Origin of the sequence: uncultured Reyranella sp., assembly GCF_945957355.1 — a bacterium.
Lineage (GTDB): Bacteria > Pseudomonadota > Alphaproteobacteria > Reyranellales > Reyranellaceae > Reyranella.
This window is the reverse complement of the sequence record NZ_CAMFKM010000001.1, coordinates 226,177-282,306: the sequence shown is the minus strand read 5'-3', so window position 1 is coordinate 282,306 and position 56,130 is coordinate 226,177. Positions and strand designations below refer to the sequence as shown.

General features: G+C 66.0%; 51 protein-coding genes and 1 pseudogene (2 of these 52 cut by a window edge). 34 read left to right on the top strand and 18 right to left on the bottom strand.

From position 1 onward, the window contains the following. The 4 genes in view from Q0Q48_RS01330 to Q0Q48_RS01315 are tightly spaced (at most 46 nt apart) and all read left to right on the top strand, a layout consistent with a single transcriptional unit that may run on beyond the window. Positions 1-741, top strand: the 3' portion of a protein-coding gene (locus Q0Q48_RS01330) for an ABC transporter ATP-binding protein (protein WP_295132686.1). The gene continues 417 nt to the left of window position 1, outside the view; the window shows 741 of its 1,158 coding nt (coding positions 418-1,158); the start codon falls outside the window, past its left edge; the stop codon is at positions 739-741. After that, complete coding sequence (locus Q0Q48_RS01325; RefSeq protein WP_295132683.1) at positions 734-1,627, top strand: carbohydrate ABC transporter permease; 894 nt, start codon at positions 734-736, stop codon at positions 1,625-1,627. The genes Q0Q48_RS01330 and Q0Q48_RS01325 overlap by 8 nt, the downstream gene beginning before the upstream one ends. Beyond that, the gene (locus Q0Q48_RS01320) at positions 1,624-2,451 is read left to right on the top strand and encodes a carbohydrate ABC transporter permease (RefSeq protein ID WP_295132680.1); all 828 of its coding nucleotides are present in this window, start codon (positions 1,624-1,626) and stop codon (positions 2,449-2,451) included. Before Q0Q48_RS01325 ends, Q0Q48_RS01320 begins: the two co-directional genes overlap by 4 nt. Before the next feature lie 46 nt (positions 2,452-2,497). Beyond that, complete coding sequence (locus Q0Q48_RS01315) at positions 2,498-3,760, top strand: ABC transporter substrate-binding protein (protein WP_295132678.1); 1,263 nt, start codon at positions 2,498-2,500, stop codon at positions 3,758-3,760. A 77-nt stretch (positions 3,761-3,837) separates the two neighbouring features. Here Q0Q48_RS01315 and Q0Q48_RS01310 read toward each other — a convergent pair whose 3' ends face one another. Genes Q0Q48_RS01310 through Q0Q48_RS01300 form a run of 3 tightly spaced genes read right to left on the bottom strand, consistent with a single transcriptional unit; the run spans position 3,838 to position 6,910 of the window. Then, the gene (locus tag Q0Q48_RS01310; RefSeq protein ID WP_295132675.1) at positions 3,838-4,803 is read right to left on the bottom strand and encodes an Hsp33 family molecular chaperone HslO; all 966 of its coding nucleotides are present in this window, start codon (positions 4,801-4,803) and stop codon (positions 3,838-3,840) included. Then, entirely contained in the window at positions 4,800-5,726 is a 927-nt protein-coding gene (gene argF, locus Q0Q48_RS01305) for an ornithine carbamoyltransferase (protein WP_295132672.1), read from the bottom strand. The genes Q0Q48_RS01310 and argF overlap by 4 nt, the downstream gene beginning before the upstream one ends. Positions 5,727-5,728: 2 nt before the next feature. After that, the gene (locus Q0Q48_RS01300) at positions 5,729-6,910 is read right to left on the bottom strand and encodes an aspartate aminotransferase family protein (protein ID WP_295132669.1); all 1,182 of its coding nucleotides are present in this window, start codon (positions 6,908-6,910) and stop codon (positions 5,729-5,731) included. Positions 6,911-7,107: 197 nt separating this feature from the next. On the opposite strand from Q0Q48_RS01300, the gene Q0Q48_RS01295 reads away from it, so the two are divergent. The 11 genes and pseudogenes from Q0Q48_RS01295 to Q0Q48_RS01245 all read left to right on the top strand — a co-directional run. After that, on the top strand, positions 7,108-8,847 hold the full coding sequence (locus Q0Q48_RS01295) for a fatty acyl-AMP ligase (protein WP_295132666.1): 1,740 nt from the start codon (positions 7,108-7,110) through the stop codon (positions 8,845-8,847). 9 nt (positions 8,848-8,856) lie between these two features. Continuing rightward, entirely contained in the window at positions 8,857-9,777 is a 921-nt protein-coding gene (locus tag Q0Q48_RS01290) for an NAD(P)-dependent oxidoreductase (protein WP_295132664.1), read from the top strand. 113 nt (positions 9,778-9,890) lie between these two features. Further along, positions 9,891-10,193: a phosphopantetheine-binding protein gene (locus Q0Q48_RS01285; protein WP_295132659.1), complete on the top strand. Its 303-nt coding sequence runs from the start codon at positions 9,891-9,893 to the stop codon at positions 10,191-10,193. 2 nt (positions 10,194-10,195) lie between these two features. Further along, complete coding sequence (locus Q0Q48_RS01280) at positions 10,196-11,422, top strand: aminotransferase class I/II-fold pyridoxal phosphate-dependent enzyme (protein WP_295132656.1); 1,227 nt, start codon at positions 10,196-10,198, stop codon at positions 11,420-11,422. Positions 11,423-11,436: 14 nt separating this feature from the next. Next, positions 11,437-12,357 (top strand): metallophosphoesterase, encoded by a 921-nt coding sequence (locus Q0Q48_RS01275; RefSeq protein WP_295132653.1) that lies wholly within the window; start codon positions 11,437-11,439, stop codon positions 12,355-12,357. Positions 12,358-12,364: 7 nt separating this feature from the next. Next, on the top strand, positions 12,365-13,516 hold the full coding sequence (locus Q0Q48_RS01270; protein ID WP_295132651.1) for a dATP pyrophosphohydrolase: 1,152 nt from the start codon (positions 12,365-12,367) through the stop codon (positions 13,514-13,516). Continuing rightward, positions 13,513-14,775, top strand: a complete 1,263-nt coding sequence (locus Q0Q48_RS01265; protein ID WP_295132648.1) for an MFS transporter — start codon at positions 13,513-13,515, stop codon at positions 14,773-14,775. The genes Q0Q48_RS01270 and Q0Q48_RS01265 overlap by 4 nt, the downstream gene beginning before the upstream one ends. 410 nt (positions 14,776-15,185) lie before the next feature. Further along, complete coding sequence (locus Q0Q48_RS01260; RefSeq protein ID WP_295132645.1) at positions 15,186-16,316, top strand: type III PLP-dependent enzyme; 1,131 nt, start codon at positions 15,186-15,188, stop codon at positions 16,314-16,316. Between the two features lie 95 nt (positions 16,317-16,411). Further along, positions 16,412-17,854, top strand: a complete 1,443-nt coding sequence (locus tag Q0Q48_RS01255; protein ID WP_295132642.1) for a saccharopine dehydrogenase C-terminal domain-containing protein — start codon at positions 16,412-16,414, stop codon at positions 17,852-17,854. Between the two features lie 475 nt (positions 17,855-18,329). Continuing rightward, positions 18,330-19,328 (top strand): hypothetical protein, encoded by a 999-nt coding sequence (locus tag Q0Q48_RS01250; protein ID WP_295132640.1) that lies wholly within the window; start codon positions 18,330-18,332, stop codon positions 19,326-19,328. Positions 19,329-19,363: 35 nt separating this feature from the next. Then, a pseudogene (locus Q0Q48_RS01245) lies at positions 19,364-19,561 on the top strand (glutamate dehydrogenase); the annotation flags it as partial. Between the two features lie 212 nt (positions 19,562-19,773). Here the strand turns inward: Q0Q48_RS01245 and Q0Q48_RS01240 are convergent. Continuing rightward, the gene (locus Q0Q48_RS01240; protein ID WP_295132636.1) at positions 19,774-20,952 is read right to left on the bottom strand and encodes a hypothetical protein; all 1,179 of its coding nucleotides are present in this window, start codon (positions 20,950-20,952) and stop codon (positions 19,774-19,776) included. A gap of 260 nt (positions 20,953-21,212) precedes the next feature. On the opposite strand from Q0Q48_RS01240, the gene Q0Q48_RS01235 reads away from it, so the two are divergent. Further along, complete coding sequence (locus tag Q0Q48_RS01235) at positions 21,213-23,384, top strand: PAS domain S-box protein (RefSeq protein WP_295132634.1); 2,172 nt, start codon at positions 21,213-21,215, stop codon at positions 23,382-23,384. An 11-nt stretch (positions 23,385-23,395) separates the two neighbouring features. On the opposite strand, the gene Q0Q48_RS01230 is transcribed toward Q0Q48_RS01235, so the two are convergent. Then, positions 23,396-24,244 carry a hypothetical protein gene (locus Q0Q48_RS01230; RefSeq protein ID WP_295132631.1) on the bottom strand — a complete coding sequence of 283 codons (849 nt, stop codon included), beginning with the start codon at positions 24,242-24,244 and terminating at the stop codon, positions 23,396-23,398. Here Q0Q48_RS01230 and Q0Q48_RS01225 point away from each other — a divergent pair. Then, positions 24,243-24,968, top strand: a complete 726-nt coding sequence (locus tag Q0Q48_RS01225; protein ID WP_295132628.1) for a hypothetical protein — start codon at positions 24,243-24,245, stop codon at positions 24,966-24,968. The two genes, Q0Q48_RS01230 and Q0Q48_RS01225, sit on opposite strands and share 2 nt — an antisense overlap. 111 nt (positions 24,969-25,079) lie before the next feature. On the opposite strand, the gene Q0Q48_RS01220 is transcribed toward Q0Q48_RS01225, so the two are convergent. From Q0Q48_RS01220 to Q0Q48_RS01200, 5 genes are all read right to left on the bottom strand, one after another. Then, a complete protein-coding gene (locus tag Q0Q48_RS01220; protein ID WP_295132626.1) occupies positions 25,080-26,084 on the bottom strand; it encodes a TonB family protein in 1,005 nt (334 codons plus the stop codon). A 220-nt stretch (positions 26,085-26,304) separates the two neighbouring features. Next, positions 26,305-27,912: a TRAP transporter large permease subunit gene (locus tag Q0Q48_RS01215; protein ID WP_295133745.1), complete on the bottom strand. Its 1,608-nt coding sequence runs from the start codon at positions 27,910-27,912 to the stop codon at positions 26,305-26,307. 121 nt (positions 27,913-28,033) lie between these two features. Further along, complete coding sequence (locus Q0Q48_RS01210; protein ID WP_295132622.1) at positions 28,034-28,570, bottom strand: TRAP transporter small permease subunit; 537 nt, start codon at positions 28,568-28,570, stop codon at positions 28,034-28,036. Positions 28,571-28,685: 115 nt separating this feature from the next. Continuing rightward, on the bottom strand, positions 28,686-30,101 hold the full coding sequence (locus Q0Q48_RS01205; protein ID WP_295132619.1) for a sodium:proton antiporter: 1,416 nt from the start codon (positions 30,099-30,101) through the stop codon (positions 28,686-28,688). Further along, entirely contained in the window at positions 30,098-30,865 is a 768-nt protein-coding gene (locus Q0Q48_RS01200) for an SDR family oxidoreductase (protein WP_295132616.1), read from the bottom strand. Before Q0Q48_RS01200 ends, Q0Q48_RS01205 begins: the two co-directional genes overlap by 4 nt. A 51-nt stretch (positions 30,866-30,916) precedes the next feature. Between Q0Q48_RS01200 and Q0Q48_RS01195 the strand changes: the two genes are divergently transcribed. From Q0Q48_RS01195 to Q0Q48_RS01160, 8 genes are all read left to right on the top strand, one after another. Then, positions 30,917-31,609 carry a glycerophosphodiester phosphodiesterase family protein gene (locus tag Q0Q48_RS01195; protein WP_295132612.1) on the top strand — a complete coding sequence of 231 codons (693 nt, stop codon included), beginning with the start codon at positions 30,917-30,919 and terminating at the stop codon, positions 31,607-31,609. Between the two features lie 132 nt (positions 31,610-31,741). After that, positions 31,742-33,061, top strand: a complete 1,320-nt coding sequence (ugpB, locus tag Q0Q48_RS01190) for a sn-glycerol-3-phosphate ABC transporter substrate-binding protein UgpB (protein ID WP_295132609.1) — start codon at positions 31,742-31,744, stop codon at positions 33,059-33,061. Between the two features lie 152 nt (positions 33,062-33,213). Beyond that, entirely contained in the window at positions 33,214-34,095 is an 882-nt protein-coding gene (ugpA, locus tag Q0Q48_RS01185; RefSeq protein WP_295132606.1) for a sn-glycerol-3-phosphate ABC transporter permease UgpA, read from the top strand. Continuing rightward, on the top strand, positions 34,095-34,943 hold the full coding sequence (ugpE, locus tag Q0Q48_RS01180; protein ID WP_295132603.1) for a sn-glycerol-3-phosphate ABC transporter permease UgpE: 849 nt from the start codon (positions 34,095-34,097) through the stop codon (positions 34,941-34,943). Before ugpA ends, ugpE begins: the two co-directional genes overlap by 1 nt. A gap of 20 nt (positions 34,944-34,963) precedes the next feature. Then, positions 34,964-36,055 carry a sn-glycerol-3-phosphate import ATP-binding protein UgpC gene (locus tag Q0Q48_RS01175; protein WP_295132600.1) on the top strand — a complete coding sequence of 364 codons (1,092 nt, stop codon included), beginning with the start codon at positions 34,964-34,966 and terminating at the stop codon, positions 36,053-36,055. Further along, positions 36,052-36,819, top strand: coding sequence for a fumarylacetoacetate hydrolase family protein (locus tag Q0Q48_RS01170; RefSeq protein WP_295132597.1), 768 nt, complete (start codon positions 36,052-36,054; stop codon positions 36,817-36,819). Before Q0Q48_RS01175 ends, Q0Q48_RS01170 begins: the two co-directional genes overlap by 4 nt. Positions 36,820-36,983: 164 nt before the next feature. After that, a complete protein-coding gene (locus Q0Q48_RS01165; RefSeq protein ID WP_295132595.1) occupies positions 36,984-37,676 on the top strand; it encodes a hypothetical protein in 693 nt (230 codons plus the stop codon). A 233-nt stretch (positions 37,677-37,909) separates the two neighbouring features. Then, positions 37,910-38,761 carry an endonuclease/exonuclease/phosphatase family protein gene (locus tag Q0Q48_RS01160; protein WP_295132593.1) on the top strand — a complete coding sequence of 284 codons (852 nt, stop codon included), beginning with the start codon at positions 37,910-37,912 and terminating at the stop codon, positions 38,759-38,761. A gap of 15 nt (positions 38,762-38,776) precedes the next feature. Here the strand turns inward: Q0Q48_RS01160 and Q0Q48_RS01155 are convergent, their stop codons facing one another. Next, positions 38,777-39,751 carry an HAD family hydrolase gene (locus tag Q0Q48_RS01155; RefSeq protein WP_295133742.1) on the bottom strand — a complete coding sequence of 325 codons (975 nt, stop codon included), beginning with the start codon at positions 39,749-39,751 and terminating at the stop codon, positions 38,777-38,779. A gap of 119 nt (positions 39,752-39,870) precedes the next feature. Between Q0Q48_RS01155 and Q0Q48_RS01150 the strand changes: the two genes are divergently transcribed. Continuing rightward, entirely contained in the window at positions 39,871-40,947 is a 1,077-nt protein-coding gene (locus Q0Q48_RS01150; protein ID WP_295132590.1) for a pyridoxal-phosphate dependent enzyme, read from the top strand. A gap of 21 nt (positions 40,948-40,968) precedes the next feature. On the opposite strand, the gene Q0Q48_RS01145 is transcribed toward Q0Q48_RS01150, so the two are convergent. After that, positions 40,969-41,973, bottom strand: a complete 1,005-nt coding sequence (locus Q0Q48_RS01145; protein ID WP_295132587.1) for an ROK family protein — start codon at positions 41,971-41,973, stop codon at positions 40,969-40,971. Positions 41,974-42,163: 190 nt separating this feature from the next. Between Q0Q48_RS01145 and Q0Q48_RS01140 the strand changes: the two genes are divergently transcribed. Then, positions 42,164-43,219, top strand: a complete 1,056-nt coding sequence (locus Q0Q48_RS01140; RefSeq protein ID WP_295132584.1) for a putative zinc-binding peptidase — start codon at positions 42,164-42,166, stop codon at positions 43,217-43,219. A gap of 10 nt (positions 43,220-43,229) precedes the next feature. Here the strand turns inward: Q0Q48_RS01140 and Q0Q48_RS01135 are convergent, their stop codons facing one another. Genes Q0Q48_RS01135 through Q0Q48_RS01125 form a run of 3 tightly spaced genes read right to left on the bottom strand, consistent with a single transcriptional unit; the run spans position 43,230 to position 47,096 of the window. Continuing rightward, positions 43,230-44,303 (bottom strand): DUF3500 domain-containing protein, encoded by a 1,074-nt coding sequence (locus tag Q0Q48_RS01135; RefSeq protein WP_295132581.1) that lies wholly within the window; start codon positions 44,301-44,303, stop codon positions 43,230-43,232. Between the two features lie 9 nt (positions 44,304-44,312). Beyond that, complete coding sequence (locus Q0Q48_RS01130) at positions 44,313-44,954, bottom strand: redoxin domain-containing protein (protein ID WP_295132578.1); 642 nt, start codon at positions 44,952-44,954, stop codon at positions 44,313-44,315. A gap of 9 nt (positions 44,955-44,963) precedes the next feature. Continuing rightward, entirely contained in the window at positions 44,964-47,096 is a 2,133-nt protein-coding gene (locus tag Q0Q48_RS01125) for a protein-disulfide reductase DsbD domain-containing protein (RefSeq protein WP_295132575.1), read from the bottom strand. 116 nt (positions 47,097-47,212) lie between these two features. Between Q0Q48_RS01125 and Q0Q48_RS01120 the strand changes: the two genes are divergently transcribed. The 4 genes from Q0Q48_RS01120 to Q0Q48_RS01105 are packed head-to-tail and all read left to right on the top strand — an operon-like array spanning position 47,213 to position 50,984. Continuing rightward, positions 47,213-48,439: a Zn-dependent hydrolase gene (locus Q0Q48_RS01120; RefSeq protein ID WP_295132572.1), complete on the top strand. Its 1,227-nt coding sequence runs from the start codon at positions 47,213-47,215 to the stop codon at positions 48,437-48,439. 37 nt (positions 48,440-48,476) lie between these two features. After that, positions 48,477-49,202, top strand: a complete 726-nt coding sequence (locus tag Q0Q48_RS01115) for a FadR/GntR family transcriptional regulator (RefSeq protein WP_295132570.1) — start codon at positions 48,477-48,479, stop codon at positions 49,200-49,202. Continuing rightward, entirely contained in the window at positions 49,189-50,028 is an 840-nt protein-coding gene (locus Q0Q48_RS01110) for an NAD(P)-dependent oxidoreductase (protein ID WP_295132567.1), read from the top strand. Before Q0Q48_RS01115 ends, Q0Q48_RS01110 begins: the two co-directional genes overlap by 14 nt. 20 nt (positions 50,029-50,048) lie before the next feature. Next, complete coding sequence (locus tag Q0Q48_RS01105; RefSeq protein WP_295132564.1) at positions 50,049-50,984, top strand: N-carbamoyl-D-amino-acid hydrolase; 936 nt, start codon at positions 50,049-50,051, stop codon at positions 50,982-50,984. Positions 50,985-50,987: 3 nt separating this feature from the next. Here Q0Q48_RS01105 and Q0Q48_RS01100 read toward each other — a convergent pair whose 3' ends face one another. The 3 genes from Q0Q48_RS01100 to Q0Q48_RS01090 are packed head-to-tail and all read right to left on the bottom strand — an operon-like array spanning position 50,988 to position 53,069. After that, positions 50,988-51,455, bottom strand: a complete 468-nt coding sequence (locus Q0Q48_RS01100) for a ketosteroid isomerase (RefSeq protein ID WP_295132561.1) — start codon at positions 51,453-51,455, stop codon at positions 50,988-50,990. 14 nt (positions 51,456-51,469) lie between these two features. Beyond that, positions 51,470-52,309, bottom strand: coding sequence for a S49 family peptidase (locus Q0Q48_RS01095; RefSeq protein ID WP_295132558.1), 840 nt, complete (start codon positions 52,307-52,309; stop codon positions 51,470-51,472). Between the two features lie 25 nt (positions 52,310-52,334). Continuing rightward, the gene (locus Q0Q48_RS01090; RefSeq protein WP_295132555.1) at positions 52,335-53,069 is read right to left on the bottom strand and encodes a methyltransferase; all 735 of its coding nucleotides are present in this window, start codon (positions 53,067-53,069) and stop codon (positions 52,335-52,337) included. 55 nt (positions 53,070-53,124) lie between these two features. On the opposite strand from Q0Q48_RS01090, the gene Q0Q48_RS01085 reads away from it, so the two are divergent. The 3 genes in view from Q0Q48_RS01085 to pyrF are tightly spaced (at most 38 nt apart) and all read left to right on the top strand, a layout consistent with a single transcriptional unit that may run on beyond the window. Next, positions 53,125-54,144, top strand: coding sequence for a polyprenyl synthetase family protein (locus Q0Q48_RS01085; protein ID WP_295132552.1), 1,020 nt, complete (start codon positions 53,125-53,127; stop codon positions 54,142-54,144). A 14-nt stretch (positions 54,145-54,158) separates the two neighbouring features. Then, entirely contained in the window at positions 54,159-55,643 is a 1,485-nt protein-coding gene (gene glpK, locus Q0Q48_RS01080; RefSeq protein WP_295132549.1) for a glycerol kinase GlpK, read from the top strand. Between the two features lie 38 nt (positions 55,644-55,681). Then, positions 55,682-56,130, top strand: partial view of an orotidine-5'-phosphate decarboxylase gene (gene pyrF / locus Q0Q48_RS01075; RefSeq protein WP_295132546.1) — the 5' portion only. The gene runs 304 nt beyond the window's last position; the window shows 449 of its 753 coding nt (coding positions 1-449); its start codon is at positions 55,682-55,684; its stop codon lies beyond the right edge, outside the window.

The window sequence follows — 56,130 nt, the reverse complement described above, 5'->3', positions numbered from 1 at the left end:
GACATCCAAGGCGTGATCGACCGCGTGCCTGCACGGTTGTCCGGTGGGCAACGTCAGCGTGTTGCGATCGGCCGTGCCCTTGTGCGCGACAGCCGGTTGCTGCTGCTCGACGAGCCGCTCTCCAGCCTCGATGCCAAGGTCCGCGCGCAGGCGCGTGACGAGATCGTGCAGATCCAGCGGGCCTTCGGGGTCGCCTGCGTCTTCGTCACCCACGACCAGGGCGAGGCGCTGGCGATTTCCGACCGCGTCGCGGTGATGCTCGGAGGCCGGGTGGCCCAGTTCGGTACGCCCGCGGAAATCTATCGCGATCCTGTCTCCCTGGCGGTCGCACGCTTCGTCGGCACGCCGACGATCAATGTCCTGGACGGCACGGCCGATGCGTCGGGTCGGGTGCTGGCCGGCGGCTTCGTCTTCGATGTCCGCCTCGACACCACGGCGGGCCAGAAGGTGAGTGTTGCCGTTCGGCCCGAGAATGTGCGGATCGCCGCGGGCCATGACGACAGCAGACCCCTGCTACGGGTCGTGCGGATCGAGGATCACGGCCATGACGGCCTCGTCCATCTCGCTGGCCGGGACGGCGGGGAAGCTCTTCTCGTTGCCCGTGCCGGTCGGGCGCTTGCGTTCCGGCCCGGCGACGAAGTCCGAGCCGCGATCTCGGCCGACGATGCCCTTTACTTTTCCGAGGACGGCTCGCGGCTTGTCGGGCTTCCCGTCTCGATGGCGGCCTATGCACGTGGCTGACGCGCGGTTGCCGCGGTGGCGGGATTCCATTGCCGGTCCCTATTTGATGCTGGCGCCGGCGGTCTTGCTGCTGGTCGCGATGATCCTGGTGCCCCTGGCGCTCGTGGCCGCCACGGCCTTCACCGACTGGCATCTCGGCGGCGGTGCTCCGGAATTCGTGGGTCTCGAGACCTTCCGCACGCTGCTCGAGGATCAGGACTTCCAGATCGCGGTCTGGAACACCGCCCGCTATGTCGGCGCCGTGGTGCCGATCACGACCTTGGCGGGTCTCGCCGTGGCGCTGCTGATCGCCGAGTGCGGCCGCGGGCAGGCCCTCTATCGCATGATCTTCTTCCTGCCATCGGTGGCGACGCTCGCGGCGATGTCGGTCGCCTGGCAGATGCTGCTCAGCCCGTCGGTGGGTGCCGTGCCGCAAGTGCTGCGCCTGCTGGGCTTCGCCCCCGGAAACTGGCTGCAGGACCCGCAAGCCGCACTGCCGACCCTGGCGATGATCGGCATCTGGAGCGAGGCGGGGTTCGCAATGCTGTTCTTCCTGGCAGGGCTCAGGACAGTACCGCACGAGCTGGTCGAGGCGGTGTCACTCGATGGGTGTGGCTCGGTTCTGGATCGGCTGTGGCATGTGACCCTGCCGCACCTCGCGCCGATCACGGTCTTCGTTCTGATCTTCAGTTCGATCCACGCGCTGCGCGTGTTCGATACGGTCGCGATCATCACGCGCGGCGGCCCGGAGAAGGCGACGCTGGTCGCGCTGTACTTCATCTACCAGGAAGCCTTCTCGCTCTTCCGGACGAACCTGGCCGCAGCCGCCACGATCCTCTTCATTGCCGTGGTCCTGGCGCTGAGCCTGGTCCAGCTCTATGCGACGCGCGCGGGGCGCTCCCGATGAGCCGGCCCCGTTTCACGGGACTGGCGCGGCATGTCGTGCTGGTCAGTGGCGCCGTTCTGGTGCTGCTGCCACTGCTCTGGGCGATCCGGATCTCCTTCCTGCCTGCGGAGGACGTGTTCTCGCCGCAGTTCCATCTTCTCCCCAGCCGCTGGATCGGGTTCGAGAACTATGCCCGCGCGCTCACGGCCTCGCCTTTGCTGCGCTTCCTGGCGAACGGTGTCTTCGTCTGCGTTGCGATCATCGCGTGCCAGCTTCTGGTCGCGATTCCCGCTGCCTACGTGCTGGCCAAGGCCCGCGTCCCGGGCCTTCGCCTGATCTGGCTCGTGGTTTTGGTGGCGCTGGTGGTTCCCCCGGCGGCCCTGGCGCTGCCGCTCTTCATCATGGCGGCAGGGGCCGGGCTGATAGACACCTATGCCGGCCTCATCCTGCCGTGGACGATCTCACCGCTCGGAATCTTCCTGCTGCGACAGGCGTTCCTCCGGGTTCCCGACGAGATGATCGAGACGGCGCGGCTCGACGGCCTGGGCGAGGGCGAAATCCTGGTGCGGCTGCTCGTGCCGATGATCTCGCCCGCCATCGGCGCACTTGTCATCATATCCCTCGTGGCGCACTGGAACGACCTGCTGTGGCCGTCGGTGGTGATCACGTCGGGAGCCAAGGCCACGCCGCCCTTCGGCGTGATGCTGTTCCAGGTCCAGGAGATCGGTTCGGACTACGGTCCCCTGCTGGCGGGCGCCCTGATGATCGCGGCGCCGCTGCTCGTCCTGTTCGCGCTGGCCCAACGGCGCTTCCTCGATGGCATGACCTGGCTGGGCTCGAAGTAATGCCGGCCGTTCCCGTGTTCCTCCCTCACAATCAGCGAGCTCTTCGATGAAGCGACTGCTCTTTCTCTTGTCCGCCATGTTGCTGTTCGGGTTCACGGGCATGCGCGGCGCCGGCGCGGTCGAGATCACCGTGCTCTATCCGCAGCCCTACCTCTACCAGGCTCCGATCGAGGAGATCGTGAAGGCGTTCGCCGCGAAGCGGCCGGATATTCAGGTGAAGCTCCTTGCGCCGACCAAGGCCTACGAGGAAACGGCGAGTGCCGTGCTGCGCGGCGCCGTAACGGGCAGCATGCCGGACATCGCCTTCAACGGCACCAACCTCATGCACCTCTTCGTGGATCGCAAGCTCGCGGTTCCTCTCGACGGCTTCGTGGCGAAGGAAGCGGATTGGGAAAAGCAGGGCTACGTGCCGGGCATGATCTCGACCGGCCTCGTGAACGGCAAGCTCTACGGCATGCCGTTCGCGCTCTCGACGCCGATCCTCTATTTCAACGCCGACCTGCTGCGCAAGGCGGGTGGCGATCCCGCCCAGCCGCCGAAGACGTGGCCCGAACTGCTTGGGCTTGCGCGCAGGATCACCGATGCCGCCAGCAACACCCATGGTGCCTACATGGTGTGGACGACGACGGGGAACTATCTCTGGCAGGAGCTCCTGTTCACCCACGACGGCCAGATGCTGTCGCCCGATGGCAAGAAGGTGGGCTTCGACACGCCGGCGGGCCTTAAGACCTTCGAGATCCTGCGCGACCTGGCGAAAGAGGGCGGTATGCCGAACCTCACCGACGAACAGGCGACGCAGGCTTTCATCGCTGGCAAGATCGGGTTCTACATGTCGTCATCGGCGCGTGTGAACAGCTTCACGAGCAAGATCGGTCCTCGCTTCGAGCTGGGCACTGCGCCATTCCCCAGCCCGCGGCCAGATTCGAAGATCGTCTCGGGCGGCGCGACGATGATGATCTTCGCCAAGGACCCGGCCAAGCAGGCCGCGGCCTGGGAGTTCATCAAGTTTGCGGCCGGTCCGGTCGGCCAGACGATCATGGTCCGTCATATCGGCTACATGGCGTCGAACCAGATCGCGATCGATACGCCCGAACTGCTGGGCAACTACTACGCGAGCAATCCCAACATGCGCACGGCAATCTCGCAACGGGCACGCACGACGGCCTGGCTCGGCTTCCCGGGCGAGAACAGCCTCAAGGCGATCCAGGTGATCTACGACGCCATGGAGTCGGTCGTGGCAGGAAAGGCCGCGCCGGAGGAGGCGCTGAAGCGGTCCGCCACTCAGGTGCAGGCGCTGCTGCCGAAATAGCGCGGACGGCCTCGCCCCATGAGCCATGGTCTTCGCCGGGAAGACGGGCCTGAACGCCCGTCTCCCGGCCTCGCGATCTAGCCGGCCGCGGCGTAGAGGCAGTCGAGATCGCCGTCATCGTAGGCGTATTCGGTCGAGCAGAACTCGCACTTCACCGAAACGCGGCCGGTTTTGTCGCGCAGATCGTCGAGTTCCTCGCGACGGATCGAGCGCAGCACGTTGTCGATCCGGTCGCGGCTGCAGCGGCAGCGCGCCGCGAAGGCGCGGCGCTCGAAGACGCGTGGCTGCTCCTGGTGGAACAGGCGGTGCAGGAGCGTCGTGCCGGGCAATGCCGGATCGAGCATTTCCCTTTCAGTGGCCGAGGCCATCAGGATCACGGCCTTGCGCCAGTCGTCCTCGCGCTGCTCGGCATCGATGTCGAGGCGGCCGGCATCGAACTCCGGCATCTGCTGCACCATCAGCGCCGAAGCGTGCCAGCGATGCCCGCCGCCTTCGTCGCTGCGTCGGGCGGCGATCTTGATGCCGGTCGGGAGTTGCTCGGACTGGCGGAAATAGATGTGGGCGCAGTCGGCGAGCGTCGCGCCCTCGAGCGGCACGACGCCCTGGTAGCGTTCCGTATGCTGGCCTTGGTCAACGGTGAAGGCGAGGCGGCCCTGGCCGAACAGCTTCGGAACGTAGCCGTCGGGCGCGTCCTCGTTGCCGCTGCCGAGCGCAATGGCGAGCTTCCAGGAATCGAACTGGGCATAGCCGCGCAGGGCGCCATCGCTGGTGAGGTCGGTGACGAGCAGGCGGATCGGCCCGTCGCCGCTGATCTGCAGGGTGAAGATGCCGTCGTATTTCAGCGAGGTCGCGAGGGTGGCGCACAGCACCATCGATTCGGCCAGTGGCCGCGCCACGGCCAATGGATAGCCGTGGCGCTCGATCACTTCATCCAGAGCAGGACCCAGCCGGACCAGCCGGCCGCGTACGCCGAGCGCGTCCAGCTGGAAAGGAAGGACGCGGTCCCAGTCATCGGAAGGAAGTCCTCCCGAGGCTGTGCTCAAGACAGGCACCAGGCCAGGATGCTCTTCTGGGCGTGCAGGCGGTTCTCGGCCTCGTCGAACACGACCGACTGCGGACCGTCGATCACCTCGGCGGTCACTTCCTCGCCGCGATGCGCGGGCAGGCAGTGCATGAAGATCGCATCCTTCTTGGCCTGCTTCATCAGTCGCTCGTCGACCTGATAGGCACGCAGCAGATTGTGCCGTCGCGCGGCGCTCGGACTGTCGGGGTCCTCGTCGCCCATCGACACCCAGGTGTCGGTGACGACGCAGTCCGCGCCCTTCACCATCGACTCGGGGTCATGGCCGATCGAGATGCGGCCCTTGGACTTCTCGGCCCACTGCACCACGTCGGCCGGCGGCGTCAGCTCCGGCGGGCAGGCGATGCGCAGCTCGAAGTCGAACTGGACCGCCGCATGGATCCAGGACGTCGCCATGTTGTTGCCGTCGCCCGACCAGACCACCGACTTGCCTTCGATGGAGCCGCGATGCTCCTCGTAGGTCATGACGTCGGCCATGAGCTGGCAGGGATGCGTCTTGTCGGTGAGCCCGTTGATCACCGGCACGGTCGCGTACTTCGCCATCTCGAGGAGTTTGTCCTCGACGGTGGTGCGCATCATGATGATGTCGACGTAGCGGCTGAGCACGCGCGCCGTGTCGGCAATGGTCTCGCCACGGCCGAGCTGGGTGTCGGTGCGTCCGAGCATGATGGTCTGGCCGCCGAGCTCGCGCATGCCGACCTCGAACGACACGCGTGTGCGTGTCGAGGGCTTCTCGAAGATCATGGCCAGCGTCTTGCCGGCCAGCGGCTGGTCGTGTCCGCCATTGGCCCGCGCCTTCTTCATCGCCTTGCCGCGATCCAGGATCTGGCGAAGCGTCTTGGGATCGACCTGGTCGAGGTCGAGGAAGTGCTTGGGTGTCGTCATGGTTACTCGGCGGCCTTTGCCGCCGCCTCGAACGACTCCGCCGCCTGCTCGAGAATCGCAATGCCCTCGTCCAGCGCCGCCTTGTCGGCGATCAGCGCCGGGAAAATGCGGATCACGTTCTCGCCGGCCGGCGGGACCAGGAGTCCCAGCGACTGCAGCTTGTTCACCATGTCGCCCACCGCCACCGACGGGGCGCACTGCAGGCCCTGCAGGAAGCCCATGCCGCGCTGCTCGACGAACACCTTGGGGTGCTTCCGGCAGAGTTCCTCGAGCCGGCCTTTCAGGTACTCGCCGCGTTCGCGCACGCCGTCGATGAAGCCCGGGGCCAGCAGGACGTCGAGCACTGCATTGGCGACGCCCGTCGCCAGCGGATTGCCGCCATAGGTCGACCCGTGCGTGCCCGGGACCATGCCGACGGCCGCCTTCTCGGTCGCCATGAAGGCGCCGATCGGGAAGCCGCCGCCCATGCCCTTGGCGATCGCCGCGACATCGGGCTTCACGCCCGACCAGTCGTAGCCCCACAGCTTGCCGGTCCGCCCGAAACCGGTGTGGATCTCGTCGTAGAACAGCAGCAGGCCGAACTCGTCGCAGATGGCGCGCAGGTCCTTGAGGAACTGCGGAGTCGTGGCGCGGATGCCGCCTTCGCCCTGGATCGGCTCGACCAGGATGCCGGCGGTCTCGTCGTCGATCATGTCGCGGACGACGTTGGTGTTGTTCAACGGCGCGTGCTTGTAGCCGGGCGCCGGCGGGCCGAAGCCTTCGAGGTACTTCTCGTTGCCGGTGGCGGCGAGCGCGTTCAGCAGGCGGCCGTGGAACGCCGCCTGGAAGCAGATGATCTTGTACCGCTTGGGCTGGCCGTTCATGTACTGATACTTGCGGATCAGCTTGATGCCGCCCTCGATGGCCTCCGCGCCGGAGTTGCAGAAGAACATCGTGTCGGCAAACGAGTTCTCGGTCAGCCGCTTGGCCAGCTTCTCGCCATTACCGATCCGGAACAGGTTCGAGGTGTGCCAGAGCCTGGAGCCCTGCTCGGTCAGTGCCTTGACCAGGTAGGGATGGCAGTGGCCGAGCGCGTTCACGGCGATACCGGACGTGAAGTCCAAGTAACGTCGGCCGTCCACCGCGTAGAGATAATTGCCCTCTCCGCGTTCGAACACGACGTCCTTGCGACCGTACGTCGGCATCACAGCCGTAATCACAGCGAGCCTCCCTCAAAAACCAAAAACCCCCGCCGTTCCGACGATTCCGGGATGGAAACTCCGGGTCCTGGCGAGGGGCGGGCACTATCTTACCGGGTTCCGGGTGTGTCAACTTGGGCCGGCGGGCCGGCGGCGCGCGCCTTGAGGGGTTCCGACCCCTCTGCTAGGAGACCCGCCTTCCGATGAAAATGTTGCCCACCCGCAATTCCTCGCTGCCCCTGCATCGCGCCGGCTTCGACTCGGTGCCCGCGATGCTCGACTATGCGGCCAGGGGCGAGACCGGCGTGACCTTTTATAATGCCAAGGGTGAGCAACTCTCGGCCTTGCCGTGGCGCGAGGTCCGCGAACGGGCCCAGGTCGTTGCCCGCAAGCTGATCGGTGCCGGTTTCGCGCGGGGTGAGCGGATCCTGATCACGGCCGACACCTGGCCCGGCTTCTTCGATTCCTTCTTCGGTGCCCAGTATGCCGGGCTGCTGCCCGTGCCGGTCTCGATCCCGGTCGGCATCGGCGGCAAGGAAGCCTATCTCGACCAGCTTCGCCGCCAGCTTGCCGCTTCCGGTGCCGTCGCCGCGGTCGGCCTCGACGATCTGGCGGGTTATCTGGCGGATGCGGCGCAGGAATTCCCCGCCATCCGTCTCCATGGCGGCATGGACGCGATCGATTCGCTGCCCGAGAAGCCGGTCGATCTCAGGCCGCTCGGCGCCGACGACCAGTGCTACATCCAGTTCTCGTCGGGCAGCACGCGTCATCCGCACGGTGTGCAGATCACCCAGCGCGCGCTGATGGCCAATCTCGCCGGCATGGTCGGACCGGCCGGCCTTGGCGTCGTCGAGGGTGATCGTGCGGTGAGCTGGCTGCCGCTCTACCACGACATGGGCCTGATCGGTTTCCTGATGGCGCCGCTGTCGACCCAGATCTCGATCGACTATCTGACACCGCGCGACTTCGCGCGCCGGCCGATGCAGTGGCTGAACCTCATCTCGCGCAACCGCTGCACCATCTCCTACAGTCCGAGCTTCGGCTACGACCTCGCCGTCCGCCGGGGCGCGGCCCAGGTCCCGTCCGATCTCGACCTGCGCTGCTGGCGCCATGCCGGTATCGGCGGCGACATGGTGCGGGCCGACGTGCTGGAGCGTTTCGCCGCGACTTTCGCGCCGTACGGCTTCGACAGCACCGCCTTCATCCCGAGCTACGGCATGGCCGAGGTCTGCCTCGCCATCACCTTCTGCCCCCATGATACGGGCGTGCGTACCGATGCCATCGATCGCACGGTGCTCGCGGAGGCGCAGCGCGCGGTGCCGGCATCGGATCCCAACGACCACCAGCGGGCGCGCCGCTTCGTGATCTGCGGCCGCGTGCTGCCCGGGCACCGGCTCGAAGTGCGCGGCGCGGACGGCGCTGTGTTGGGCGACCGTGAAGTCGGCCGTATCTTCGTCTCCGGTCCCAGCATCATGCCGGGCTACTTCGGCGAGCCCGAGGCCAGTCGCGAGGTCCTGTCCGACGGGTGGCTCGATACCGGCGACCTCGGGTACATGCTGGACGGCGAGATCGTCGTCACCGGCCGCGCCAAGGACCTGATCATCGTCAACGGCCGCAATGTCTGGCCGCAGGACATCGAATGGGCAGTCGAGGCCAAGCGCGTCGTCAAGAACGGCGATGCGGCGGCCTTCTCGATCGATACCGGGGAAGGCGAGCGCGTGGTCGTGGCCGTGCTGGCGCGTGTTTCCGGGGACGAGGCGCGTGCGTCGCTGGCGCGCGACGTGGCGGGGGCGGTGCGCGAGGCGATCGCCGTCGATTGCGACGTGGCGCTGGTGCCGCCGACCCTGGGCCTGCCGACGACCTCGTCCGGAAAGCTGTCGCGGGCTCGCGCCAAGGCCAACTACCTGGCCGGCCTCTACGCGCCCAAGCCCGAAGCGGCCTGACCGCGCGCCATGGGCAGGCTGGTCGCCGTCACCGGGGCCACCGGCTTTGTCGGGCCGCATCTCGTGGCGGCGCTCGCCCGTCGCGGCTGGCGGCTGCGACTGCTGGTCCGCCGCTGGTCGCCGCTGCCCTCTTTGGCCGGGGTCGATGCCGACCTCATCCTGGGCGACCTCTCCTCCGAGCAGGCCCTGCGTCAGCTCGTCGACGGGGCGGATGCGGTGGTCCATGCCGCCGGGCTGATCAAGGCGAAGGCCGACCGGGACTTCCTGCCGGTCAACCGCGATAGCGCGGCGCTCCTGTCCGCTCTGGCGCCCGACGCCCACGTGGTCCTGCTCTCGTCGCTGGCCGCCCGGGAGCCCCAGCTCTCTGCCTATGGAGCGAGCAAGCGCGCGGGAGAGGCAGTCGTCGCCAGCCGCGGCGGGCCCTGGACGATCGTCCGGGCGCCGGCGGTCTATGGGCCCGGCGACCGCGAAACCCTGGCCTATTTCCGAGCGGTAAAGTCGGGTATCGCGCCGCAGCCCCGGCTGCCAACCGCCCGCCTGTCCCTCATCCATGTCGCCGACCTGGCCGAGGCCCTGGCCCTGACTGTGGAGCGCCCGCCGCCTCGTTCGATCTACGAAATAGACGATGGCCGCGCCTACACCTATGCCGACATGGCGGAGGCGGCGGGGCAGGCGCTGGACCGACGGCCATGGCGGGTCGCCGTACCGCGGCGCGTCATGGCGTGTCTCGCCAGATGGAATGGGGTACGCCAAGCCTTGGGCGGCGGCGCCCAGATCCTCTCCGGCGGAAAGGTGAGCGAGATCTTCCATGCCGACTGGTCGGCGGCCGATCGGCGCCTGGCCGCAGCGATCGGCTTCCAGCCCCGTTATGACCTCGCGTCCGGCTTCCGGGACACGATCTTGTGGTATCGCGCGAAGCGCTGGCTATAGGACGGGTGAAATACGGCGTAACAATTTGTCATTTCACTAGGAATCGCTGTTTCTGGCACAAGGTGACCGCCCACCCCCGGGCGCTGGAGAGCGTTTTGCGCACTGCCCATCAAATGATCGTCGAAACCGACGGCATGACCGACACCCTCGAACGCGCCCGCGTCAGCGGCCAGTCGCGCGGCGAGGTCATTCGCGAGATTTGTCGTCACCTGGCACCCTTCCAGACCGGCGAGCGGCCGATCACGGGTGACACCGTGATCGCCAAGGACCTGACCATCGATTCGCTTGCCATCATGGATATGGTGATGGAGCTCGAGGATCATTTCGACATCTCGATCCCCATGAACGTGGTGGCCGAGATTCATACCGTCGACCAGCTCGCGGACACCATCCAGAAGCTCTGCGCCCGGCGTTAGCCATGGGCCTGTTCGATCGCCATGCGGGCCTGCTCGAGGCCTATCGGGACGTTCGGACCACCGGCTACGACCCGTTCCAGATTCGTATGGAGCGGGTTCTGTCGCCGACCGAAGCGATCATCAACGGCCGCAAGATGCTGCTTGTCGGCACCAACAATTATTTCGGCCTGACCTTCGACCCGAGCTGCATGGAAGCCGCCATAGAGGCGATCCGTGCCGAGGGCACCGGCACGACCGGCTCGCGCATCGCCAACGGCAGCTACAGCGAGCACGTGGCGCTCGAGCAGGAAATCGCCGAGTTCTACGGCAAGAAGCACTGCATGGTCTTCACGACCGGCTACCAGGCGAATCTCGGCCTGATCTCGACCCTCGCGGGAGAGGGCGACCAGCTGCTGATCGATGCCGACAGCCACGCCTCGATCTACGACGCCTGCAAGATGACGCAGGCCGAGGTCGTGCGCTTCAAGCACAACGATCCGTCGAGCCTCGAGGCGCGCCTGCGCCGGCTGGGTGACCGTCCGGGCAACCGCGTGGTCGTACTGGAAGGCATCTATTCGATGCTCGGCGACAGCGCGCCGCTGCGCGAGTTCATCGAAGTCTGCAAGAAGTACGGCGCCTACGTGATCGTCGACGAGGCCCATTCGCTGGGCGCGCTGGGCGACAATGGCCGCGGCCTCTGCGAATCGGCCGGTGTTCTCGACGACTGCCACTTCATCGTCGGCACCTTCTCGAAGACGCTGGGCGCGATCGGCGGTTACTGCGTCTCGAACGATCCCGACTTCGACATCCTGCGCGTCACGGTGCGCTCATACATGTTCACCGCATCGCTGCCGCCGTCGATCGTGGCTTCGGTGCGCCAGGCACTCAAGGTGGTCAAGGCCAGGCCGGAGCTTCGCACGCAGCTCTGGGCCAATGTCGCGACACTCTACGAAGGCCTGGCGGCGAAGGGATTCAAGCTCGGCCCCGAGCACGGTCCGGTGGTCGGCGTGCATCTGCCGGACCGCATGACCGCCATCGGCTTCTGGCGGGCCATGCTCGATGCCGGTATCTACGTGAACGTGGCCGTGCCGCCCGCGACGCCCAACGGCGTGTCGCTGCTGCGCTGCTCCGTCTGCGCGGTGCATACGAAGGAACAGCTCGAGCACATAATCGAGGTCATGACGGGCATCGGCCGCCAACTCGGCGTCCTCGACGACCGCACGCTCCGCGTGGTTGGCGGCGCCCGCTAGGGGGCGGATCCGCCATGTTCACCCTCGCGCATCTGTCCGATCCGCATCTGCCGATGCCGCCGGCCCGCGCCGTCGAGCTTCTGGGCAAGCGCGCCACCGGCTACTTCAACTGGTGGCGCAATCGGGTGCAACTCCACCGCCCCGAGGCGCTGGCCGGCATCGTGGCCGACATCAAGGCGCAGAGGCCCGATCACATCGCGCTCACCGGCGACCTGGTGAACATCTCACTGCCCGACGAGTTCGCCCGCGCCTCCCGCTGGCTGGCGGACCTCGGCACGCCCGACCAGGTGACGGTCATTCCCGGCAACCACGACGTCTACGTCGCGCCCCTGTGGCGCGAGGGGTTGGGCCTGTGGGGCGCCTACATGGCAGGCGACGGCCAGCCGCCCGCGACCGATTTCGCGGTGTTCCCGACCCTGCGCCGGCGCGGGCCGGTCGCGCTGGTCGGCCTGAACAGCGGTGTCCCGAAGCCGCCGTTTTTCGCGACCGGCACCCTGGGCGAGGCGCAGATCGCCGCCGCCGGGAAGCTGCTGGCGGAACTCGGCCGGGAAGGCCTCTGCCGCGTCGTCATGATCCACCATCCGCCGCTCACCACCGAAACGCACTTCAAGCGACTGACGGATGCGGCCGCCTTCCAGGCGATGATCCGCCGGGTCGGCTGCGAGATCGTGCTGCACGGCCACAACCATCGCAGCGAGGTCGCGCGGATCGCGGGACCGCAGGGGGCCATCCCGGTCGTCGGCGTCACCTCGGCCTCGGCGGCGCCGGGCAGCAAGTATGGCCGCGCGCGCTATCACCTGATCGGCATCGAGCGCGGGACCGCGGGCTGGCGCATCGCCGTCGACATCCGCGCACTCAGGGCCGACGGCACGGGCTGCGAGCCCGACGGCCGGATCGTGTTCACCAGCGGCGCGCCGGCCGCCCTGGCAGCTTGAGGCGGCAATGGCTTCGTCCGACATCGTGGTCAGCCCGGTCGATTCCAAGGCCGACCTGAACGCCTTCATCGCGCTGCCCAAGCGTCTCTACGCCGGGCACAAGGGCTATACCGCGCCGCTCGACGTCGAGCGGCGGGAAGCCTTCACGCCGGGGAAGAACCCGCTGTTCGAGCATGTCGAGGTGCGCTTCTTCCTGGCTCGTCGGGCCGGCAAGGTGGTCGGCCGCATCTCCGCCCAGATCGACCGCGCCCACCTGGAGCGCTACGACGACAGCACCGGTCATTTCGGCTGCCTGGCGGCCGAGGACGACCCGGCGATCTTCGCCGCCCTGTTCGCGGCGGCCGAAGGCTGGCTGCGGTCCAGGAACATGAAGCACGTGACCGGCCCGTTCAGCCTCTCGGTCAACGAGGAAGTCGGCCTGCTGATCCATGGCTTCGACAGTCGCCCAGTCCTGATGGTGCCCTACGACCCGCCCTATGCCGGGCCGCGGGTCGAAGCCTGCGGCTATGTGAAGGCCAAGGACGTCTTCTCCTACGATTACGACGTGCAGAATGCGCCGGAGACGATCGGCGCCAAGCTGCTGGCGCGCGGTGGGCTGGAGGGTCGGGTCAAGGTCCGCACCGCCAATATGAAGATGTTCGATGCCGAGGTACGCACCCTGGTCGGCATCTTCAACGATGCCTGGAGCGACAATTGGGGATTCGTGCCCTTCACCCAGGCCGAGATCGACCATGCCTCGAAGGCTTTCGGCCCGGTGATCGTGCCCGAGCTCGCGGTGTTCGTGGACGTCGACGACGAGAGCGTGGCTTTCATCGTGGCGCTCACCAACCTCTACGAGGCGGTTGAGGAGTTCAACGGCAAGCTCGGGCCCATCAATCTCGCCAAGCTGCTGTGGCGCCTCAAGATCGCCGGCGTCGGCAGCACGAGGGTGCCGCTGATGGGCGTGAAGAAGAAGTTCCGTAACCACCCGCTGCTGGGCGCCGGTCTCGCCATGATCGCCATCGACACGCTTCGGGCAAACGGCAAGCGGCTGGGCAAGACCTCGGCGGAGCTGGGCTGGATCCTCGAGGACAACAAGGCGACCAACAACATCATCCGCTCGGTCGGCGGGGTGCACTACAAGACCCACCGCATCTACGAAAAGGTGCTGGCAGGGTGACGCCAACGGTTCCTGGGCCGGCGCACGCGCGGCCGCCGAAGCCGCCCTCGGCCTTCGCACCCCTCGCCAACCGCTCGTTCCTGGCGATGTGGATCGCCAACCTGATGTCCAACGTCGGCGGCTGGATGCAGACCACGGGCGCCGCCTGGGAGATGACCAGCCTGACGCAGGAGCCGATCTTCGTGGCCCTGTTGGCCGCCGCCGGCACCCTGCCGATGTTCCTGTTCTGCTTCTTCGCCGGCATCCTGGCGGACCGGTTCGACCGCCGGCGCTACATCATCTGCTGCCAGGTCTGGATGATGGGCGTGGCCGCGACCCTGGCGGTGCTGGCCTTCTTCGGCCAGCTCAACCACTGGAACCTGCTGGCGCTGTCCTTCTGCATGGGGTTGGGCAACGCCATGAACGCGCCGGCCTGGCATGCCGTGGTGCCGGAGATCGTTACCGGCCCGCAGCTTCGCCCGGCCATCGCGCTGAACAGCGCCGGCTTCAACCTTGCGCGCACCGTCGGTCCGGTCGTCGGCCAGCTGCTGCTCAGTCTCGTCGGTGTCTTCCTGCTCTTTGCCATCAATGCCTTCACCTATGTGGGCGTCATCCTGGCGATGCGAGCCTGGAAGCGGCCGGCCGAGGCGCGCGCCGCCCAGCGCCGCGAGACGCTGGGCGAGGCAGCGCGCGCCGGCATCGCCTTTGTGCGCGGCTCGGCGGAGCTGCGGGCAATCTTCGCGCGCGGCCTCTGCTTCTTCGTGCCGGGCATCGCCATGGGCACCCTGCTGCCGGTCATTGGCCGCTTCGAGCTCGGCCTCGACGAATTCACCTTCGGCATCCTCTACGGCGTGTTCGGCATGGGCGCCGTCGCCGCGGCCTTCTCGCTGCCGATGGTCAATCGCCTGCTGGGGGCCGATCGCGCCAACATCTGGGCGATGGGTGTCTCGGCGGCCGCCACCCTGGTGGCGGCGCTGGCGATGACGCCGCTCGTCGTCGGCGCCGTCGTCGCCATCAACGGCGCCTGCTGGATCACCGTCATCGCCAACAACGGCGCGTCAGTGCAGATGATCCTGCCCAACTACATGCGCGCGCGCGGCATGGCCGTGCATCAGATGGTGTTCTTCGGCGCCATGGTGCTGGGCGCACTGCTCTGGGGGAAGATCGCCAACTTCTTCGACGTGCGCACCGCGCTGGTCTGCTCGGTGGTGATGCTGGTGCCGCTCACCGTGCTCGCGGCATCGATCAAGTTGCCCGGCTCCTCGCTGCCACGCGTCTGACGTCTCGTGCGCGGCCCGCACTACAAGCGGTCCACTTATTTTCGAGGCGGGGCAGATTCCTCTTGTAACCGTGTCGATTAGTTGTAGATAGCCAACGTACAAGACGCCCAACGCACGTGCCGCTGGCCCTCTGTGGTTACGCAACGACGGAAAGTGTTCTTTTTGGCAGTGCCGGTTTCGAGCCGGGTCCGGGAAGGAGCTTCTGAGATGGTTGCACACCGCGCGGGGCGCGTTCCCCGCTATTATGTCCTTTGCCCGACCGTTGCTCGGGCCTCCTTCCTCGCTCAGCCGCATAAACGGACTTTAGCTCAGTCGAGTATCGGCTGACGTATCGCGCCACGCATGGCGCCGTACGTCATTGTTCGATCCTTTTCCGACAGACTGACTATCCTACGGGGAACCCCCCAGCGATGACCGAGCGTATTTTCCGTTACCTCCGCGAGCAGCAGCCCGAGACGCCGTGCCTAGTGATCGACCTCGACGTGGTCGAGAGCAACTTCCGGCGCATGCGCGAGCTACTGCCGACGGCGCATATCTTCTATGCCGTGAAGGCCAATCCGGCCGCACAGGTGCTGGCTCGTCTGGCGACGGCCGGTTCCAAGTTCGACACGGCGAGCCGCGGCGAGATCGAGATGATCCAGGCGACCGGCGTCTCGATGGACCGTGTCTCTTTCGGCAACACGATCAAGAAGGAAAAGGACATCGCCTGGGCCTACCAGCAGGGCGTCCGCCTGTTCGCCTTCGACAGCGAGGCGGAGCTGCAGAAGCTCGCCCGCGTGGCGCCGGGTGCCCGCGTGTTCTGTCGCGTGCTGGTCGATTGCGGCGGCGCCGAATGGCCGCTCAGCAAGAAGTTCGGCTGCGCGCCCGAGATGGCCAAGGACCTGCTGCGCAAGGCCAAGGACTGGGGTCTCGACGCCTATGGCATCTCCTTCCATGTCGGCAGCCAGCAGACCGACCTCGACCAGTGGGACAAGGCGCTGGGCCAGGTCTCGCAGATGTTCTTCGCCCTGGCCGAGGCCGGCGTCGACCTCCGCATGGTCAACCTGGGCGGCGGCTTCCCGGCGCGCTATCGCGCCGAGGTGAGCGGCCTCGAGGCCTATTGCGAGGCGGTCACCCGCGCGCTGGTGCGCCACTTTGGCAACCGCATGCCCGAGGTCATCCTCGAGCCCGGCCGCTCGATGGTGGGTGATGCCGGCGTGATCCAGAGCGAGGTGGTTCTGGTCTCGCGCAAGGCGTCGGGCGACCGCAAGCGCTGGGTCTACCTCGACATCGGCAAGTTCTCGGGCCTGGCCGAGACGATGGACGAGAGCATCAAGTACCGGCTGCGCACGCCGGGCGAGGGCACGCGCATGGGCCCCGTCGTGCTCGCCGGCCCGACCTGCGACTCCGCCGACATCCTGTACGAAAAGACGGAGTACAAAATGCCTCTGTCCCTGAAGCCCGGCGACAAGGTCGAGATCCTCTCGACCGGCGCCTATACGACGACCTACTCCTCGGTCGCGTTCAACGGCTTCGCACCGCTCAAGGCGGTCTGCATCTGAACTGACACAATTCGGGCGTACGGAACGACGGGGCCTTGAGAAAGGCCCCGTTGCTGTTTTTACTGGCTGCTCAACGATGGAACGGGGACGCTGACATGGCGAAGAAGACTGCACGCAAGCCGGCCGCGAAGAAGTACCTCGATTTCCATGGCCGCATGGTCATGGTGGGCTTCGGCTCGATCGGCCAGGGCGTGCTGCCCCTGATCCTCCGGCATATCGGCATCAAGCCCGAGCAGATCACCATCATCACCGACGACATGCGCGGCGGCGAGGACGAGGCCGAGCGGTTCGGCGTCGAGTTCGTCGAAAAGCGCCTGACCGAATCCAACCTGCGCTCGACCCTCGACAACCGGCTGGGCCAGGGCGACTTCCTGGTCAATCTCTCGGTCGAGGTCGCCTCGACTGCGCTGATCGAACTCTGCCAGAAGAAGGGCGTGCTCTATCTCGACACCTGCATCGAGCCCTGGCCGGGCGGCTATTCCGATCCCAACCTGTCGGTCTCGCGACGCTCGAACTATGCGCTGCGCGACACGATGATGAAGCTCAAGGCCCGCCACAAGGGCGGCTCGACGGCGGTGGTCGCCCATGGCGCCAATCCGGGCCTCGTCTCGCACTTCACCAAGCAGGCCCTGATGAACGTCGCCCGCGACACCGGCGTGAAGACGGCCGTACCGACCACGCGCGAGGGCTGGGGCAAGCTCGCCCAGCGCCTGGGTGTGAAGGTGATTCACATCGCCGAGCGCGACACGCAGGTCTCGCCGATCCCGAAGGACGTGGGCGAGTTCGTCAACACCTGGTCGATCGACGGCTTCGTCTCCGAGGGCGGCCAGCCCGCCGAGATGGGCTGGGGCACGCACGAGAAGGCGCTGCCGCCCGACGGCAAGCGCCACACGTTCGGCTGCGACGCGGCGATCTACCTGAACCGTCCGGGCCTGCTCACCCAGGTGCGCACCTGGACGCCGATCGAGGGGCCGTTCCACGGCTACATCATCACGCACAACGAATCGATCTCGATCGCCGACTACCTGACGGTGCATGACGGCAAGAAGGCCGTGTACCGGCCGACGGTGCACTACGCCTATCACCCGTGCGACCAGGCGATCATGTCGATGCACGAACTCGCGGGTAAGAACCTGAAGCAGCAGAAGCGCCAACGCCTGATCGTCGACGAGGTGACGGAGGGTCGCGACGAGCTCGGCGTGCTGCTGATGGGCCACAAGAAGGGCGCCTACTGGTACGGCTCGCAGATCGACATCCACGAGGCGCGCAAGCTCGTGCCCTACAATAACGCGACCTCGATCCAGGTCGTGGCCCCGGTCCTCTCGGGCATCATCTGGGCGCTCGAGAACCCCAACGAGGGCATCGTCGAGGCCGACGAGATGGACTTCCAGCGCAACCTCGAGATCTGCATGCCCTATCTCGGCCCGGTCGTCGGCAAGTACAGCGACTGGACCCCGTTGCAGGGCCGCGGCGAACTCTTTCCCGAGGACCTCGACAAGTCCGACCCCTGGCAGTTCAAGAACTTCCGCGTGATCTGATAGGCCAATGATCTATATGGTCTTTTGAAGCCTATAAAGACGGTGCGCCGGTTTTGCCTAGGTTTGGGATGCGAGCGATAGGGCCCGCTTCCCATGTTGCGTTCCTGACTGCGGCGACTGTTGAGTGCCTCAATACCAGCAGCAACCAGCCCGATTGACGGGAGGGTTCGCTTGCCTACCGGAAGTTGGCGTCAAGTCGCGCCCACAGACTGATGGCTGCGCTACGACCTGGCCGTAGCGATCAGGCGAGTTCGCTAGAAGCGAGGCGAATCCTGGCCTTATCGCAGCGCCACAAATCATTGGTTGGCGTCCCCGAGTGTTGCCAAGGTTTGCGCTCCGTGTGATATTTGCATATATGGTGCTGTAGCACAGACGCAAGATGGTCCAAGGTCCCTCGAAGGAGACGGCGACGCGTCTCTGCAGGGTGCCCTGCTAGGTGAATAGCGCGGGAGCGCTTGGTCATTGCTGACCTGACATGAACCGATATTGCACCCTCTTCGATCACCTGTTCCTGGATCGCGGGTTGGCGATGATCCGCTCGCTGCGTCGCGTCGAGCCCGGGTGCCGAGTCTCGGTGCTTTGCCTAACGCCATCGTGCGAGCAGGTGCTGAGGCGGTTGTCCGAGCCGGGTGTGACGTTGATCTCGCTCGCGGACTTCGAGCGGGAAAATCCCGACGTGCTCGCGATAAAGGATACCCGCTGCACCCGCGACTACTACTTCACCCTGGGAAGCTGCCTGGTCGCCTCGGTTATTCAGGAGGCTGAACCGAACGAAGTCGTGACATACCTCGACGCCGACCTGTCATTCTACTCGAGCCCGGCGCCGATCTTCGAGGCCATGGCAAGTGCTTCGGTTGGCCTGATGGGCCACCGCTTCCACCGGTGGACAAAGCGCCTCGAGAAATACGGGCGCTTCAACGTCGGCTGGGTGAGCTTCCGGCACGACATCGTTGGCAGGGAAGCCGCGCGGTGGTGGCGCGATAGCTGTATCGAATGGTGCTACGCATGCGTCGACGGTGATCGCTTTGCCGACCAGAAATACCTTGAGCACATCTACGCTCGGTTTCCGAAGGTGGTCGAGATCACGCATCCCGGCACCAACATCGGGCCCTGGAACATTTGCCGGCACTCGGTCAAGCGGGGCGCGGCGGGCACCTTCGTGGTCGATGGCCAGTTCCCGCTCATCTTCTTCCACTTTTCCGGATTGAGGGAAGTCGAACCCGACCTGTATCTCTGCAGCAACGTCTCGTACCTGGGACCCTTCTCGAAAACGGTGAGGACCGGTCTTTATGCGCCTTACATCCGGCTCCTTGAGAAGATCAGGCGCGAACTCGGTGACATTCCTCCGGACCCGTCCCCCGTCTGGATAGACTATCCGCCGCCGCGGCGTCGCATGCTGGCGCCCGTAATCCGGCTCGCCGGCAGGTTGGCGGGCCACTACGTACGAAGGGACCCAGGTGTGGAGCCTCAATAGGTTGTTCCTACTCGGGCCGAGGGTGCTGATGGGTGATGCAACAGAATGCCAGCCGCGATAGCTGGAGCTTTGAGCAGGCCGAAACCCGTCTGGCCGTGATCATGAAGGGCATACATGACGCGTGCTATCAGACCGCGGAGGAGTATGGCGCTCCAGGAGACTACGTGCTGGGAGCCAATATCGCGGGTTTCGCCCGGGTGGCCGAGGCAATGCGGATGCTGGGCGTTACCTGAGGATCCGCACGCCGCTGCTATCGCCTGGTGGGTCCAATGAGTCTCGACCTGGGCATTTGCCCCGGTGCGTTCAGCGGGTTCTGGAGGACCTCAACACCAGGATCGGCGGTGCGTGAACCAAGGTGAAGAACAAGTGCGGCTGCCGAATGCCGTATTTCAGGGAACGAGCATGAGGTTGGGAATGGTGCCGGGTCGGCAGTCCCTCCAACGCCTCATCGTTTGGGATTGAGAACCTGCTGGCCATCGTACCGGAAGAGGCCCGGGCACATGGGGGGCGGGAGGGCGAAGGGGCGGGAAAGGCCGGCTCCCCTGACGATGAGGACGAAGTCGAACTTGTCGGGGTCGCTGGCCGACAGGTTTACCTGGCAATCGGCCTGGAGTTCGCCGAAGGCGTAGCCACTGACGATGAAGCTTCGTCCAATCTGCTCCGGCAGTGAGATTCCCGCGGCGCGCAGGTCCGAATAGACGCTGTCGATCAGCCGGTCGTCCCTCGAGGCGAGGACGCCCGCGAGCTGCCCGACCAGCGGTCCCTTGACGTTCACGCTCTCGACGTTCCGTTGGACCTGCTCGAGCAGGTAGCGCTTGGCCTCGCGGGCCGTCATCGAGCGCGCCTGGGACGGTTCGGCGATACTGGATCCGCCGGTTGCGTGATTGCAGATATTCACGGCCTGCAGTTCGAGGCGGCCCAGCGGCGGTTCGGGCCCGCTGGGGCAGGCGCCGACGGTGAGGAACATCTCGTCGGTGTCGATGTAGAGCCAGGTGTCGGGCGGACGCACCAGCAATTGTGCGATGAAGCCCGCATCGATGCCGAGGTCGGCGGCGTAGCGGATCAGCGCCGAGGCGCCGGCCCTGCCGAGGCCGAAGCCGCGGGCGATTCCCGCCGTGGTGTCGCCCTTCGTCTCGTTCTGGACCACCGTGGAATCCAGCGTGAAATTGTGGAAGCCGACCTGGCCGCCGATTTCGATGGTGCGGCTGGGGATGGGGGTGGGCGGCAACCGGCTGGCCGTACCGCCCAGGAACGCCAGCGCGCAGGCGGACAGGCAGATGTCGCCCTTGCGCACGAGGGTGGCGACCTCGAATTCGCGGAACAGGTACCCGACCTTCATACCTTCGAGCAGGTCGCCGCCGCTGCTGCTGAGTTCGGCAGTTGCCAGTGGCTGACCGGTCATCTTGGCGGCCTTGCCCTTGAGGCCGACCAGCATGACCCGCAGCTTCTCGCCATCGCCCTGTTCGAATCGGCCGGTGATGCGAAGCGTATGGGCGACCAGCGGCGCCTTCGGGGTCAGCCCGGGAATCGACTTGCTGTCGAGGGTAATGTTGAGGGCACGGGCGTCCGGCAGGAAGCTCCAGCAGAGGAAGCTGATCGCAAGCGCCGACAACCACCTAGGCATCTCGGCCACCGCGCGTTGCCATCGGTTCGGAGTGCGTCACGCCTGTTCCCCGTGTCGCAGCAACGCCCGGGAAGAATTCCCCGGCGCCGGCAAAAAAATGTAACATGCAGCCACTTCTATATTCACTATCCCTTTAGGGCATAGGTGCGGGGCGACGATTGCGTTGGATCAAGGACGCAGTCGACGCTCTGGCTAGACTGGGAGAGCCGAACTCCGCGACGCGTTCAGGCCAACGATAGATGCATCCAAGTCGGGGGACGATGAAACAGCAGCAGCTTCCTCGGTCCGGGACGGAACCCAAAGCCCGCTCTGCGCGGTGGATTTTCTGTATTTCCCTGGCGGCGCTCGCCGGATTGCTGCTTCTTGCCGCCGCGCTCACGGTCGAGCACTGGCTGGACTTGGTCCCGTCGTTCCAGAGGGCGATGCAGGACCTGTTTTCGCGGGGAGCGCTGATGGCGATGGGCCTCGTCATTGCCCTGATCGCCTTCGGCTTTCTCTTCCAGCGTTCGTTGGCAAAGAGCGTCCGGCAGGGGCCGCCTGCGGAAGCGGCCCTCAAGGCCGGAGACCGGTTGCTCCTGATCGTGTTCGCAGCCTTTGTCCTGGGCATCGCCGGTACCGGATACCTTCTCAACAACGATCTGCGCACTGCCTTTCGCGATGAGCGCATGTCCCAGCAGGTCGGTATCGCCCGCCTCAAGGCGCAGCAGATCGACCAGTGGGTCGCTGAACGGGCGATCGACCTGGGATTTCTGGTCACATCCCTCAAAGGGTTGCCGCTCGAGCAGATCCAGCAGACTCCGGAACTGCGGCAGATCGTCGAGCTGGTCCTGTACCAGGTGTTGATCGGAAACCCCGAGCGGCGCGAAATCATGCTGTTTTCGGCCGATGGGCAATTGCTGGCGGAGGCAGGCGGCGCTCCCGGTCACAAGGATCATGACCGCGTCGAAGACCTGGTGCGCGACGCGGCCCGCGACGGCAAGCTGAAGATCGGGCCGCCGGTGCTCGATTCCGACACGCCGCCGAGCCCCAGCATGGCATTCGCACAACCGTTCGATGTGGGGACGACTCCGCCGCGCAAGTTCGTCGTGGTGCTCATGGTCGACCCGGCTGTCGACCTGTTCCGGAAAATTCAGGCGTGGCCGACCGACAGCGCGAGGTCGGAAATTCTGCTGGTGCGTCAAGACGGCGATGAGGCCGTATATCTGATTCCACCGCGCTTCTGGGACCGCCCGATCCCGCCCGAGGGGGTACGCCTTCCTTTGTCGACCCCGAACCTCATGGCCACCGCTGCGATCCGCGATGGAGACGGTACACGAGAGGGGTTGGACTATTGGGGCAAGCGGGTTATCGCAGCGTCACGGTCGGCCACGGCCGTTCCCTGGATCGTGATCGCCAAGTCGGACGAAGAAGAGGTGATGGCGCCGGTCGATCGCCGCTCCCAGAAGATCGCCCTCGTGTTCGGCGCCACCATCCTGGTGGCGGGATTTCTGGTGTGGTCGCTCTGGAAAAGGCAGCGCGAGGAAGCCCACGATCTGGCGGTGCGCAACCTGCGGTTCGTGCATGCCGTGCAGGACATGTTCATCGTGATCGACAGCAAGGACCGAATTCTCGAGACCAACGAGGCCGCGCAGAAGGCTGTCGGGTATGGCGCCGAAGAACTCCGGGGAAAGGACGCGCGAATTCTCAGAGCGCCCGACCGGACGGACGAGGACGATCGGCGTGCGATGGTGGAGGACACGGCCGGGCGACAAGTCGCGTTTCGGACCGTGGTTCGTCGCAAGGACGGCAGCACGTTTCCCGCGGAGGTGCGGATCAGCACCTTCGAACTCGAAGGGCAGACCTATCGCCAGGCGATGGGCGTCGACATCAGCGATCGCGTGAGGCTGGAGCAAGACGTTCTGCGGCTCGCACGAGTGAAGCGCTCGCTGCAGGCGGCGACCAGCATCCTGCTGCGGGCCCGGTCCGAAGCCGAGATCTTCGATCAGATCTGCGCTGCCCTGGTCGAGTTCGGCGACTACAGGATGGTGGCCGTCGCCGTTCCGAGCGACGATCCGGCCGAAAGAATTCGGTTTCCTTCCGTCGCAGGGCACGACGACGGCTTTCTCGCCCAGGTCAAGATCGTCTTGAAGGCCCAGCCCGTGGACAGCGGGCCGCCGCTCATGGCGATCAAGACCGGGGCCGTTCAGGTCAATCAGGATTTCGACAGCAACCCGGCGACATTGCTGATGCGCGAGGAGGCGCTGCGGCGCGGCTATCGCTCCAGCATTGCGCTGCCGCTACGGCGTCGCGATGCAGTGGTGGCGGCGCTGTCGATCTATGCGGCGCAGCCGCAGGCGTTCGACGCGGAGGAGGTCCAACTCCTCTCGGCCCTCGCCGACGACATCTCCTATGCCCTGTGCAGGCTCGCCTCGCCGCCGGCGGCAAAAGACTGATGCCGGTTTCGTCAGCGAAGGCTGACAGGAAGCTGGACGACGACGCCGGCGAAGACCTGGAAGGATGGCACGCCCGGGCCGCTCTGGATCACCGAATATTGCGGCTCCACGAAGGTGTTGAGGCGGGCGCCGTTGGGAAGCTCGAACACACGGCCCAGTCCCAGTCCGACCGGGACCACGGCATTCCTGCCGAGGGCGAACGACGCGATGCCCGAGGAGCGCAGATAGAACCCGTCACCCAGATTGTAGAAGAGCAGCGGTTGCGCCGTGACGGTCTGGAGCGTGCCGTCCAACGTCTGCTGCCAGGAGGCGAGGAGCGTCGTCAGGCCCCAGGAATGGGGTGCGCTGACGACCGTCTGTACCCCGGCCTGCCACTTGGAGGTGCCCAGGGCGGGAGCGCTCGCCGTCGGCACGACCAGTAGCGGGCCGATACCGGTCTTCACGGAGCCGAAGTAGAAGACCGCCAGGTCGAAGATCGTGAAATCGCCCACACCGTTGACCGCCTTCTCCGGGTCCCAGGCGCTGGCCACGATGGGCATCGATGCGCGCATCATCTGGTCCACGCCGAGAAGGGCATGAGGCAGGACGAAGCGCAGGTATCCCTGGTCGGCGCCACTGCCAGGCCGCTCCGCGAGAACGGGCTGGGCATAGTTGTGGAACTCGAACGCCATCTTGGGCGTCAGCGGATCGTTGGCGCTGTTCTGCAGGTTTTCCGCACTCGTCTGCGCCATCGCTTGCGCCTGACCGAGGAAAAGGGTGAGGTTCACCAGCAGGAACGCCCGGGTCCACCATCGCCGGGCGCCGGGTGAGGGTCTGCCATGGGCGCAGGCGGCGGACGAGCGGAAAGGCATGTCGGGCATGATCGCATCATTCGAACACGGCTTCATCTTCATCAAGACCCGGAAGACGGCCGGTACGGCGATCGAGCTGGTGCTCAGCAGCCTTTGCGGCGACGCCGACATCATCACGCCCATCCATCCCGACGATGAGAAGATCCGGCAGGCGCACGGCTGGCGCGGACCGCAGAACTTCCGTGTCGGGCCGGCTTCGGCGAGCGGCCATGAGGGCGTGCTCGAGAGGGGCGGCGAAGCCGACTACCAGGAGATGATGAAGGGACATCCCACCGGCAACGAGTACTACAACCACATGCCGGCGAGCCTGGCGCGCCGCATGCTCGGCGAGGCGTTCTGGGAGAAGGCCCACAAGTGGACGATCGAACGGCACCCGTATGAGAAGGCGGTTTCGCAGGCCTATTGGAAGATGTGGTTCATGGGCAGGCCGGCCGCCGACTTCCAGCCCGTCCTCGACGAGCTGATCGCCGGCAACGAGATCGACAACGGCGACCTCTACACCATCGACGGCAAGGTCGCGCTCGACGAGATCATCCGCCAGGAGGATCTGCCCGGGTCGTTCCAGGCGGTCCTCGCGAAGTCCGGGCTCCGGTTCGATGGCGAGCTGCCGCGCGCCAAGACAGTGCAGCGCGCCGATCGACGGCCCGCCGCGGAGATCCTGACGGAACCGCAGAAGAGGGCCATCTACGAGTCGTGCCGCGGGACGTTCGAGCTGATGGGCTACGAGCGATGAGCCCGCCGGCGGCGTTATCGCGAATAATTCGCAATTGCGGTGTGTGCCGGCGGGATGAACACGCCTGAGTCCCGGTGAATAAACGAAACAAACGAATCGAAAAAGGGCGACTTAGCGCCTGACCGACACCAGCGGTAGATCGAAGGGGGCGCTGGCCCCCTTGATGTTGTCTGGCAGGGGCGAATAAGGCGCGCCGGCGCGGACGCCGGCCAGCACGCCTTCGTCGAACTCCGGTTCGCCGCTCGAGCTGATGACGGTGGCGCCGAGCAGCCGGCCGTCCCGGGCGATGACGATCCGCACGACCGTCACGCCCTGGCGCTTCTGGGTGCTCGACTGGTAGCGGTAGCCGACGATCTTGCGCAGGACCTCGGCGAGGTAATTGTCCGCGACCTTGGCGCGCGCATAGGTGTCCGCGGGATTGACGAAGCGGTGCTGCGACGGCTGCTCGGCCGAGGACGCCGAGGGCGGTCGTTGCGACGGCGCCGTCGAAAGCGGCGACGGCTTCAGGGCGGGCTTGGGTGCGGGCGGGGGCGGCCTCGGCGGCGAGGCGAGCGCCTGCTGGTGCGGCGTGGGCTCTGGCGGCTTCGCGGGCGGCGATGGAGCCGCCGGTTGCGGGGGCGGCGGTGTCGGCGCCACTTTCAGCCCCTGTTCCGTCGGCGGCTCCGGCGCGGGCTTCACGGCGGGCGCGGGCGTCGGCGGCGCGGCTTCAGGTTCGGTCAGGAGGCTCGACTCCTCCTTGCTCTCGGGGGGCGGCGGGGCCGCCGGCGGTAGCTTCGACACCTGGTCGGTGGGCGGTGCCTGGGTCGGCCGGTCCCCCGTGACGGGCGCCGGCGGGCGCACGCCGAGATTGATCGGCGGCAGCGTCCGGGGCAGCGGAACCTGCTGCGGCTGGGCCGCGGGCGGCTGCGGAGGTGGCTCAGGCGGAGGGGGATCGGGCGGCTTGGGCTGCTCGAACGAGACGGTGATCGCCTCCTCGACCGGCGGCACTGGCGGCTTCTGCTGCGCCAGCCACCACAGCGCCGCCACCACCAGCACATGCAGCAGGATCGCCAGCGCGAGCGCGACGGGCGACATGCGGTCCGATCGATAGGAAAAGGCGCTTACAGCGTGGGCCACGAGGCAATTCTACAGCTTTTCGCCCCGGCGCCTGGCATCCTCGAGGCGAGGGGCGGGCCGGGTCTGCCTTGGCCGGGGACGCAGGCAACCTACAGAAAAGCGCCGGGCTGATCCTGCGGTTTCTTGTCCGCTCCAGCGGCCGAATTGCGGCCGTATTTCGGCTGCCGGGGGCGCGCCCGGCAAGCCCCGCCCGACCATTGGGCGGGGCTTGCGTCTCGAGCTACTTGAACGAGATCGGTGGGGCGTCGTCGACCGAGGGCGGTGCCTGGATCTCGATCTTCACCTTGTTCGGATCGACCCCGTTGCCCTTGTCGAGGCCTGCCGTGACCATGCCGGGGAAGGCGATGACCAACGCCACCATGATGACCTGGATGCACACGAACGGCACGGCACCCCAATAGATCTGCGCCGTGGTGACGCCATCCATCATCTTGCCCGTGATCTTGTCGACGTAGCTTCCTTCGGGCGCGACCGACCTCAGGTAGAAAAGAGCAAATCCGAAGGGCGGGTGCATGAACGACGTCTGCATGTTCACGCCCAGCAGCACGCCGAACCAAATCAAGTCGATGCCGAGGGCTTCGGCCGGCTTGGCCAGGAGCGGAATGATGATGAAGGCCAGCTCGAAGAAGTCGAGGAAGAAGGCCAGGAAGAAGATCAGTACGTTCACGACGATGAGGAAGCCGACCGGTCCGCCTGGCAGTCCCAGGAGGAGATGCTCGACCCATTGGTCGCCGTTCACGCCGTAGAAGCTGAGGCTGAAGACGCGCGCGCCCACCAGGATGAAGATGACGAAGGCCGTGAGCTTGGCCGTCACATCCATGGCCTGCCGCAGCAGGGCGAAATCCAGCCGCCGGTTGGCGAGAGCCAGAAGCACCGCGCCGGTGGCCCCCATCGCTCCGCCCTCGGTCGGGGTCGCGAGACCGATGAAGATCGTGCCCAGTACCAGGAAGATCAGCGCCAGCGGCGGCATCATCACGATGACGACCTGCTGGGCCAGCCGGCTCAAGAGTCCGAGGTTGAAGCTGCGGTTGGCGATCGCCAGCACATAGGCCAGAACGCCCGACAACGACGCCGCCCAGATTCCCTCCCAGTCCAGCACATGGGCCAGCACGAGGCTGCAGGCGACGACGCAGGCCAGGAGCACGAGCAGCGACGTGTAGCCGGCGCTTCCATTGTCCTCCTTGAGCTGCCGCGCTTCCGGCGGCAGCGCCGGCGCCACGCCCGGCGTGAAGATCGTCCGGGAAAAGACGTATCCGACATACAGGCCGGTCAGAACGAACCCCGGAATGATGGCGCCCTTGTACATGTCGCCGACCGATCGGCCGAGCTGGTCCGCGAGCACGATCAACACGATGCTGGGTGGAATGATCTGCGCCAGGGTGCCAGAGGCGGCGATGACGCCGGATGCGAGTTTCCGGTCGTAGCCGTAGCGCAGCATGATCGGGAGCGAGATCAGACCCATGGAGATCACGGACGCGGCCACGACACCCGTCGTCGCCGCCAGAAGCGCGCCCACGAACACGACCGCATAGGCGAGGCCGCCGGGCAACGGCCCGAACAGCTGGCCGATCGTATCGAGAAGATCCTCGGCCATGCCGGATCGTTCGAGGATCAGTCCCATGAAGGTGAAGAACGGGATCGCCAGGAGGGTCTCGTTCTCGATCACGCCATAGAGGCGATTCGGCAGCGCCTGCATCAGGTTGGGCGTGAACAGGCCCAGTTCGATGCCGATGATCGCGTAGAGCAGTCCCAGCGCGCTCAACGAAAAGGCGACCGGGTAGCCGAGCAACAGGAAGAAGACCAGCGACACGAACATGATCGGGGCCATCTCGGCCTTGACCCAGCCCGCGAGCACGCTTTGCGGCGCAACGAAGGAAGACACCACCAGCGCGGCGATGAAGATGAGGAAGAGATAGAAGATCCCGCGAAGAATTCTCATGGCGCGGGCCTCAGTGAGAGGACGGTGCGGTACGCGGGTCGACATAGACCCCGAGCATCACGCCCACCTGCTTGATGATCTCCGAGATGCCCTGCACAAGCAGCAGCACGAAGCCGACGACCATGATCAGCTTGACCGGCCAGCGGACCAGGCCGCCGGCATTGCTCGAATGCTCGTTGACCCGCACCGACTCGAGGAAGTAGGGCCAGCAGAAATAGAGCATGATCAGACAGAGCGGCACGAGGAAGAAGATGTGGCCGAACAGGGCGATGCGCTGGTTGGCTCGATCCGACAGGTGACTGGCGATGATGTCGATCCGGATGTGCTCCTTGCGCAGGAGCGCATAGCCCGCGCATCCCATGAACACGGCCGCGAACATGTACCACTGGAGCTCGAGCCAGGCGTTCGAACTCACGTTCAGGAATTTTCGGGAAATGGCGTTCAGGGTGCTGACCAGCACCATGACGAGGATCAACCAGTAGAGCGAACGTCCGACGAATTCCGTCATTCGGTCGATCGCAGCGCTCAGTTTGAGAAGTGCGGCCATTCCCGAAGCCTCCCCATGTACTTGTTTAATTTTTGTCAGCCACGACTCATTCTAATGCAGTTTTCTCACTGTGCCAGAAAATCCGGATGGCAAAACCACCTAGGCCGCTCGAGCCTCAGAAGAAGATCAGGGTGAGTAGGAGGAAGAGCGGCAGAAGAATCCCGCACGACCAGGCCATGTAGCCGAAGAAGCTCGGCATACGGATGCCGGCCTCCTCGACGACGGCCTTGACCATGAAATTGGGGGCGTTGCCGATGTAGCTGTTAGCGCCCATGAACACCGCGCCACAGGAAATCGCCGCCAGTGTGCTGGCGAGCGCGCCCATCAGCACGCTGGCATCGCCGCCGGCCAGGTTGAAGAAGACGAGATAGGTCGGCGCGTTGTCGAGGAAGCTCGAGAGGATGCCGGTCAGCCAGAAGTACCAGACATCGTTGGGCTGGCCGTCGGGGCCCGTCACCAGGGCGACCAGCGGCGCCAGGGCGCCGTCCTTGCCGGCCCGAAGGATGGCCAGCGCCGGTGCGATGGTGATGAAGATGCCGGCGAACAGCTTGGCGACCTCGGCCATGGGGCCCCAGCTGAAACCGTTGTCGATGCGCGACGCCCGAGAGGTCAGGCGCAGCGACAGGAAGCAGATTGCCACCAGAACCAGGTCGCGCAGCAGGTTCTGCAGTTCGAGTGTGACGTGGAAGACCGTGAAGTGGACGCCGGGTTTCCAGGTCCCGCTGGCCAGTACGGCCCCGACGATGGCTGCCAGCAGGATGATGTTGACGCCGCCCTCGATCCGCACCGGCGTCTCGGGAGTCGGGTCCGGCTTCGGACGGCCTTCCTTGCGGTACCAGTAGCTGTCGATGGCGTAGAACAGCGCCAGGAGGATGAGGGCGCAGACCAGCATCTCTCCGAACAGATGCTCGGTCGTCCAGAAGAAGCTGACGCCCTTCAGGAAGCCCAGGAAGAGCGGCGGATCGCCGAGGGGCGTCAGGGCGCCGCCGATGTTCGACACGAGGAAAATGAAGAAGACGAAGACGTGAATCTTGTGCCGGCGATCGTCGTTGGCGCGGATCACGGGCCGGATCAGCAGCATCGATGCCCCGGTCGTTCCCATCCAGCCCGCGAGCACCGTTCCGATCGCCAGCAACGCCGTGTTCATCGATGGCGAGCCGTGCAGGTTGCCCTTGATGCGGATGCCGCCGGTCACCGTGAACAGCGCCAGCAGCAGCACGATGAAGGGAATGTAGTCGAGCAGGAGGAGGTGGATGATCTCGTAAATAGCGGTCGGCACGCCATGAAGGACGGCGAAAGGGATCACGATCATCGCCGCCCAGGCGGCGGAGACCTTGCCGAAATGGTGATGCCAGAAGCTCGGCGCGGCCAGTGGCAAGATCGCGATCGAGAGGAGGATGCCGGCGAACGGGATCATCCAGGTGAGGCCGAGATGACGTCCGTCGATTGCGGGCGCGTCTGCCCCCGCCGCCAGTGCCGGCAGCGCGCAGGAGAAGGTGAGCAGACCGGGGAGGAAGTGTCGGAGTTTCATTGGCCCACGTAGGTTGCGGTGACGCCGCCGTCGACGGTGAGGGTATGGCCGTTGACGTAGCTGGCAGCGGGGGAGGCGAGGAAGATTGCCGCGCCGGCGATTTCGGACGGGTCGGCCCAGCGCCTGGCCGGGCAGCGCAGCCGCATCCGCTCGCCGGCTGCCGATGCGATCAGCTCTTCGTTGGTCTCGGTCGCAAAGAAGCCGGGCGAGAGGGCATTGGAGGTGACTCCGGTGGCGCCGAGTTCCGAGGCCAGCGCCCGGGCGAGGGCTTCGAGGCCCGCCTTGGCGGCGATGTAGGACGAAGCGCCCGGGGCGGCGAGCGTCGCGGCGATCGAGGTCACCAGGATCAGCCGCCCCCAGCCCCGTTCGACCATGCCCGGTACGACCAGCCGGATCAGCGCCTGCCCTGCCGACAGATCGGTGTCGACCAGGCGCGCGAAGTCGTCGGATTCGATCTCGGTGAAGGGGCGGCGGTCGCGTTCGCCGACATTGTGGATCAGGATGTCGACCGGCCCGGCATCGGCAAGGGCCAGCTTCATGGCGGTGCGGTCGGCCATGCCGAACACCACGCCGTCGGTTGCCCGCCCGGCGGCCCGCAGCTCGGCCAGCCGCGGCGCCAGCCTTTCGTGCGAGCGGCCGTGCAACAGCACCCGGGCGCCGGCCTCGGCCAGGCCCTTGGCCATTTCCCAGCCCAGGCCGCGGGCCGATCCGGTGATCAGTGCGGTCCGGCCGTCGAGGCGGAATTTCTCCGGGAAGGTCGACATGTATCGGGACATTCGGCTATTGCGGCAGCCGACTTAGCTATGGATTCGCATATGCTGCAACTCCCCAACGTGATCGGCCATCGCGGCGCCATGGCCTATGCACCTGAAAATACGCTGGAATCGTTTCGGGAGGCCCATCGGCGTGGGGCCACCTGGGTCGAGATCGACGTCAAGCTGACGGCCGACGGCGTCCCCATCGTCCTGCACGATTCGTCACTGAAGCGGACGACCGGGGTCGACAGGCTGGCGTCCGAGATGCGTGCGTCCGAATTGCCGCCGTCGGTGCCGAGCTTCGAGCAGGCGATCGCCTGCTTCGGCGAGCTGGGCCTGGGCTGCAACGTCGAAATCAAGCCGTGCGAGGGTCGCGAGGCGGAGACCGCCCGGGTCACCGTCGAGACCCTGCGCCGCCTGTGGCCGGCCGCGCTGCCGGCGCCGCTCCTGTCGAGCTTCAGGGACCAGTCCCTCGCCGCCGCCCGTGAGGTCGCTCCGGAATTTGCGCGGGCGCTGCTGATCGACGAGTTGAAGGACGACTGGCAGGGCCGCGCCGAAGCGGTGGCGGCCGCCGGCATCAACACCAACGGCAAGCGCCTGACCGCGGTCCGGGCCGTCGAGATCCGCAAGGCCGGTTTTGTCCTCAGCGTCTACACCATCAACGACGGCGACGTCGCCCGGGCGCTGGTCGGCATGGGCGTGCAGTGCGTCATCAGCGACGCGCCGGACGTGATCCTGGCCGCTCTCCAGTAGGTTCGACCATTTGGGGGTTGCGCTCGCAGCGCAGTCTTGGTGTTCTGTCATCAGACCGCAACAAAACCGACACATCACAGTCGTGCGGCCCGCCGATACATCGCCGGGGATTATTCTGGGAGGTTGTTCGATATGATACGGATTCTGCTGTCTTCCGTCGCGGCTGCGGCGGCACTCGCGAGCGCGTCCACCGCGTTCGCCCAGACCGAGATCCAGTTCTGGCACGCCATGGGCGGCAATCTGGGCGATACAGTCAATGCCCTCGCCGAGGGCTTCAACAAGTCTCAGAGCGAATACAAGGTCAACCCGGTCTACAAGGGTTCCTATACCGAGACCCTGACGGCCGCGATCGCTGCCTTCCGCGCCAAGCAGGCGCCGCACATCGTGCAGGTCTTCGAGGTCGGCACGGCCAACATGATGGCCGCCAAGGGCGCCGTCTATCCGGTCTACCAGCTCATGGCCGACGCCAAGGAGCCGTTCGATCCCAAGGCCTATATCGGCCCAGTCTATGGCTACTACTCGACTCCCGACGGCAAGCTGCTGTCGATGCCGTTCAACTCCTCGACGCCGGTCCTCTACTGGAACAAGGAGTTGATGCAGAAGGCGGGCCTCGATCCCAACAAGCCGCCGAAGACCTGGCCAGAGCTGGGCGAGATGGCGAAGAAGGCCGTCGCCGCTGGCGCCAAGTGCGGGTTCACGCCGCAGTGGCAGACCTGGACCATGATCGAAAATTACGGCGCCTGGCACAATCTGCCCTATGCCACGAAGGACAACGGCTTCGGGGGCACCGACATCGAGCTGAAGTTCAACGACCCAGCCCGGGTCAAGTTCATTCAGATGCTGGCCGACTGGACCAAGGACAAGACGTTCGTCTACGGCGGCCGCGAGGGCAAGTCGACGGCGCTGTTCACCGCCGGTGACTGCGTGTTCCACATCGCCTCGTCCGGTTCGGCCGCGGGCATCGACAAGGCGCTGGGCGGCACGAGCAAGTACGGCATCGGTATGATGCCCTATTCGCCCGACGTCATTGCCAAGCCGCAGAACTCGATCATCGGCGGCGCCACGCTGTGGGTGCTGCAGGGCCGTCCGGCGGCCGAGTACAAGGGCGTCGCCAAGTTCCTGAGCTACCTCGCCAGCACGCCGGTGCAGGCCAAGTGGCACCAGGAGACGGGTTATGTGCCGATCACCCTGGCCGCTGCAGAGGCGACCGAGAAGGAAGGCTTCTACAAGAAGTTCCCGGGTCGCGAAGTGGCCGTCCAGGAGCTGACGCTCAATCCGCCGACGGCGAATTCGAAGGGCCTGCGCATCGGCAACTTCGTGCAGATCCGCGACATCGTCGACGGCGAACTCGAGAACGTGTGGTCGGGCAAGAAGGACGCGAAGACCGCGCTCGACGACGCCGTGAAGGCTGGCAACGAGCAGCTCAAGCGCTTCGAAGCCGCGAACAAGTAAGGATGGCCTTGTCTGTGACCTTCTTCATGTTCCGCTCCCCCGTTAGGGGGAGAGGTTAGGTGAGGGGGTTACAGGGGGTGCGTCTCCGCCTCACCCAGCCTCTCCCCCGAGCGGGGGAGAGGAGGCTTGAAAGCGGGGAGCGTCTCTGAGCCATGGAAAAGCGCGTCACCTTCAATACACGCTGGCTGCCCTATCTTCTGTTGGGGCCGCAGCTGATCATCACGCTGGTGTTCTTCTTCTGGCCCTCGGGTCAGGCGATGTACCAGTCGGTGCTGATCGAGGATGTCTTCGGCGGCAATTCGAAGTTCGTCTGGTTCGAGAATTTTGCCCAGCTCTTCCGGGATGACAGCTACGCTCACTCGGCGCGGCTGACCGTGATGTTCAGCTTCCTGGTCGCCGCCATCGGGCTCGGACTGTCCCTGCTGCTGGCGGTCATGGCCGACCGGGTGATTCGCGGCGCCACGGCCTACAAGACCTTCCTCGTCTGGCCTTACGCGGTTGCGCCGGCCGTCGCCGGGGTCCTGTGGGGATTCCTGTTCAATCCCTCGGTCGGCATCGTCGCCTGGATGCTCCAGGGCATCGGCATCGAATTCAATTATGTGATCAACGGCAATCAGGCCCTGCTGCTGGTGGTGATTGCCGCGGTGTGGAACCAGATCAGCTACAATTTCCTGTTCTTCCTGGCCGGCCTGCAGTCGATTCCGAAGTCGCTCATCGAGGCGGCGGCGATCGATGGCGCGGGCCCCGGCCGCCGGTTCTGGGACATCATCTTCCCGCTGCTCTCGCCCACCGGCTTCTTCCTGCTGGTGATCAATATCATCTACGCCTTCTTCGGTACGTTCGGTGTGGTCGATGCGTTGACCAAGGGCGGGCCGGGCCATGCCACCAACATCCTGGTCTACAAGGTCTACAATGATGGGTTCCGCGGCCAGGATCTGGGCGGCTCGTCGGCCCAGTCCGTGATCCTGATGATCGTCGTCATCGCACTCACTTTCGTGCAGTTCCGCTTCATCGAGCGCCGGGTGCACTACTGATGGTCGAGAACCGGCCCTTCCTCACCGCGCTCAGCCACTTCATCGTGTTGCTGGGGCTGGCCATCATCGCCTTCCCGGTGTGGATGACGTTCGTTGCCTCGACGCACAGCCAGCAGACGATGCTGCAGGCGCCGATTCCGCTGCTGCCCGGCCCCCATCTGCTCGAGAACTACGCCAAGGTCCTGACCGAGGGCTATGGCAAAGTCGGCAGTACGCCGGTGATGATGACGCTGACCAACAGCCTGATCATGGCGCTGGGCGTCGCCATCGGGAAGATTGCGATCTCGATCATCTCGGCCTTTGCCATCGTGTACTTCCGCTTCCCCGGCCGGATGTATTTCTTCTGGGCGATCTTCGTGACGCTCATGCTGCCGGTCGAGGTCCGCATCGTGCCGACCTACGGGGTCGTCGCATCGCTGGGCATGCTTGATTCCTATTCGGGCCTCATCATCCCGTTGATCGCCTCGGCGACGGCGACCTTCCTGTTCCGCCAGTTCTTCCTCAGCGTGCCCGATGAACTCACCGAGGCGGCGAGGGTCGACGGCGCCTCGCCGATGCGCTTCTTCTGGGACATCCTGCTGCCGATGAGCCGGACCTCGATCGCGGCGCTGTTCGTGATCCAGTTCATCTACGGCTGGAACCAGTATCTCTGGCCGCTGCTGATCACCACCAAGGAAAGCTATTACACCGTCGTCATGACGGTCTCGCGCCAGGCCAATGTGGTCGATTCGGTGCCGAGCTGGAACCTGCTGATGGCCATGGCGATGCTCGCCATGCTGCCACCGGTCCTGGTCGTGGTGTTCATGCAGCGCCAGTTCGTGCGCGGCCTGGTCGAAACCGAGAAGTAGGCGAGACGGAGAAGTAGACCATGGCGCAAGTCCACCTGCGCGGCGTCAGGAAGAGCTACGACAAGCTCGAGGTCATTCACGGCGTCGACATCGAGATTGCCGACGGCGAATTCATCGTGATCGTCGGCCCTTCGGGCTGCGGCAAGTCCACGCTGCTGCGCATGGTGGCGGGGTTGGAGCGCATCACCGGCGGCACGATTGCGATCGGCGATCGCGTGGTCAACGAGCTGGAGCCCAAGGATCGCGATATCGCGATGGTGTTCCAGAACTACGCGCTCTATCCGCATTTCAGCGTCTACGAGAACATGGCTTACGGCCTGAAGATCCGCGGCCTCTCCAAGGCCGAGATCGACGTGCGCGTCCAGAAGGCCGCCAAGATCCTTGAACTGGGGACGTTCCTCCAGCGCAAACCGCGCCAGCTGTCGGGCGGCCAGCGCCAGAGGGTCGCGATGGGCCGCGCCATCGTCCGCGAGCCGGCCGTCTTCCTGTTCGACGAACCGCTCTCCAACCTCGACGCCAAGCTGCGCGTGCAGATGCGGCTCGAGATCAAGCGGCTGCAGCGCGAGCTCGGTGTCACCTCGATCTACGTCACGCACGACCAGGTCGAGGCGATGACGCTTGCCGACCGGCTGATCGTCATGAACGCGGGCGTCGCCGACCAGATCGGCACGCCGATGGATGTCTACGAGCGGCCGGCCTCCGTCTTCGTCGCGGGTTTCATCGGCTCGCCGGCCATGAACTTCCTGGCGGGCAAGGTGGTCGAGGGCAGCCGGTCGATCGAGCTGGCTGGCACGGGCGCCGTTCGCGTCGTGCTGCCGATCGGCCTCGCCACCACGGCCGCCGGCGGAACCCCCGTGGCCGTCGGCATCCGCCCCGAGCATCTGCATCCGGCGGTCGACGGCCCGCTGGAATTCGAGATCGAGCTGGCCGAACCACTGGGCGCCGACACGCTGCTGCACGGCCGTTTCGGCGAGGCGCGCGAGGTCGTGACCGTCCGCCAGGGCGGTCATATCCTCGCCAAGCCCGGCGAGAAGCTGCGCTTCAAGGCCGATCCCGGACATCTCCACCTGTTCGATTCGCAGACCGGCAAGCGCATCGCCGACGCGCCATGACCTTCCTTGCCCGTATCGAACATGCTGGACGCCCGTGTGTCGGCCTCCTTGAAGGTGACCGGATTCGCCTGCACGCGGGCACGATCTTCGATCCCGGTGCGGAGACGGGCGAGGAAGTGGCGGTCGCCGATGCACGCTGGCTGACGCCGACCGAGCCTACCAAGATGGTGGCGCTGTGGAACAACTTCCGGGCCGCCGCCGAGAAGAACGGCTGGGCGATCCCGGCCGAGCCGCTTACCTTCCTGAAGGCGCCAAACAGCTTCGCCGCGCACGACCACGCGATCCCCGCGCCGAAATCCTACGATGGCCGCGTCGCCTATGAGGGCGAACTCGGCATCGTGATCGGCAAGGCCTGTGCCGGCGTGTCGGTGGCAGAGGCTGCGGACCACATCCTCGGCTACACCTGCGTGAACGACGTCACGGCGATGGAACTGCTGCAGCGCGATCCGTCCTTTGCGCAGTGGACGCGCGCCAAGAACTTCGACGGGTTCGGCGTGTTCGGCCCGGTCATCGCGACCGGCCTCGATCCCGCGTCGCTCACGGTTCGTACCCTGGTCAACGGCCGCGAGCGCCAGAACTACCGGGTCGACGACATGATCTTCCCGCCGGCCGAGCTGGTCAGCCGGATCTCGCAGGACATGACCCTCGTGCCGGGCGACGTCATCGCCTGCGGCACGTCGCTGGGCGTGCTGCCGATGAAGGCCGGCACCGTCGTCGAGATCGTCATCGACGGCGTCGGCACCTTGCGCAACCGGTACGGCTGAAGACGGCCAGGATCTGGAGCAGCCGAACCAATTGCAGCCTCAGGAGTTCCTGGCGAATGCCCCTGAATGACAGGCGGCGCATGCCATATTCCGCGCGGTTCCTCGTAGATTGCTGTTGCCTTTATCGAGAAGGCGGAGATCATGGCGAAGGGGGGGGGACTTTGATGACTTTACTTCGGTACATTGCCGCGGCCTTTGGATGCGCGGCGACGCTTTCGCTTTCGACCTTGGCCCGAGCTGACGTCCTGGCCGACGCATGCCTCGACTACGTAAACACCAGCGAAATGCTTAAACAGGCGCCAGCTTCGAACAGATCCAACTGGTGTAGTTGCATCGCCGACAAGATCGCCCCTGGCGACCGCCAGGCCGTGGCAGACGTAATGAAAATGCAGAAGGCAACCGAAGCCAAAGGCCAGGCTTTCGGCGAGAACTCGGTCCCGAAACCCCTGGCGAAGGCCTTCACGCTCTACTTCGATGCGCAAGGACCTTGCCTGCCCGTCATGATGGGCGCTGCGCCCAGCCAACCTGCACCTGCTCCTCCTGCGGCTGCCACGACCGGCAGCAGCACGAGCTTCGGGCTGACGAACGCGACCGGCTCGGCGATCAGCGAACTCTATGTGTCGCCGACGAAGTCAAAGACCTGGGGCAAGGATATTCTCGGTGATCATACCATCGAGAACGGGGAGGCCTGGAAGATCACCGTCCCTCAAGCCAAGGGCCGATGCATGCAAGACCTCAAAGTCGTCTTTGACGACAATTCGGAAGCGATCTGGGAAAGCCTGGACCTTTGCAATCTCACAAAGATCACGTTGACCTACGATCGTCGTTCGGGCGTTACGACGGCGAAGACCGAATAGGATTCGGCCCGACCGCTCTTCGTCCCGAAACTGGCACTTCGATGACCTGCTTGCTGGGCGGCGAGACCTCCACCAGACGGGCAGATCCCGGAGGCAAGGCCGACCTGATCGTTTGGAAGCGCGCCCGACGGTGGTTGTAACGTCGCAGCCTGCACCAAGGCGGGTACTTCAGGGGGTGCTTGATCTAACGTGAAACGAGCACCCCCAAATAAGTCGATGAGTTAGCAGCCAAGATGCTCTTCTGTACTTACAACATTCACTACGGCGTCGGTTCCGACGGACGCTATGACGTGGCCCGCATCGCCGACACGGTGGCGGAAGCCGACATCGTCTGTATCCAGGAAGCCGTTTCCGGCTGGCCGCAGAACGGCTTCGCCGACCAGACCGCCGAGATCGCCGGCCGGCTCAACCGCTATCACTGGTATCACGGGGCCATGGAGTCCGACGCCAGCGAGGTTGGCGCCGACGGGCGGATCGTCAACCGCCGCCGCAGCTTCGGCAATGCCGTTATCTCGCGCTGGCCGATCGTCTGGGCGCGCGGGCACCTCCTGCCCAAGACAGCGCTCGTCGACCGCTTCGACCTGCAGCGCGGCTTTGTCGAGGCCTCGATCGCGACGCCCGCCGGACCGCTGCGCGTCTACAGCGCCCATCTCAGCCATGTCGGACCGCAGCAGCGCCTGCCGCAGGTCCGCGCCCTGATGGACACGGTGCTGAACGCCGAGCGCATCGGTGCGACCTGGGACAGCGCCGCCGGCTCGACCTTCATGTTCCAGGAGCGCCGGCCCGACGTGTCGCGGGCCGCCATCCTCGCCGGCGACTTCAATTTCACGCCGGACCATCCCGAGTATCCGCTGGTCTGCGGCGAGACCAGCTACTACGGCCGCCTCGGGACGACGATGCACCTGGCCGACGCCTGGATCGCCGCGGGCAACAGCGAGGAGGAGGTCGAATCGTTCCCCCGGGAAGGCCGCATCGACCATGTCTTTGTCACCCATGACCTCGCGCCCCGCGTGAAGAGGGCGTGGATCGGCTACGGCATCGTCGCCTCCGACCACTGGCCGGTCTTCGTCGAGTTCGATCTCTAGCGGGGCACGCGGACGTCAGCGCAGCTCGAACGGATAGATCACCTTCCAGTCCTTCTTCATGTCGACGATGGTCCAGTGGCGGCGAAGCGCTTCGTCCCAAGCCTTGTCGAGCTGGCCGACCGGCGAGGGCCGGTCGTAGGCATATTCGCGCACCGCGTCGGTGTGATGCACCAGCCCCATGAAGCGGGCGCCGCTGCCGGCTGCCGTCCATTCCAGCATCTGCTGGTCGCCGTCGGAATTGCCGAAGGCCAGGACCGGGCGTCGGCCGATGAAGCGGTTGATGCCGATCGGCTTGCCCGGCCCGTCGTCGATGAACTCGACCTTGGGTTCCTTCATCAGGACCGGAGTGCCGTCCGACCTCAGTTCGAACTTCGTGACGCTCGACGTACCGACGACCTGCTCGGGCGGGATGCCGTAGATGCGTTCCGTCCAGGGCCGCATGAACTCGATGCCGCCGCCGGACACGATGAAGGTCTTGAACTGGTGGGCGCGCAGCAGGGACAGCAGCTCGATCATCGGCTGATAGACGAGGTCGGTATAGGGCCGGTCGAAGCGGGGATGGCGCGCGGTCGCGAGCCAGTCGACCACCGTCGCGGCGAAATCCTCCGTCGTCATGCCGGCATGGGCGGCCTCGATCACTTCCACGATGGCCTTGAGGCCCAGCGCCGCCAGCGCGGCACGGTCGTCGGCCAGCACTGACCGGAAGGGCTCCTGCGTGCGCCATTCGGGATGTTGGGCGGCCAGCGCCTTTATGCGATCGACCGCGAAAGCAACCTGGAAATAGACAGGCTGCTCCGTCCACAAGGTGCCGTCATTGTCGAAACACGCGATGCGCTCCGATACCGGCACCCAGTCCGGTCCGCCCGGCGTCGTCGTGCGGGCGATGAAATCGAGAATCGAGCGCTTCACCGGCCCGTCGTTCCAAGAGGGCAGCCCGTCGGCCTGTGCGGCGCCTGGCCGGGTCTTCGCCACCAGCACGGCCGCGCCCATGCCTGTCAAGAATGTCCGGCGTCTCATCGCTTGCTCCCCCGCATCCTTGGCATCCTACGCCAGTTTCGCGCCGCCGCTGAACCGGCGTAGAATTCGCCTTCACGCAATGGGAGATGACAATGGGCGCCAAGATCCGGACCACCGCGGGACGCGGTCGGCTTTACGACAACGTGCTCGACACGATCGGCGACACGCCCTGTATCCGCATCAACGCCCTGGCGCCCAAGGGCGTCACGATCTACGTAAAGGCCGAGGCCTTCAATCCGGGCGGCTCGGTGAAGGATCGGCTGGCCGTCAATATTATCGAGGCGGCCGAGCGCAACGGCACCCTCAAGCCAGGCCAGACCGTGGTCGAGGCGACCAGCGGCAATACTGGCATCGGGCTTGCGATGGTCTGCGCCCAGAAGGGCTATCCGCTGGTCGTCACCATGGCCGACAGTTTCTCGATCGAGCGGCGCAAGCTGATGCGCATGCTGGGCGCCAAGGTCGTGCTGACCCCGCGCGCCCAGAAGGGCTTCGGCATGTACCAGAAGGCGGTCGAGCTCGCGAAGGCAAACGGCTGGTTCCTCGCCCATCAGTTCGAGACGGGTGCCAATGCCGAGATCCACGAAGCCACTACGGCGCGTGAGATTCTGGCCGATTTCAAAGGCGGCCGGCTCGACTATTTCGTGAGCGGTTACGGGACCGGCGGCACCGTGACCGGCGTGGCGCGGGTGCTGCGCAAGGAACGGCCGGAGACGAAAATCATCCTGACCGAGCCCGCCAACGCCCAGCTTCTCGGCAGCGGCAAGGCGCAGGAACGCGCGGAAGACGGCTCCCCCTCGGTCAGCCACCCCGCCTTCGAGCCGCATCCGATCCAGGGCTGGACGCCGGATTTCATCCCGCTCGTGCTGCAGGAGTCGATCGACAAGAAGTACTACGACGAGCTGCTGCCGATCGCCGGGGCCGACGGCATCAGGTGCGCCAAGGCACTGGCGCAGAAGGAAGGCATTTTCACCGGCATCTCCGGCGGCTCGACCTTCGCCGTGGCACTCCAGGTGGCGGCGAAGGCCGCGCCCGGGTCGATCATCCTCTGCATGCTGCCCGACACTGGCGAGCGCTACCTCACCACGCCGCTGTTCGAAGGCATCATCGACGATATGGACGCAGAGGAGATCGCCATCTCCAAGTCCACCCCCGGTTATCAGATGGGATAGGACGGCGACGCCGGAACACCCTTACTCGCGGTTGGTGAACCGGGCGTTGCCAAGGCCGGTGCCGATCGTCATGACGCCCCAGTGCTCGACGTCCTTCATGTTCGGGACCTCGCTCAGGCCCTGGACGACGGCGTCGTTGTGGATCTGGATGAAGATCTCGTGGCCGTCGATCTTCGGGAGATGGGCGGATAGGGCGGCCGCGAGATTGAACGACTTTCCCTCCCAGTTGCCCGGCAGGTTCTGACCGCCCTTCAGAATGAAGCCGTGCTCGTCGATCAGACCGGGGCAACCGATGCCCATGAACGGCGCGAGCTTGATTTTCTCCTGCTTCGCACGGTCGATCAGCTTGTTCAGCATCGCGGCAATCTTCTCGATCGCCTCGTCGCGGTCCGGTTCGTCGTCGGCATGGCGCCACACCTGCCGCTTCCAGACGTCGGCTTCCTCGACCTCGCCGCGCTTGCCGGCATTGAGCTCGACCACGCCGACCCGCACGTTGGTGCCGCCGATGTCGACGGCGAGGATGGCGTCGTGTCCCGCCATCACCCAGCTTGGGGCCAGGTGCACGGCGCCGATCAGCCCGGCTTCGTCGGGATCGTTCTCGATCGCCTGCAGTTCGATCGTCACGCCCTCGGCGGCCAGCATGATGCTGGCGCGTCCCATGGCGAGTTCGCCGATCCGGCTGCCGATCATGCCGCCGCCAATCACGATGCGCTCGGTGTCCTTCCATGAGCCGAGGCGCAGGAAGCGGCGCACCACTGTCGCCAGCTCGCCCGCGAACTCCTCGACCACGGTGTGGACGAGCCCGGCCGAGACCGGATCGCCGCCGTTCAGCATCTTGTCCAGCTTGGACTTGGAGATCTCTTCCATCGGCACGTCGCCGAACGGGTCCTCGCCACGCTCCTTCAACCGGTCGCGCCAGTCGGCGAGGATGGCCTGGAACGCACGCCGGCTGGCGCGGTCGCCCACGAAGCCTTCGTCATCGCGGAGTTCTTCGTTGTAGGTGTCGACGGTGACGGAGGGCAGCACCCGTCCTCCATGTACGAAAACGGACGGAGCTCCGACGGGTTCCCCGGCAGATTGTACTGTGTCGGCTTCGCTGCGGGCGCTCATGCGCATCTCCCCCTGCAAGGCCCCATGAACGGCCGGCGCGGGGTGAAAGTTCCCGTCCAACGGGACGGCAACGCAACATGGCGGCCTGTCGGGCGTTGTGGCGGCCATGAAACTCTTCAAGTGCCAGAGCTGCCAGCAGATCCTGTATTTCGAGAACGATGTCTGTGTGAAATGCGGGCATAAGCTCGGGTACGTGCCCGAGGTCGCGACCGTGTCGGCATTGGAACCCGAAGGCGAGCTATGGCGCGCCCTTGCCTCGCCGGATGTGCTCTACCGCTTCTGTGCGAATGCCCATCACGCGGCCTGCAACTGGCTGGTCGACTCGACGTCGTCCGAGACTTTTTGCCTGTCCTGTCGGCACAACAGGACGATCCCCGATCTCACCATCGGCGACAACTCCGCCAACTGGCAGAAGATCGAGATGGCCAAGCACCGGCTGTTCTACTCGCTGTTACGGCTCAAGCTTCCGCTGCCCACGAAGGCCGAATCGGCGGAGCAAGGGCTGGCCTTCGACTTCCTCGCCGAGCTGCCGCAGCCCGATGCGCCCCGTGTCATGACCGGTCATGACAACGGGCTTATCACCATCGCGCTGGCCGAGGCCGACGATGCGGTGCGCGAGAAGAATCGCGTGGCCATGCACGAGCCGTACCGGACACTCCTCGGGCATTTCCGTCACGAGATCGGTCACTACTACTGGGACCGGCTGGTGCGCGACGGTGGACAGCTCGAGGCCTGCCGGCAGCTCTTCGGAGACGACAGCCAGGATTACGGGCGGGCGTTGCAGGCTCACTACGCCAACGGCGCGCCACCCGACTGGCAGGCGAACTTCGTTAGCCACTACGCGAGCTCCCATCCGTGGGAGGACTTCGCCGAGACCTGGGCGCACTACATGCACATCGTCGACACGCTCGAGATCGCGCGGGCCTTCGGCTTGACGGTGCAGCCCCGTCTCGCGAAGGGAGACGAGCTCGACGCCACCGTCGATTTCGACCCCTATCGCGCAGCCGACATCAGCCAGCTCATCGACGCCTGGATGCCGCTATCGCTGGCGCTGAACAGCCTCAACCGCGCCATGGGACAGGCCGACCTCTATCCCTTCGTGCTGTCGGCCCCGGTGATCGAGAAGCTGGGCTTCATCCACCGGCTCGTCCACCCGGCGTAGGGCAGCGCCCTCAGCGGTGCTGTTGTTGCCGGTAATGATCGGCCAGCGCATCGCGGCCGAAATCGGCGGCGAGGTCGCGCCACACGGCGTGGACGTGATTGGCGTCGTTCTGGGTATTGTCGTGCTCAATCAGCGTCACGGGGCCGTGGACGCGAAAGTAGTGGGCCTCTCCCGGTGTGAGCGATCCGGCCCAGGCGAAGCGGAATCTCGAGAGACCTTGCTCCAGAACGCGCTGCTTCTGCCGGGCCAGCAGATCCGCGGCGAGCGTGCCGAGGAAACGGTCCATTAGCGCCTCGACCAGGGTGCGCTGCGCGCCGGTCATGTCGCCGAGTTGCAGGCCCTTCGGACTGCCGAGATTCCGCTCGCGTTGCGGGCTCGCGACGATCTCGCCGAACGAACGATTGGCGATTGTCGCGGCCTGGCGCTGCTGCTCGTTGAGGCCGGTCATGATCCGGCGGGCTATGTCTTCCGAGGCGCCGAGCAGGCGGAAGCCGGCATTGGGACCATCGCGCACGGCGGCGGGATGGGCACCGGCGAAGAACGGCGTTACCGAGACGTGGCCGGGCGCGGGCAGCGCCACGTTCAGCGACAGATGATGGCCCTCGAAGCGCCAGCCCCAGGGGAAGCGGCCGGGCGTGCCGAAGACCGAGACGTAATAGCGGCCGGGATCGCGGAAGCTGCCCTGCTGCTCGCGCAGCACGCCTTCGAGCAGGCGGACGCCGTCGAGCAGGTCGAGGCCGCGCTTGTTCAGCACCGAGGCGAAGAGCGCGCGGGCTGCATCGGCCTGGTTGGACCGCATCTCGCCCAGGGCCAGCCCGGAGCGGCTGCGCGGAATGTAGTGCCAGTCGAGACGATTGCCCGACTCGAAGGCGATCATCGCCTTCTGGCGCTGACCGTCGTCGAGCGAGAGGAGGAAGCGGTTGGCGGCATCGGCGACGCGCTGGGCGCCATCGACCGTCTGGGCACTGGCGCTCCCGAACGGCAGCAGCGCCGCCGCTGTCAGCACGGTCCGCCGCTTGGGCGGGCCGTGATGGTGGTGGTTGTCGTGAGTCTCGCCGTGCGGATGCCAGCCGTCGTGCGGCATGGCAGCTCCTCAGGTCGAGGTCTTCGGATACTTCAGCGTGCAACCATAGGCGCGGGTCGAGGAGTCGGCGACCTGCTGGCCGGCCTGCACCTGGCCCAGAGCGACGCGGACATACTGCGTGGCCTTGGGAATGTCGGCGACGTTCGAGGACGGGATCGAGTCGATGCCACCCTTGTAGACCAGGATGCCCTTGGCATCGATGATGTACATGTGCGGCGTCACGGTGGCGCCGTAGGCCCGCGCGACCTTGCTCTCAGGGTCGAGCAGCACGGCGGCCGGCGCGGCGTTGCGGCTCCTGGTGAGATCGTTCGCCTGCTGCGCTGTCACATGGCCTTGCTCGCCCGTGGCCGAGGAGGCAACGGTCAGCCAGACGACGCCCTTGGCGGCCGCTTCGCGCTGCTGGTCCTGCATGTTGTTGGACGTGTAGTGCTTGCGCACGTAGGGGCAGTCGTGATTCGTCGTCTCGAGGACGATGATCTTGCCCTTGAGGTCGGCCAACGACCAGGTCTTGCCGTTGCTGTCGACCGCGCTGAACTGCGGCGCGGGCTTGCCGATGTCCGGGCTCGAAGAGGCAAAGGCTGTGGCGGGGGATAGGGCGAGCGCAGCGCCACCGATCATCACGGAACGACGGGGAACATTCAGCTTCGACATGGGTACCTCCTAACGCTTGGCTTGCTGGATCGATGACAACTCCGACAGGATCAGCGACTCGGTGAGAACCTGGGGCAGGATCTTCGGCCGATCCGCCCCCGGCGCCCAGAACAGGTAAAGCGGCACGCCGGCGCGACCGAGTTCCTTCAGGACGCCCGTGATCTCGGCATCGCGATTGGTCCAGTCGCCCTTGAGCTTGACGACGCCGGCCTGCTCGAACGCCTTCCGTGTGGCCGGCGTTTCCAGCGCGACCCTCTCATTCACCAGGCAGGTGATGCACCAGGCGGCCGTGAAGTCGACGAAGACCGGCTTGCCCGCAGCGACGGCCTCGGCCATGCGGGCGCGCGAGAAGCGTTCCCAGCCTTCGAAGCTGACGCCGGCGTTCGGGCCGCCCGACGCCGAGGCGGCGGTGGCCGGGCTGTCGTCGAGCTTGAGCGTGGCGGCAAAGGCCAGCAGGACTGCAGCGGCGGCGAGGCCGCGACGCACCCAGGTTCCCGCCGATGCGCCGCTGCCGATCCGCAGAAGCCAGATGGCGAAGGCGATCAGGATCATGCCGCCCAGCGCATAGAGCACGCCGTCGGCGCCGGTCTGCTGGGTCAGCACCCAGATCATCCAGACGGCGGAGGCATACATCGGAAAGGCGAGGAACTGCCGCAGCCGGTCCATCCACGGGCCGGGCCGAGGCATCAGCCGCTGCAGGGCAGGAGTCATCGACAAAGCGAGATAGGGAAGGGCGAGACCTAGGCCCATGGCCAGCAGCACCGCGACCGTTGCGGGCGCGGGCTGGCTCAGCGCAAAGCCCAGGGCGGCGGCCATGAACGGCGCAGTGCAAGGCGTCGCGACGATCACCGCCAGCACCCCCGTGAAAAAGGCGCCGGTCGTGCCGCCGCGGGACACCAGGCCCTGGCCGACTCCCGCCATCCGGCTACCGACCTCGAACACGCCGGAGAGGTTGAGGCCGACCACGAAGAACAGATAGGCGATCAGCAGCGAGAAGACCGGTGACTGGAACTGGAAGCCCCAGCTCACGTCGCCCACGGTCGAGCGGATCGCGATCACGATCCCCGCCATGGCGGCGAAGGAGACGAGGACGCCCGACGTATAGGCGAGCCCGTCGCGCCGCATCTCGCTCCGCTCGTGGCCGGCGAGGCGAGCGAACGCCGCCGCCTTCATCGCCAGGACTGGGAAGACACAGGGCATCAGGTTCAGGATCAGCCCGCCCAGTAGCGCGAACGCCAGCGCCTGCAACAGCGAGAGCTGCTCGGCACCCATGGCATTCGCGAGTGATGCGGTGGCGACCGGCACGAAGGCCGGATCGAGCTTCGCCGAGAGGTCGAAGGCCTGCTTCACGCTGCCGTCGGCGGTCTTTTCGGTGAGCACCAGGGTGCCGGCGAGTTCGGTGGGCATGACCGCCTTGGCGTCGCCCTTCTTCAGCGGGATGCGGATGCCCTCGGCCGTGACCGTGGCATTCTGCTTGGCCATGGTGGCGACGGGCCCCCACTCGGCCGGAAAGAAGTAGATGTCGCTGATCGCGTCCGGCTTCAGGCCCCGGGCCTCGACCAGCAGCGTCGGGTCACCTGCTTTCGACACGCCGTACCGTGCAGGCCACGGGCTTTGCGTCGGCAGCGCGCGGCGCGCCTGTTCGAACAGGGCAAGCGTCGCGGGCGGCGACGGCGTGGCGGCAGGACCCGACGGCAGCACCAGCTCGAACTTGCCCTCCTCGGGGATGCAGACGTCCTCGCAGACCAGCCAGTTGGCTTCGGCGGCGAGGGCGAGGGGGCCGGTCAGGCCGGTCGGCGGCGTGATGCGCACGAGCAGCATCGACTCGTCCTTGAAGCCGTAGTTGATGACGCCGCCGATATCGAAGCGGATCGGCGCCGGCCAGACGATCGGATCGGCCTTGGCGCCGTCCGGCAGCTTCCAGGAAATTTCCGTGGGCAGGCCCGAGTCGCCCGGATTCTTCCAATAGGTATGCCACTTCGGTCGCAGGGTCTGGCGTAGCCCCACCCAGAACGGCTCTCCCGGCTTCACCGTCGCGACTTCTGACACGAGTTCGGACCGCACATTGTCGGTCTGCACGACCGCCTGCGCAAAAGCGGGGCCCGCCAGAAGCACGAGAAGAAGGGCGAGGAAACGCGTCATCGCCTTCCTAAGTGACCTTCGCCCGTGGCGCTTGCAAGGCAATCCGGATCAAGGCGGCGTGATATTTTGCCCGATGGTACGTGAACGGCTAAGGTCTTGGTTCCACAGGGGAATTCATGTTGCGACTGGATGAAAGGCGCCTGCTGAGCGCCCTCGACGAGCTGGCTTCCATCGGCGCCATCGACGGCGGCGGCTGCGCGCGGCTGGCGCTGACCGACGAGGACAGGGCTGGTCGCGACCGGGTCGTGGGCTGGATGAAGGCGCTGGGACTCGCCGTGACGGTCGATGCGATCGGCAACGTGATCGGCGTGCGCGCCGGCACCGAGAACCTCGCGCCGGTCATGACCGGCAGCCATGTCGACACCGTCCGCACCGGCGGCCGCTACGACGGCAATTACGGCGTGCTGGCGGGGCTCGAGGTCGTGCAGGCACTGAACGAGGCCGGCGTGACGACGCGCCGGCCGATCGCGGTGGCCTTCTTCACCAACGAGGAGGGCGCGCGCTTCCAGCCCGACATGATGGGCAGCCTGGTCTATGTCGGCGGCCTCGGCCTCAACGAGGCCTATGCCGCGGCCGACAAGGACGGAGCCTCGGTCGGCGATGAACTGCGGCGCATCGGCTATCTCGGACCGGCGAAGCCGGGCGCGGTGAAGCCGCATGCCTTCGTCGAGCTGCATATCGAGCAGGGCCCGATCCTCGACGAGGAGAAGGTGCAGATCGGCGTCGTCGAGAGTGTGCAGGGCATCTCGTGGACCGAATACACCGTGACCGGCGTCTCCAACCATGCCGGCACGACGCCGATGCGCCTGCGCCGCGACGCGGGCTATCTCGCGGCCTCGGTCAATCTGTTCGCGCGCAAGCTTGCCTGGGAGATGGGCGGCAACCAGGTGGCCACGGTTGGGTCGCTGGCGTTGCGGCCCAACCTCATCAACGTCGTGCCCAACCGCGCGATCTTCTCGGTCGACCTGCGCAATACCGACGAGACCAGGCTCAAGGAAGCCGAGGCGCGGGTCGCCGCGCACATCGCCGAGGTCGCGCAGACCGAAAGGGTCGAGGTCGAGGCCAGGGTGCTGGCGCGGTTCGAACCCGTGATCTTCGACTCAAGGCTGGTCGACAGGGTCGAGCACCATGCCAGGGCATTGTCTCTCAGCACGCGGCGCATGCCCTCGGGCGCCGGCCACGACGCGCAGATGATGCAGCGCCTCTGCCCGACGGCCATGATCTTCGTGCCGTCGGTGGCGGGCCTCAGCCACAATGTGAAGGAGCACACCGAGGCCGCCGACCTCGCGGCCGGCGCGCAGGTTTTGCTGAACGTGATGCTGGAACTGGCCGACCAGAGATAATTGTCTGACAACTTCAGCGGCGCTAGCATCCACCCCGATGGCCAGGAAGCAGCTGAAAAACAATCTTGCCGAGCAGGTGATGGCGCGGCTGAGCGCCGATATCCGCGGCGGCCGTCTCGCGCCGGGTACCCGGCTGCCGACGGAACAGGCTCTGACGAACGAGCTGGGCGTGAGCCGTACCGTGGTGCGCGAGGCGGTCGCGGCATTGCGCGCCGACGGGCTGGTCGTGACGCGCCGTGGCTCGGGCGCATTCGTCGCCGATCCGGCGGCAGGGCCGTTCCGCATCGTACCGCCCAGCGCGACCTCGCTGTCCGATATCCTGAACATCATGGAGCTGCGGCTGGCGGTGGAGGTGCAGGCCGCCGGTCTGGCCGCCGAGCGTGCCAATCGAAAGCAGCTCGCACCGATCCGCGCGGCCCTTCGTGCGATCGATTCGGCGCTGCAGCGTGGCGAAGGCGCCGTTGCCGAGGATTTCGCCTTCCACCGCGCCATCGCGGAGGCCACCGGCAACGACCAGTTCCCGCGGTTCCTGGCCTATCTCGGCAGTCACGTGATCCCTCGCCAGAGCGTTCGGCTCAGCGTCGACACGCCGGCCGAGCGGCGCGCCTATCTCGAGCGCATCCAGGACGAGCATGCGCGGATCGTGACGGCAATTGCCGAGGGCGAGCCGGTCGAAGCGCGGCGCGCCATGCGCGACCATCTCATGCGCTCGCTCGAACGCTATCGGAAACTGGCAGGAGGAAACGCATATGGCCGGCGCTGAGAACAATCGTCGTATCGTCTTCACCGGCGCCGCCGGCAGCATCGGCACCATGACGCGGCCACTGCTGGCCAGGCTCTATCCCGGTCTGGTCCTCAGCGACCGCGTGAGACCTGCGGACCTGCAGCCGGGCGAGACGTTCGCCGCCGCCGACCTCACGAAACCCGATGAAGTGGCGGCGGTGCTCGAGGGCGCCGACAGCGTCATCCATCTCGGCGGCCATTCGGTCGAGGGCACGTGGGACCAGATCCTGCAGGCCAACATCATCGGCTGCTACAATGTCTTCGAGGCAGCGCGCGCGGCGGGCGTGAAGCGGATCATCTTTGCCTCGTCCAACCACGCGATCGGCTTCTATCCGCGCAAGCAGCGCATCGGCACCAACCTGACGGTGAAACCCGACAGCCGCTATGGGGTCAGCAAGGTGTTCGGCGAGGCGCTGGGCTCGCTGTACGCCGACAAGCACGGTATCGGCGTGACCTGTCTCCGGATCGGCAATGTCGGGCCGGTGCCGCTCGACGTGCGCCGGCTCTCCATCTGGATCTCGCCGCGCGACCTCGTGCAGCTCTTCCAGATCGGGCTCGACCATCCGGACCTGCGCTACGAGATCTTCTACGGGGCGTCGGACAATGCGGCCGGCTGGTGGGACAATTCGCGGGCCGAGCAATTCGGCTATCGTCCGCAGGACAAGGCCGAGGATCATCGCGCCCATGCCGAGGCGGAGCAGGCAAAGATCGGACCAGATCCGGTCGGCGATCTCTTCCAGGGCGGCACTTTTTGTTCGGCTGAATTCACCAACGATGTGAAGCGCATCCTCTCCCAAGGGCTATAATCGTCGCCGAAGAGGTGACGATGACGCGTTTTCTGACTGTCGGTGCGGCGCAGATGGGTCCCATCCAGCGCAGCCATTCCCGCCGCGACGTGGTCGAGCGGCTGATCGCCCATCTGCGCGAGGCCCGGCGCATGGGGTGCGATCTCGTGGTGTTTCCCGAGCTCACGCTGACGACGTTCTTTCCGCGCTGGTGGATGCAGGACCAGGCCGAGGTCGACTCGTTCTTCGAGCAGGAGATGCCGTCCAATGAGACGGCCGCGCTGTTCAACGAAGCGAAGCGGCTGTCGATTGGATTCTGTCTCGGCTATGCCGAACTGGTCAACGAGGACGGGCGCATCCGGCGTTTCAACACCTCGATCCTGGTCGAGCGCGACGGCAGCATCGTGGGCAAGTACCGCAAGGTCCATCTGCCGGGTCATTCCGAGCACGAGCCCGAGCGGCCCTTCCAGCATCTCGAGAAGCGCTACTTCGAAGTCGGCAACCTGGGCTTCCCGGTCGTCAGGGCGTTCGGCGGCAACATGGGCATGTGCATCTGCAACGACCGCCGTTGGCCCGAGACCTATCGCGTCATGGGCCTGCAGAACGTCGAGATGGTGCTGCTGGGCTACAATACGCCGTTACATAACGCGCCGTCGCCCGACCATGACGAGCATTCCTGGTTCCACAACCAGCTCTCGATGCAGGCCGGCGCCTACCAGAACGGCACCTGGGTCGTCGGCGTTGCCAAGGGCGGCACCGAGGAGGGCGTGCCTTCGCTGGCCGACAGCATGATCGTGGCCCCCTCGGGCAAGGTCGTCGCGCGCGCGGGCGGCGATGGCGACGAACTTATCGTCCATCGCTGCGACCTAGACGCCGGCCGGAGCTACAAGACGACGACCTTCAACTTCGCCGTCCATCGCCAGCCCGACCAGTACCGCATGATCGTCGAGCGCAAGGGCGCAATCGATCCGGCCTGAGGCTCAGGCGACCTCGCTCCTGGCGAAGTTGCCGTAGCTTCGCTCGGGCGTGCCGCGGAACAGCGACATGTGGGTGTGGGTGGCTACGAACGGGTCGCCCACCGCCCTGCGTCCCAGCACCACCGTCGTGCGGCCGGGCCGGTCGAAACGGTCGCCGTTCGGGTGGAAGCCGAAGGACTGCCACACGCCCATGCCGACCGCTGTCAGGCGGTCGGCCGAGACGATGGCCTCGATCTTCGAGAGGTCATAGCGGAACTCGCGGATGGTGCCCCAGACGTTGCGCCACTGTTTCTGTTCGGCGAGATCGCGGCCGATCATGAAGTCGGTGAAGGTGCCGAAGGCGATCATGTCGTCGGCGAAGATCGGCCGCGCGCCTTCGTAGTCGACGGCGCGGCAATGCTTCGACAGCGTGTCGAACCACTGGCGCACGGCGGCAAGGTCGTCGGCGTTGACCGGGTTGCGAAGGTTCATCGAAAGCCTCTCCCCTAGAGCCCGAAACGTTGCCAGAGCGCGCGCTCTTCCAGGGCGGCGAGCGTGGCCGGTCCAATAGTGTCGATGCCGCCGCCGATCCCGGTTTGCAGGCCGAAGCGCGACAACAGGCGGCGCCGAGGCCCGATGACGGGCAGTCGCACCTTCTCGCCGTAGCGGGCCTGCAAGGTGGCGCGCAGTTCGCCGAACCCATCGACCAGGCCGAAGTCGATGCCGCGCCGGGCCGTCCAGAACTCACCGGTGAACAGCATCGACTCGTCGCCCTTCAGCAGCTTGCCGCGCCGCTGGCGGACCCAGTCCTTGAAGCCATCATGGATTTCCGCCTGCAGGCGCTTCAGGCGCACGACGTCTTCAGGTTGCTCAGGCCGAAAAGGATCGAGCATCGACTTGTTCTCGCCCGACGTATGGACGCGGCGTTCCACGCCGATGCGCGCGATCAGGTCCTGGAAGCCGAAGCCCGAACTGATGACTCCGATCGATCCCACGATCGAACTGGGATCGGCGACGATCTCGTCGGCGGCGCAGGCGAGCCAGTAGCCACCCGAGGCGGCAACATCCTCGACGAAGGCGATGACGGGCAGCCCCTTCTCGGCGGCATGCAGCCGGATGCGCTGGGCAATCAGGGCGGACTGAACGGGAGAACCGCCCGGGGAATTGAGCGACAGCGCGACGGCCTTGGCCCCTCGCATCTCGAAGGCGCGCTTCAGCAGTGGCGCGACCGATTCGATCGACAGGCCACGGCTGCCCAGCAGGCCACCGGAAGCGATGACGCCGGAGAGGCGAACGACGGGCACGACCGGCCCGCGGCGAAGACGATTCCTGATCCAATCCAGCATGCCGGGCACTGTCGCGGCGCCGCTTCTAGAAGGCAAGCGGCTGTCCGTGACGCAGGATGGCCTCGGCCTCGTCGGTGTAGCCGCCCTCGGGGTGATGCAGGACCAGCGGCTCGGCGTCGTGCCGGCGCAATTCATCCGCGCGACGCGCGCGGACAAGTACGCGCGCGGCCGGCGGCAGTCGCTTCACGGTGACCTCGCCCCAGCCGAGGCGGGCCAGCGTGGCGACGATTTCTTCCAGGCGATCGCTGCGATGGATCATGAGCAGAGTCCCTGCAGATTTCAGCGCTCCCGTCGCCACGGACAGCCACCGTGCGAGATCTGCGCTCGATTCGACTGTGGCGAGCGCCTTGCTGGGATTCGGCGAGGGATCGGCGACGGCCGCCGGAAGATAGGGCGGATTGGTCGCGACAAGGTCGAAGGGACCGAGATCAGACGGCAAAGGCTGCGCCAGATCGTGAACAACCGTACGCACCCGATCTGCCGCGTCGTTCAGTAGCGCATTGCGCTCGGCCAGGGCCGCCAGCACCGGTTGCAGCTCGATGCCGGTGATGTCGCAGCCGGGCACGCGTGCAGCGAGGCAGAGCCCCACGGCGCCGACGCCCGCACCGAGATCAAGCACGCTCTCGCCAGGCTTCACGTCGGCGGCGGCCGCCAACAGGACCGCATCGACGGCAATTCGGTATCCGCGTCGAGGCTGCAAGAGCTTCACCCTTCCGCCCATCACAGTGTTTTCGGTCGGCGCGGATTCCGTGCTACTCATCTCTCACGACTTTGATTCGCAGTAACAGGCTTCACCGGAGAGTTTGGCCTCCGTCATGGCAACCGTCGTCTCTCTCGGAGGCAAGCGCAAGTCGCCCAGCCTCGAACCTCTTCTCGCGCTCTGCACCGACGACATGGGGCGGGTCGATCGCGAGATCGTGGCGCGTATGCGCTCGCCGGTTGCTCTGATTCCCGAGCTCGCCAATCATCTGGTCGGCGCCGGCGGCAAGCGCATGCGTCCGCTGCTCACGGTCGCGGCGGCGCGGCTGTGCGGCTACAGCGAAGACACCGATCGCCACATCAAACTCGCCACCTGCGTCGAATTCATCCATTCCGCCACGCTGCTGCATGACGACGTCGTCGACGTGAGCGCTCTTCGCCGCGGCAAGCCGACCGCCAATACCGTGTATGGCGACAAGGCCTCGGTACTGGTGGGCGATTTCCTGTTCACGCGCGCCTTCGAGCTGATGGTCGAGGTCGGCTCGCTCGACATTCTCGGCGTGCTGTCGAATGCCTCCTCGACGATTGCCGAGGGCGAGGTGCTGCAGCTGGTCAGCCAGCGCGACATCAGCACGCCGGAATCGACCTATCTCGAGATCATCAAGGCCAAGACGGCCAAGCTGTTCGCCGCGGCGGCCGAGGTGGGCGCCATGGTGGCTGGCCGCAACGGACCCGAGAGGGTGGGGCTGCAGAGCTTCGGGATGAATCTCGGCATCGCCTTCCAGCTCGTCGACGATGCCCTCGACTATTCCGGCCGCGAAGCCAAGCTCGGCAAGTCGGTTGGCGATGACTTCCGCGAGGGCAAGATCACGCTGCCGGTGATCCTCGCCTTCCTGCGCGGCGGCGCCGCCGATCGCGAATTCTGGAAGCGCACCATCGAGAAGCTCGATCAGAAGCCCGAAGATCTCGAACAGGCGCAAAAGCTGATCGAGCGCCATGGCGCCCTGTCCGACACGCTGGAGCGCGCCCGCCACTACGGCGCCATGGCGCGCGATGCGCTGGGCCTGTTCCCCGGTACGCCGCTCAAGGCCGCGCTACTCGAGGCGGTCGACTTCGCCATCGATCGCGCCCACTAGGCTCTCACCGCGCGATGGCTGCCCAGCACGTTCTCGCCATAGATCAGGGCACGACCAGCACCCGCGCCATCGTCTTCGATGCGGGCGGCCGTCCGGTCGCCTCGGCGCAGAAGGAACTGCCGCAGATCTTCCCCAGGCCCGGCTGGGTCGAACACGATCCTGAGGAGATCTGGGCGGCGACGGTCGAGGTCTGCCGGGGCGCCCTGGCCAAGGCGAAGCTCGACGCCAAGGCGCTGGCCGGCATCGGCATCACCAACCAGCGTGAGACCACGGTCGTGTGGGATCGGGCCACCGGTAAGCCGATCCACAATGCCATCGTGTGGCAGGACCGGCGCACTGCCGACCGCTGTGCCGCGCTGAAGAAGGACGGGCACGAGAAGCTGTTCACCGAACGCACGGGGCTGCTGCTCGACCCGTATTTCTCGGGAACGAAGATCGCGTGGATCCTCGACCATGTCGCGGGCGCGCGCTCCGCGGCCGAGAAGGGTACGCTCGCCGCCGGCACGATCGAATGCTTCCTGCTGTGGCGCCTGACTGGCGGCAGGGTGCATGCGAGCGACGCCACTAATGCCAGCCGTTCGCTGCTGCTCGACATCCGCAAGGGCATCTGGGACGACGAGCTGATGAAGCTGCTCGGCGTGCCGGCCTCGCTGCTGCCCAGGGTCGTCGACTGTTCCGGTGAGCTGGGTGTCGCCGATGCCGAAATCCTCGGCGCGCCGGTTCCCATCCTCGGCATGGCTGGCGACCAGCAGGCCGCGACCGTGGGGCAGGCCTGTATCAAGCCCGGCATGGTGAAGGCGACGTACGGCACGGGCTGCTTCGCGCTGCTCAATACCGGCAGCATTGCCGTGCATTCTCGCCATCGCCTGCTGACGACGATCGCCTACCAGCTCGATGGACGGCGCACCTACGCGCTGGAGGGCAGCATTTTCATCGCGGGCGCTGCGGTGCAATGGCTGCGCGACGGGCTGAAGCTCATCGAGAAATCCGCCGACGTGGAAAAGGTCGCCGCCGGGGCCAGGGACGGCCACGGCGTCTACATGGTGCCGGCCTTCGTGGGCCTGGGAGCGCCGCATTGGGACCCCGAGGCGCGCGCCGCCATCCTCGGCCTGACACGCGATTCCGGTCCCGGCGAGATTGCCGCCGCCACGCTCGATTCTGTCTGCTACCAGACCCGCGATCTCCTGGAGGCGATGCGGGGTGATGGCGCCCAGATCGACGAGCTCAGGGTCGATGGCGGCATGGTGGTGAACGATCCGCTGATGCAACGGCTCGCCGACACGGTCGGCACGCCGGTCGAGCGGCCGGAAGTCACCGAGACCACCGCCCTGGGCGCGGCTTTCCTGGCCGGACTGAAGGCGGGCCTGTGGCCCTCGCTGGAGGCGCTGTCCAGGACCTGGGTCCTCGACCGGGCCTTCAAGCCTGCCGAGGACAGCGCCGCCCGCGACCGCCGCTATGCCGGCTGGAAGGATGCGGTCCGGCGGGTGCGCAGTTCCTGATTGCTGGTGAGGGGCACGGCCATTACGTTGCGCCCGCCATGAAGAACCGCGCCAATCCCGTCTACTGCAGCATCGACACGACCGATCTTGCCCACGCCACCCGGCTCATCCAGAGCGTCGCCGGGGGGCCAAACCCGGCGGTCGGCGGCATCAAGCTCGGGCTGGAGTTCTTCCTGGCGCACGGCGCGCCGGGCGTGCGCTACGCCTTCCCGACGCCGGTGCGGGCCACGGGCGTGGGCTTCTTCCTCGATCTCAAGCTGCACGACATTCCCAATACGGTGGCCGGCGGCATTCGCGCGGTGGTCGAACTCGCGCCCACCTTCATCACGATCCATGCAGGCGGCGGCCGGGCGATGATGAAGGCCGCCGTGGAAGAGGCCGCTTCGCAGGCGGCGAAGCAGAACGTCGCCCGACCGAAGCTGCTCGGCGTCACGGTACTGACCTCGCTCGACCGGTCCGATCTCGAATCGACCGGTGTCAACGCCGA

What these genes read in the sequence shown, in the direction of transcription:
- Q0Q48_RS01320 (WP_295132680.1), top strand. Translation starts at nt 1,624, where the DNA reads ATGAGCCGGCCCCGTTTCACGGGACTGGCGCGGCATGTCGTGCTGGTC.
- Q0Q48_RS01315 (WP_295132678.1), top strand. Translation starts at nt 2,498, where the DNA reads ATGAAGCGACTGCTCTTTCTCTTGTCCGCCATGTTGCTGTTCGGGTTC.
- argF (WP_295132672.1), bottom strand. Translation starts at nt 5,726, where the DNA reads ATGACGACACCCAAGCACTTCCTCGACCTCGACCAGGTCGATCCCAAG.
- Q0Q48_RS01300 (WP_295132669.1), bottom strand. Translation starts at nt 6,910, where the DNA reads ATGCCGACGTACGGTCGCAAGGACGTCGTGTTCGAACGCGGAGAGGGC.
- Q0Q48_RS01295 (WP_295132666.1), top strand. Translation starts at nt 7,108, where the DNA reads ATGAAAATGTTGCCCACCCGCAATTCCTCGCTGCCCCTGCATCGCGCC.
- Q0Q48_RS01290 (WP_295132664.1), top strand. Translation starts at nt 8,857, where the DNA reads ATGGGCAGGCTGGTCGCCGTCACCGGGGCCACCGGCTTTGTCGGGCCG.
- Q0Q48_RS01285 (WP_295132659.1), top strand. Translation starts at nt 9,891, where the DNA reads ATGATCGTCGAAACCGACGGCATGACCGACACCCTCGAACGCGCCCGC.
- Q0Q48_RS01280 (WP_295132656.1), top strand. Translation starts at nt 10,196, where the DNA reads ATGGGCCTGTTCGATCGCCATGCGGGCCTGCTCGAGGCCTATCGGGAC.
- Q0Q48_RS01275 (WP_295132653.1), top strand. Translation starts at nt 11,437, where the DNA reads ATGTTCACCCTCGCGCATCTGTCCGATCCGCATCTGCCGATGCCGCCG.
- Q0Q48_RS01270 (WP_295132651.1), top strand. Translation starts at nt 12,365, where the DNA reads ATGGCTTCGTCCGACATCGTGGTCAGCCCGGTCGATTCCAAGGCCGAC.
- Q0Q48_RS01260 (WP_295132645.1), top strand. Translation starts at nt 15,186, where the DNA reads ATGACCGAGCGTATTTTCCGTTACCTCCGCGAGCAGCAGCCCGAGACG.
- Q0Q48_RS01255 (WP_295132642.1), top strand. Translation starts at nt 16,412, where the DNA reads ATGGCGAAGAAGACTGCACGCAAGCCGGCCGCGAAGAAGTACCTCGAT.
- Q0Q48_RS01250 (WP_295132640.1), top strand. Translation starts at nt 18,330, where the DNA reads ATGAACCGATATTGCACCCTCTTCGATCACCTGTTCCTGGATCGCGGG.
- Q0Q48_RS01240 (WP_295132636.1), bottom strand. Translation starts at nt 20,952, where the DNA reads ATGCCTAGGTGGTTGTCGGCGCTTGCGATCAGCTTCCTCTGCTGGAGC.
- Q0Q48_RS01235 (WP_295132634.1), top strand. Translation starts at nt 21,213, where the DNA reads ATGAAACAGCAGCAGCTTCCTCGGTCCGGGACGGAACCCAAAGCCCGC.
- Q0Q48_RS01225 (WP_295132628.1), top strand. Translation starts at nt 24,243, where the DNA reads ATGATCGCATCATTCGAACACGGCTTCATCTTCATCAAGACCCGGAAG.
- Q0Q48_RS01230 (WP_295132631.1), bottom strand. Translation starts at nt 24,244, where the DNA reads ATGCCCGACATGCCTTTCCGCTCGTCCGCCGCCTGCGCCCATGGCAGA.
- Q0Q48_RS01215 (WP_295133745.1), bottom strand. Translation starts at nt 27,912, where the DNA reads ATGGCCCCGATCATGTTCGTGTCGCTGGTCTTCTTCCTGTTGCTCGGC.
- Q0Q48_RS01210 (WP_295132622.1), bottom strand. Translation starts at nt 28,570, where the DNA reads ATGGCCGCACTTCTCAAACTGAGCGCTGCGATCGACCGAATGACGGAA.
- Q0Q48_RS01205 (WP_295132619.1), bottom strand. Translation starts at nt 30,101, where the DNA reads ATGAAACTCCGACACTTCCTCCCCGGTCTGCTCACCTTCTCCTGCGCG.
- Q0Q48_RS01200 (WP_295132616.1), bottom strand. Translation starts at nt 30,865, where the DNA reads ATGTCGACCTTCCCGGAGAAATTCCGCCTCGACGGCCGGACCGCACTG.
- Q0Q48_RS01195 (WP_295132612.1), top strand. Translation starts at nt 30,917, where the DNA reads ATGCTGCAACTCCCCAACGTGATCGGCCATCGCGGCGCCATGGCCTAT.
- ugpB (WP_295132609.1), top strand. Translation starts at nt 31,742, where the DNA reads ATGATACGGATTCTGCTGTCTTCCGTCGCGGCTGCGGCGGCACTCGCG.
- ugpA (WP_295132606.1), top strand. Translation starts at nt 33,214, where the DNA reads ATGGAAAAGCGCGTCACCTTCAATACACGCTGGCTGCCCTATCTTCTG.
- ugpE (WP_295132603.1), top strand. Translation starts at nt 34,095, where the DNA reads ATGGTCGAGAACCGGCCCTTCCTCACCGCGCTCAGCCACTTCATCGTG.
- Q0Q48_RS01175 (WP_295132600.1), top strand. Translation starts at nt 34,964, where the DNA reads ATGGCGCAAGTCCACCTGCGCGGCGTCAGGAAGAGCTACGACAAGCTC.
- Q0Q48_RS01170 (WP_295132597.1), top strand. Translation starts at nt 36,052, where the DNA reads ATGACCTTCCTTGCCCGTATCGAACATGCTGGACGCCCGTGTGTCGGC.
- Q0Q48_RS01165 (WP_295132595.1), top strand. Translation starts at nt 36,984, where the DNA reads ATGACTTTACTTCGGTACATTGCCGCGGCCTTTGGATGCGCGGCGACG.
- Q0Q48_RS01160 (WP_295132593.1), top strand. Translation starts at nt 37,910, where the DNA reads ATGCTCTTCTGTACTTACAACATTCACTACGGCGTCGGTTCCGACGGA.
- Q0Q48_RS01155 (WP_295133742.1), bottom strand. Translation starts at nt 39,751, where the DNA reads ATGGGCGCGGCCGTGCTGGTGGCGAAGACCCGGCCAGGCGCCGCACAG.
- Q0Q48_RS01150 (WP_295132590.1), top strand. Translation starts at nt 39,871, where the DNA reads ATGGGCGCCAAGATCCGGACCACCGCGGGACGCGGTCGGCTTTACGAC.
- Q0Q48_RS01140 (WP_295132584.1), top strand. Translation starts at nt 42,164, where the DNA reads ATGAAACTCTTCAAGTGCCAGAGCTGCCAGCAGATCCTGTATTTCGAG.
- Q0Q48_RS01135 (WP_295132581.1), bottom strand. Translation starts at nt 44,303, where the DNA reads ATGCCGCACGACGGCTGGCATCCGCACGGCGAGACTCACGACAACCAC.
- Q0Q48_RS01130 (WP_295132578.1), bottom strand. Translation starts at nt 44,954, where the DNA reads ATGTCGAAGCTGAATGTTCCCCGTCGTTCCGTGATGATCGGTGGCGCT.
- Q0Q48_RS01125 (WP_295132575.1), bottom strand. Translation starts at nt 47,096, where the DNA reads ATGACGCGTTTCCTCGCCCTTCTTCTCGTGCTTCTGGCGGGCCCCGCT.
- Q0Q48_RS01120 (WP_295132572.1), top strand. Translation starts at nt 47,213, where the DNA reads ATGTTGCGACTGGATGAAAGGCGCCTGCTGAGCGCCCTCGACGAGCTG.
- Q0Q48_RS01115 (WP_295132570.1), top strand. Translation starts at nt 48,477, where the DNA reads ATGGCCAGGAAGCAGCTGAAAAACAATCTTGCCGAGCAGGTGATGGCG.
- Q0Q48_RS01110 (WP_295132567.1), top strand. Translation starts at nt 49,189, where the DNA reads ATGGCCGGCGCTGAGAACAATCGTCGTATCGTCTTCACCGGCGCCGCC.
- Q0Q48_RS01105 (WP_295132564.1), top strand. Translation starts at nt 50,049, where the DNA reads ATGACGCGTTTTCTGACTGTCGGTGCGGCGCAGATGGGTCCCATCCAG.
- Q0Q48_RS01100 (WP_295132561.1), bottom strand. Translation starts at nt 51,455, where the DNA reads ATGAACCTTCGCAACCCGGTCAACGCCGACGACCTTGCCGCCGTGCGC.
- Q0Q48_RS01095 (WP_295132558.1), bottom strand. Translation starts at nt 52,309, where the DNA reads ATGCTGGATTGGATCAGGAATCGTCTTCGCCGCGGGCCGGTCGTGCCC.
- Q0Q48_RS01090 (WP_295132555.1), bottom strand. Translation starts at nt 53,069, where the DNA reads ATGAGTAGCACGGAATCCGCGCCGACCGAAAACACTGTGATGGGCGGA.
- Q0Q48_RS01085 (WP_295132552.1), top strand. Translation starts at nt 53,125, where the DNA reads ATGGCAACCGTCGTCTCTCTCGGAGGCAAGCGCAAGTCGCCCAGCCTC.
- glpK (WP_295132549.1), top strand. Translation starts at nt 54,159, where the DNA reads ATGGCTGCCCAGCACGTTCTCGCCATAGATCAGGGCACGACCAGCACC.